The organism is Brevundimonas sp. (assembly GCF_016463295.1).
Taxonomy (GTDB): Bacteria; Pseudomonadota; Alphaproteobacteria; order Caulobacterales; family Caulobacteraceae; genus Brevundimonas.
Genome location: NZ_JAEMRO010000001.1, coordinates 1 through 56280 on the forward strand (window position 1 = coordinate 1; position 56280 = coordinate 56280).

Consider the following 56280-nt stretch of genomic DNA (forward strand, 5'->3'; position numbering starts at 1 on the left):
CGGGGCGGCGGAAGATCTTGTCCGGGCGGCCGTTGTCGTCGCGGTTGGTCCAGAATATCCACTGGCTGTCGGGCGAGAAGGCGAAGTTGCCGCCCGCCGAGCCGATCGGATCGGGCAGGACCTCACCGGTGGCCAGGTCCTTCACATAGATCTGATGCACCTCGGACCCTTGCGCGTCCTCGGCATAGGCGAACAGGCTGTGGTCGGGGCTGTGGTCGGCGGCGGACACCTCCGAATAGGCCTTGCCCTTCGCCAGTTCATTGGCGTCCAGCAGCAGTTGCGGCGTTGGAGCGACGACGAAATTCTTGGTCACCGGCTGGCCATCGACCATGAAGGTGCCCTGGCGCTGGACCCGCATATAGCGGGGATGCTGATCGCCGGTCTTGTACTCGACATAGTATTCCCATGGCCCGTCGGCGGCGGGAACGGAGCTGTCGTCCTGCTTGATCCGGCCCTTCATCTCCTCGAACATCGTGGCCTGCAGGGGCAGGGTGGAGGCCAGCATGGCCTCGCGATAGGCGTTCTCGGCGGTCAGGTGTTCCTTGACGTCGGCCTTGATCAGTGTCGGGTCGCGCAGCACCGTCTGCCAGTTGTCGTCCTTCATCCACTGATAGTCGTCGGTCCGGGTGCGGCCCAGTTGTTCGATGGTGACCGGGATCTTCTTGGCGACAGGCGGGACGGGGCGGGCTTGCGGCATCGGGACTCCAGACGGGCGGGCGAGGGCGTTGGCAGGAAGGGCGGTCGCGGCCAGGGCGGCGGCGGAGGTGGCGAGAAGGTCGCGGCGGTTCATGATCGGCCCCTGTCGGTGAGGGCCGCACCTTGTGCGCGGTGTCGCCGCGCCGTCAAATGAACAAACGCCCATGAGGGGATTGAGCCATGTTCGACCTGCTGCCGCCCCCTCAGGATGTCGCTGCCCCCACGTGGGACCTGACCGTCGGGTTGATCAATGCGACGGTCCAGATCGACCAGCCGAACGATGACGGGACGCGACGGGTGGGTACGGGCTTTCTGATTGACGCGCCGCGTCCGGACGGCCAGCCGCGCACCGTACTGGTCACCGCCGCCCATGTGCTGGACGGGATGGCCAAGCCCGAGGCCCGTATCGGTTGGCGGGTGCAAATGCCTGAGGGGCGCTGGCGGTTTGCGCCCGAGCCGGTGCGTATCCGCACGGAGGAAGGGCAGGCGGTCTGGACGCGGCATCCCGAGCGCGACATCGCCGTGATGGAGGTTTCGGCGCCGCCCGCCTTCGCTCGCGGGGCCATTCCGCTGGACTGGCTGGCTGACCGGGACGCTTTCGAACGCTGGCAGGTCGGGCCGGGGGACGAGATGCTGACCTTGGGCTATCCGCACGGCTATTCGGCGAATACGGCGGGGTTCGCCATTCTGAAAACCGGGCGGATCGCGTCCTGGCCGCTGACGCCGATCGACGCCTTTCCCAGCTTCCTGCTGGACTTCGCGGTCTTTCCCGGCAACTCGGGCGGGCCAGTGTTCTGGGTGCCGTCAGCGCGGCGGACGTCAGCCGCTGCCGTGCCTGATCATCCCTATATCGCGGGCATTCTGGCGCAGGAGATGCGGGTGCGGGGCGAGAGCACCGGCATCGGCTTTGTTCTGCACGCCACCTATATCCGCGAGGCCGTGGCCCTGCTGGATCAGCCCGCCAGCACCTCGGCCGACATCCGCTCCAGCAGCGCGCCGCCCTGACCGATGGTGGCCAGGCGGCTGGAGGCGTGGCCCAGTACGTTGGCGGCATAGACTTCGTACAGAGCGATCTTGCCTTCCAGCCAGGCCGCGTCCCCACCGCCTGCGTCCAGATGCGCCTTGGCAGCGATGGCCCCCTTCGCCAGCATCCAGCCGCCGGTGACGTCGCCCAGCAGCTTCAGATAGCCGTCAGCGGCAGCCAGAACGTCGGGAGCCCCATCCGTGGCCGCCTTGCGGTCCAGAATCCAGAGGGTGGCGTCCTGTACCGCCTCGATAGCATTGGCGAACCGCTCGACGGGCTTGCCGGAATACAGACGGCCGAGGGCGGGCAGGGTGGCCTTGAACTCGGCGATCAGGTCCTTGGCCGCCTGGCCGCCGTCCATCGAGAGTTTGCGGCCCACCAGATCCATGGCCTGGATGCCATTGGTGCCTTCATAAATCGGTGCGATGCGGGCGTCGCGGTAGTATTGGGCCGCGCCGGTCTCCTCGATGAAGCCCATGCCGCCGTGAATCTGTACGCCCTGCGAGGCGACCTCGCAGCCGATGTCGGTTGACCAGGCCTTGGCGATGGGGGTGAACAGGTCCTCGCGGCCCTTCCAGCGACGGCGATCCTCTTCGGTCGCGGCATGTTTCGCCAGATCGGCTGCGACCCCGGTGGCCAGGCAGATGGCGCGGGCGGCGGCGATCCTGGCCTTCATCACCGACAGGGTGCGGCGCACGTCCGGGTGATCGATGATCGGGGCATTGGACTGACCGGTCCAGACGGATCGGCCCTGCTTGCGGTCCAGCGCATAGGCCAAGGCATGCTGATAGGCCATTTCGGCGATGCCGACGCCCTCGACGCCGACGGCCAGGCGCGCGGCGTTCATCATGACGAACATATGCGACAAGCCCTGATTGGGCTCGCCGACCAGGGTCGCGGTCGCGCCCTCATAGCTCATGACGCAGGTGGGCGAGGCGTGGATGCCCAGCTTGTGCTCGACACCGACGGGCCGGAAGGCGTTGCGGGCGCCCAGGGTGCCGTCCTCCTTCACATGGAATTTGGAGGCCAGGAACAGGCTGATCCCCTTGGGACCGGCCGGCGCATCGGGCAGGCGGGCCAGCACCATGTGGACGATGTTGTCGGTGGCGTCGTGGTCGCCCCAGGTGATGAAGATCTTCTGGCCGTTCAGGGCATAGGTGCCGTCGCCGTTCGGCGTCGCCGTGGCCGTCAGCGATCCCAGGTCCGACCCGGCCCCCGGCTCGGTCAGGACCATGGCCCCGGTCCATTCGCCGCTGACCAGCTTGGGCAGATAGACGCGCTTCTGCTCCTCCGTACCGTGGGCCTCCAGCGCCTCGATCGCGGCCAGCGACAGCATGGGGCACAGGCCGAAGGCCATGTTGGCGCTGTGCACGGTCTCGTAGGCCGCCAGTTCCAGCGCCTTGGGGAGGGCCTGTCCGCCCGCTTCGACCGACGCGGTCAGGCCGGTCCAGCCGCCCTCCGCGAACTGGCGATAGGCATCGGCGAAACCGGGCGCGGCCGTCACCGTGCCGTTGGCATAGAGCGAGCCCTTCTGGTCCCCGATCTTGTTCAGGGGGGCAAGCACGCCCTCAGAGAACTGGCCTGCCGCCTCCAGCACAGCGCCCATCAGCTCGGCGTCATAGTCGGGAAACGCCCCGGTGGCGGCGACATCGTCGATGCCGGCGACCTCGGTCAGGGTGAACATCAGGTCGCGGATCGGGGCGCGATAGGTCATGGGCGGGCACTCGGTTGCAGATCGATACCCACTTTTGCCGTGATCGCTCCCTATCTTGCAAGCGGGCGCTTGGCCACAGGCGCGACCTGGGCCAAGGTGGCGGCGCACGATCAGGAGTTCCCGTGGCCGAACCTCGCAACCGCTACTCGACCGTCTCGCTGATCCTGCACTGGCTGATCGCGGCCCTGGTCCTGACCCAGGTCCTGCTGATCACGGCGCATGAGGCGTCGGAGGGTACGCGGACCTTCATAAGCCTGCACAAGTCGGTAGGGCTGGGCATACTGGTGCTGACCCTGGGCCGGATCGCCTGGCGGGTGGCCAATCCCGCCATCGCCCTGCCGTCGCGCCTGCCGGTCTGGCAGAGGCTGGTGGCCCGGGTGACGCATGTTCTGTTCTATGTCGTGCTGATCGTCATCCCGCTGACGGGATGGGCGGCGTCCTCGGCCATGGGGCGCGACATCGCCTGGTTCGGCCTGTTCAACTGGCCCCTGTTGCCTATCGGCGGCGGACGCGAGACGGCGGGCCTGCTGATGGACATCCACGGCCTGGTGGTGAAGGGCCTGTATGTCCTGATCGCCCTGCATGTGCTGGGCGCTCTGAAGCATCACTTCATCGACAGGGACAACGTCCTGCACCGGATGATCCCGCTGATTCCGCGCCGTCCATGATCCGGCGACTGCTCCTCGCACTGGCTCTGCTGGGCCTAACTGCGGGCGCGCAGGAGGGAGGCGACTGGACCGTCGAGCGCGACGCCTCGCGCATCGAGATGTCCGTGCGGGCTTTTGGCGGGACCCATTCGGGCCGGTTCGAGCAATGGTCCGGAAACATCGTCTTCGATCCGGAGAATGCCACGGCCAGTCGTGCCGATGTGACCGTTCAGACCGCGTCCTTGCGCATGCAGCCGTCCGCCGTCACCGCGCGGGCCAAGGGGGCGGGCTTTCTGGATGCGGCGCGCTATCCCACCATCCGGTTCGCCCTGAAGTCGCTGGAGCCGCTGGGCGGGGATCGCTATACGGCGCGGGCCGATGTGACGATCAAGGGCGTGACGCGACCGCTGGCCTTTCCGGTGGACTTGCGTCTGACCGACGGTCGGGCGCATCTGACCGGCGCGTTCGTGGTGGACCGCACGCAGTTCGGCATAGGGACGACGGGGCCGTGGAACAGGCTGGTGGACAGGCGGGTGACCGTGCGGGTGCAGCTTCAGGCGCGTCCCGCCTGACGTCGGCCTCGGACGCGCAAGCGGCTGACGCCTTGCGCGCGGGTCGACTGGTTATCCTGCCGACAGAGACCGTCTATGGCCTCGCTGCCGACGCCTCCAACGCGGCCGCCGTCGCCTCGATCTTCGAGGCCAAGGGCCGCCCGCGCTTCAACCCCCTGATCGCCCATGTCGCTGACGCGGTGCAGGCCGAGAGCCTGGCTGTGTTCGACGACCGCGCCCGTCGCCTGGCCGAGGCCTTTTGGCCCGGACCTCTGACCCTGGTGGCTCCCGTCAGGGACACCCGCGCAGTCTGCGATCTGGCCCGCGCCGGGCTGGACAGCATCGCCGTCCGTGTTCCCGGCCATGCTCGCGCCCGTGCCGTCATCTCGGCCTTCGGAGGGGCGGTCGTCGCGCCCTCGGCCAATCGTTCCGGTCGGCCCAGCCCGACCACCTTTGCCGATGCGGTGGAAGAGACGGGGGCGTCTGCCGCCGCCGCCATCGACGGCGGGCCGTGTGCCGTCGGGGTGGAAAGCACGGTGGTGTCGGTGCTTGACGGCCGCGTCGCCCTACTGCGCCCCGGAGCGGTGACGCGTCAGGAGATCGAGGCCCTGATCGGCCCGCTGGACACGGCAGGGGAGGGGCACAGGTCGCCCGGCCGCCTGACCCTGCACTATGCCCCCGACGCCCCCGTCCGGATCGAGGCGACCGAGCGTCGACACGGCGAAATCCTGCTCGGTTTCGGTCCCGGCGTGGGCGATCCCCGCTGGAGCCTGAGCCCCTCCGGCGACATGCGTGAGGCGGCGGCCAGCCTGTTCCGCCTGCTGCGCGAGGCCGATCGCGATAGGCCTGCGGGGATCGCGGTGTCGCCTATTCCGAACGAGGGACTTGGCGAGGCGATCAACGATCGGCTCAGGCGGGCGGCAGGGTTCGTCGGCTAGAGAAACCGCTCGCGCACATCCACGCTGGAACGCTCGCCCACCGCGTCGAAACACGTATCAAGCCACTGCTCTCCTGCCTCGCGCCCGCGCGCTTTCAGGTCATTGAGAAAGCTCCACTCCGTGTCGAACTTGCTGGACAGGGGCAGGCCACCGAGCCACAGGCCCGGCTCCACCGCGTGCATCAGCAGCCGTCGGTAGCGGTCCTTGCCGACCTGTTTCAGCGTGCCTGCCTCAATCAGCTCCTGGACGAAGGCGACGGCGCGCAGTTCGGCGACCAGCGGGGCGTTGAAGACGATCTCATTCAGGCGGTCGGCGATCTCGTCGGCGGCGCGCGGCACCTGATCTCGAGCGAAGGGGTTGAGCGGCAGCATCAGGATGTCGTCGGGCGTGTCCGCATAGAACAACGGCCATAGCGCCGGATTGGCCAGATAGCCGCCGTCCCAATAGGGCTCTCCCTCGATCTCCACCGCCTGAAACAGATGCGGCAGGCAGCCGGAGGCCAGCAGGACATCCGCCGTCATCTCCGGCGTCTTGAACACCCGGGCCCGTCCCTGACGGACCGCCGTGGTCGAGACGAACAGAGCGATGTCGGAACTACGCACCGCTTCGAAGTCCACGGCGTTTGCGATCACCCGCTTCAGCGGGTTCAGGTTGAACGGATTGAACTGATAGGGACTGAGGGACAGGGCCAGGGTTTCGCCCGCCCGCCAGGCCGCGCTGTCCTTGAGCCACGATGGGGCAGCTCCCGCCGAGGCCCCGAAGACATTGCGGCCGCCCGCTTGGTTCACCTCACGCCACAGCAGATCCAGCTGCGCCCGCGCACCCTCGGCCCCGTCTTTCGCCAGTCCGGTGATCAGGGCGGCCGCATTCATCGCACCGGCCGAAGCGGCGGTGACGGCGCGGATGTCCAGCCGGTCGTCTTCCAGCAGGCGGTCCAGAACGCCCCACTGGAAGGCACCGTGCGAGCCGCCCCCTTGCAGGGCCAGGCTGACGGGACGGCGTTTCGGGGCGGACGTCTTCGGCATCGTCTCGGCCCCTTCCTCTGCGGCTACTGCGCGGTCCAGCCGCCGTCGATGGAGAAGCTGGCTCCGTTGGCCGAGGCCCCCAAGTCGCTGACCAGATACAGGAACATGCCCACCAGTTGATCGGTGGTGACGAACTGCTTGGTCGGCTGGGAGCCCAGGATAACGTTTTTCAGCACGTCCTCCCTGGACATGTTGCGGGTGCGGGCCTGGTCGTCGATCTGCTTGTCCACGATGGGTGTGTGGACGAAGCCAGGGCAGATGGCGTTGCAGGTGATGTTGTCCTGGGCCAGCTCCAGAGCCACGGTCTTGGTGAAGCCGATGACGCCGTGCTTGGCCGCGACATAGGCCGACTTGAACGGGCTGGCGACCAGACCGTGGGCACTGGCGATGTTGACGATCCGGCCGCGCCCTTGAGCCTTCATGATCGGAATGGCGGCGCGTGTCGCATAGAAGGCCGAGGACAGGTTGATGGCGATGATCTGCTCCCACTTGTCGGTGGGAAAGGCCTCGACCGCCTCCACATGCTGGATGCCGGCGTTATTGACCAGGATGTCGACGCGGCCCAACTGGGCCTTGGCGAAGGCGACCATGTCGGCAACCTGATCGCCATGGGTCATGTCGGCAGGGTGGTAGAGGACGCGCGCGCCGGTCTCGGCCTCCAGACCCGCCCGTGTCCGCTCGATCTGATCCGCGTCGCCCAGCCCGTTCAAGACGACATTGCCGCCGCGCTTGGCCACCGCCTTGGCGATGGCCAAGCCGATGCCTGAGGTCGAGCCCGATATGACGGCGACCTGGCCGCTCAGGTCGCCGATGTCACGCAGGCGCTGGTCGGAGGTGGCGTTGTCGTTACGCGCGGGCTGCTGAACCATGGTCATCTCGCAAACTGGAATCCGCAGTCAGCCTAGCCGTTCGCGCTTGCGAAGGCGACACAAGGAATCACGAATTTCCCGATCTGGTGAATATCCAGTCGACCTCGGTCGAAGCCGACTTGTCGAAGCGGTAGCCGTCGCGGTCGAAGGCCTTGAGATCCTCGGCCTTGTCGATACGCTCATCGATGGCGAAGCGGGCCATGGAGCCGCGGGCCTTCTTGGCGAAGAAGGAGATGATGCGGGCCTCGCCATCCTTCTGTTCCTTGAAGTGCGGGGTCACGACCGGCAGTTTCAGCGCCTTGGCGTCGACCGCTCCGAAATATTCCTGGCTGGCCAGATTGATCAGGGTCGGATCGGCCTGACCCTCGGCGTCGGCGTTGAGCTGTTTAGAGATCCGGTCGCCCCAGAAGTCATAGAGGCTGGACCCGCGCCGGGTCTTCAGACGGGTTCCCATCTCGAGCCGGTAGGGCTGGATCCGGTCCAGCGGGCGCAGAAGACCGTAGAAACCTGACAGAATGCGCAGGTGATCCTGGGCCCAGTTCAGAGCCTTCGTGTCCAGGTCGCGCGCGCTGAGTCCCTCATAGACATCACCTGCAAAGGCAAAGGCCGCCTGGACGCCTTCGTCCGATTCGGGATCGAAAGCCTGGAACCGCTCGCGGTTCAGATCGGCCAGCTTGTCGGAGATGGACATAAGCCGCCGCAGGTCCGGCCGGGTCAGCCGCTTGGTCGTGACGGCCAGAGATGCCGTATCTTCCCTGAAGCGCCGCGCCGTGGCGGGCGCATCGGCGACTTCGGTGAAATCCAGCCGCTTGGCCGGGGACAGGACGATCAGCAAGGCGGCACTCCAAAAGCGAAGGCGTGCAGATAGTCGGCTTTGATGACGAATTGAACCGGGCGCGCGGTCACAGGCCTTCGGGACGTTGATCGTACAGCGCCGCCAGCACGGCGGGCAGTCGCTCCGGAAGGTCCTCGGCGATCAGGCCCGGCCCGAACCCGCGCGCCGCCTCGGCATGCATCCAAGCGGCGGCGCGGGCGGCGTCGAAACTGTCCATCCGCTGGGCCATCAGGCCGCCGATGATCCCGGCCAGCACATCGCCCGATCCCGCCGTGGCCAGCCAGGGCGTGCCGTTGTCGTTGACCGCCAGGCGTCCGTCGGGGGCCGCGATCAGCGTCTGTGGCCCCTTCAACAGAACGGTGCAGCCGACCTGTTTCGCCGCCTCTCGCGCCGCCGCCTCACGGCCCTTGTCCAGCAGGCCGGGAAACAGTCGCTTAAACTCGCCCTCATGCGGGGTCAGCACGTCGTCGCGGTCCAGAACGTCGAACAGATCCTGGGGCCAGCCGTCGAAGACGGTCAGGGCGTCCGCATCGACGACCAGGGCCGCACCCGTCGCGGCCAGCGCCCGTACATTGGCCCTTGTCGCATCGGTGATGCCGGCCGCCGGTCCGATTACCACCGCATCCATGCCCTCGGTCGCCTCGATCAAGGCCTCGACCGATCCGAAAGGCGTCAGCATGACGGCCTCGATGGCCGGAGCGATCACGGCGACGGCGTCGGGCGGGCACAGGATACGGACAACGCCGGCGCCGATCCGCAGACCGGCCCGCGACGCCAGTCTGGCGGCCCCGGTCTGATGGGCGCGCCCCGACACGACGCCCAGTCTGCCACGCTGGTGCTTGTGCGTCTCTGGTCCCGGCCAGGGCAGGGTTGCGCGCCAGTCGGGCAGGAGAGGTTGGCCGCTCATGCCTGTTCTCCGTTCACGGATGACGACAGATGCGAAAATACCCTTGCGTAATTGTGCAATGCAATGTCCCTTTAGCTCCCGAGCGGATAGCCATTCCAAGCCCGCGCGGGGTCGCCCATGAAGAAGATCGAAGCCGTCATCAAGCCGTTCAAGCTGGACGAGGTGAAGGAAGCGCTCCAGGACGCTGGCGTGCAGGGCATGACCGTTCTGGAGGCCAAGGGATATGGTCGCCAGAAGGGCCATTCGGAACTGTATCGCGGGGCCGAATACGTCATCGACTTCCTGCCCAAGATCAAGATCGAGGTGGTGGTTCCCGACGATATGGTGTCTTCGGTCGTCGAGGCCATCCAGACGGCGGCCCGCACGGGCAAGATCGGCGACGGCAAGATCTTCGTATCGGACGTGCTGGACGTCATCCGTATCCGCACCGGAGAGACGGGCGCACAGGCCGTCTGACCGTTCTAAATCCACCTGGCCACGCTTTCGGGCGGGGTCGTCTTTCTCCTCTCCGACAAGACCCAAGGACCTTTAAAATGAGCGCCGCAGCCAAGATCCTCAAGGAGATCAAGGAGGGTGACGTCCAATACGTCGACCTCCGTTTCACCGACACCAAGGGGCGCATGCAGCACGTCACCTTCGACATCGACCTGGTCGACGAAGACTTCCTGGAAGAGGGGACCATGTTCGACGGCTCGTCCATCGCGGGCTGGAAGGCGATCAACGAGAGCGACATGTTGCTCAAGCCCGACCTGTCTTCGTCCTGGATCGACCCCTTCTATCAGCAGAAGACCCTATTCCTGTTCTGCGACGTGCTGAACCCCGACACGGGCGAGCCCTATAACCGCGACAGCCGTTCGATGGCCAAGAAGGCCCTGGCCTATGTCCAGTCGGCGGGCGTCGGCGACACCGTCTTCTTCGGACCGGAAGCCGAGTTCTTCATCTTCGACGACGTGCGCTGGAGCACCCAGCCGCACGACACCGGCTACACCTATGACTCCATCGAATTGCCGGCCAATACGGGGGCGGAGTATTCGGAAGGGAACATGGGCCATCGCCCGGGGCCCAAGGGCGGCTACTTCCCGGTCAACCCGACCGACAGCGCCCAGGACCTGCGCGGAGAGATGCTGGGCGTCATGCGCGACCTGGGCATGCAGCCCGAGAAGCATCACCACGAGGTGGCGCCGGCCCAGCACGAGCTGGGTCTGAAGTTCAGCGATCTGCTGACCATGGCCGACCGGCTGCAGCTCTATAAATACGTGATCCACAATGTCGCCGCCGCCTATGGCAAGTCGGCCACCTTCATGGCCAAGCCGACCTTTGGCGACAACGGCAGCGGCATGCATGTGCACCAGTCGATCTGGAAGGACGGCAAGCCGCTGTTCGCGGGCGACAAGTATGCCGGCCTGTCGGACATGTGTCTGTGGTACATCGGCGGCATCATCAAGCACGCCAAGGCCATCAACGCTTTCGCCAACTCGACGACCAACTCCTACAAGCGACTGGTCCCCGGCTATGAAGCCCCGGTGAAGCTGGCCTATTCGGCCCGCAACCGTTCGGCCTCGATCCGTATTCCGTGGGTCAATTCGCCCAAGGCCAAGCGTATCGAAGCCCGCTTTCCCGACCCGATGGGCAACCCCTATCTGACCTTCGTCGCCCTGCTGATGGCGGGCCTGGACGGGATCGAGAACCGCATCGATCCGGGCGCACCAGCCGACAAGAACCTGTACGACCTGCCGCCCGAAGAGCGCGGCAACATCCCCGAGGTTTGCGGCTCGCTGCGTGAAGCCCTCGAAAGCCTCGACAAGGACCGCGCCTTCCTCAAGAAGGGCGGCGTCATGGATGACGACTTCATCGACAGCTATATCGATCTGAAGATGGAAGAGGTGATGCGCCTGCAACTGCATCCGCACCCCGTCGAGTTCGACATGTACTACAGCTGCTGATCTCCCGATCAGCCCGACCAAAGAGCCCCGGACGGTCCGCCGTCCGGGGTTTTTCGCATCCGGACGACCTGTCGCGGGTCATGCCGTCACATTCCTGGGGCATCGGGTTAGCGAAGCGGGGCACCGCGTGATAAGAGCCGCCCCCAATCGTCGGACCCCGGTCCGGCCTACGATCTGTTGAGCCTAAGGAGTGCTTGAATGAGCAAGGTGCTGGTTATCGGTGCGGGCGGCGTCAGTTCCGTCGCGGTCCACAAGATGGCGATGAATACCGACATCTTCTCGCACATCACCCTGGCCAGCCGGACCAAGTCCAAATGCGACGCCATTGCCGAATCCGTGAAGGCGCGCTTTGGCGTCGATATCGATACCGCCGCGCTCGATGCCGATGACGTCGCGGCGACCACGGCCCTGATCAAGCAGGTTGAGCCGGCGCTGGTCGTCAACCTGGCCCTGCCGTACCAAGACCTGGCCATCATGGACGCCTGCCTGGCCGCCGGCGTGCACTACCTCGACACCGCCAACTACGAACCCCGTGACGAGGCCAAGTTCGAATACAAGTGGCAGTGGGCCTATCAGGATCGCTTCAAGGAGGCCGGTCTGATGGCCCTGCTGGGCAGTGGGTTCGATCCCGGCGTGACCTCGGTGTTCGCCACCTATACCAAGAAGCATCTGCTGGACCGGATCGACACGCTCGACATCCTGGACTGCAACGGCGGCGACACCGGCCTGCCGTTCGCGACCAATTTCAATCCCGAGATCAACCTGCGCGAAGTGACCGCCAACTCGCGTCACTGGGAAAACGGCCAGTGGGTCGAGGGCCCGGCCCTCAGCCACAAACAGACCTTCGACTTCGAGGGTGTGGGGCCGAAGAACATGTACCTCATGTATCATGAGGAACTGGAATCGCTGGCGAAATTCTATCCGGAGATCACACGCATCCGCTTCTGGATGACCTTCGGCGACAGCTATCTGAAACACCTCGAGGTGCTGGAAAACATCGGCATGACCTCGATCGAGCCGATGCAGTTCCAGGGCCGCGAGATCATCCCGATCGAATTCTTGAAGGCCCTGCTGCCCGAGCCGTCGTCGCTGGGGCCCATCACCAAGGGCAAGACCAACATCGGCACCATCGCCACGGGCGAAAAGGACGGCGTGCAGAAGACCTTCTATGTGAAGAACATCTGCGATCACCAGGAAGCCTATGCCGAAACCGGCAACCAGGCCGTCAGCTATACGACCGGCGTCCCGGCCATGATCGGCGCGGCCCTGATGCTGACCGGGCAATGGAGGGGCGAAGGCGTGTTCAACATCGAGCAACTGGACCCCGATCCCTTCATGGACATGCTGAACAAGCATGGCCTGCCCTGGACGGTCGAGGAGCTGGACGCTCCTCTGCCGTTCTGATGGCGGCCTGACGCATGGAAACACGAGCCGGTGATCCGGGAGCCTTCGCCCGTTTTGACCTGAACCGCGTCGCCTCACCGGCCTTCGTGGTCGACGAGATGGCGGTGCGGCGCAATCTGGCGGTGCTGAAGGATGTGCGCGACCGGGCCGACGCTCGCGTCCTGCTGGCGCTCAAGGCCTTTTCCATGTGGTCGCTGGCCGATGTCGTGGGCGAGTACCTCGACGGCGTCTGCGCCTCCGGTCTTTGGGAGGCGCGGCTGGCGCGTCAGTTCTACAAGGGTGAACTGACCACCTATTCGCCGGCCTACACGGCGCAGGATCTGCCCGAGATCCTGCGGTTGTCGGACCACGTCATCTTCAACAATCCGCAGCAGATCGCGCGCTTCGCCGGACTGATCGCGGCCGCCCGCGCCGAGGGCGAGGTATTCGAGATCGGCCTGCGCCTGAACCCCGAACATTCGGAAGGGGAGGTGGCCAAGTATGACCCGGCCCAGCCCTGTTCGCGCCTGGGCTTTCCGGTGTCGCAGCTCAAGCCCGAGCATATGCAGGGCGTCGACGGCCTGCATATCCATGCCCTGTGCGAGCAGGATTTCGAGCCCCTGGCCCGCATATGGGCCGCGGTGGAGCCGAAGCTGGCCCCGCTGATGGGTGGGGTGAAGTGGTTGAACCTTGGCGGTGGTCACCACGTCACACGCGCTGATTACCAGACGGACCAGCTGATCGACTTCCTGCGCGACATCGCCCGGCGGCACGGCGTGCAGGTCTATCTGGAGCCCGGCGAGGCCGTGGCCCTGGATGCGGGCATCTTGATCGGAGAGGTGCTGGACACGTTCGACAACGGCATGCCCATCGCCATCACCGACCTGTCGGCGACATGCCATATGCCGGACGTGATCGAGGCTCCGTACCGCCCCGCCATGCTGCATGAACCGGAAACGGGTGTCACCGTCCGCCTGGGCGGGCCATCCTGCCTGGCGGGCGACACCATCGGCGACTACGTCTTCTCCGAACGCCCCGTGCCGGGTACGCGCATCGCCTTCCTGGATCAGGCCCACTATTCGATGGTGAAGACGACGACCTTTAACGGCGTTCCCCTGCCGGCCATCGCCCTGTGGAACAGCGACACCGATGTTTTGCGGATCGTGAAGACCTTCGACTGGACCACGTTCCGCGACCGGCTGTCCTGATCGTCGTCGATTGGGCGAGGCTGAGGCCATGAGCCCTCAGGAACTCGACGTCATCGTGCGTGTCGCAGGCGCGACCCTGCTGCTGACTGCTGTCCCGATCACTGCGCACGGTGATCGTCGGTTGGCGGTGACCTTCCTGCCACTGGCCCTCTGCCTGACCGGCTTTCTGGCAGGCAATACGCCCGATCCTGCGCTGCGACTGTCAGGCGTGGCGGGCCATCTGGGCTATGTGCTGACCGGTTATGCCGCGGTTTTCCTATGGTGGTTTTGTCTGGCAGTGTTCGATCGCAATTTCAGGCCACGGGGTCTGGTGCTCGCTGTCGGTCTGGCCTGGATCGTCATTGCCAGCGCGGATCGCGGCCTGTTCGGACCAGCTCCGCTCGATTGGGGCTTGTCGCGGCTGCTGGTCGGACTGGGCTTCGTCATGATGCTTTATCTGGCGTGGAGGCTTATCCGGGACCGGCGTGGCGACCTGATCGACACACGGCGCAAGGCGCGCATCGCTGTGGTGCTGTTGCTGGGCGGACAGCTCCTGGCCGATCTGATCATCGACACGGTCATGGGATTTGACTGGCAGCCCCAGACGTTCAGCCTTCTGCAGAATGCTGCCTTCCTGCTGTTTACGGGGTGGCTGATTTTCATTGCTCAGACAGGTGCGGTCAGGTCTGACCCGGCTGTCTCATCTTTGCCGCTCTCCATTCCATCGCTGTCGCCGGAAGACGTTCGACTGACCGAACGACTGCGTGTTCTCATCGAGAAGGAACGGGTTCATCTCGACCCCACTCTGACCTTCAATCGTTTCGTCGCCCTGATGGGAGGCTCGGATCGTGCGGTGCGTCGCCTGATCAATCACCGGCTTGGCCACGATCATTTCCGCAGCTTTCTGAACACCCACCGCCTGATCGAGGCACGTCGGCGACTGGCCGATCCGGCCCATAGACAGGACAAGCTGATCGCCATCGCCATGGACAGCGGCTTTGCCTCCCTGGCGTCGTTCAACCGCGTGTTCCAGGACGCCGAAGGCCAGTCGCCCGGGGCCTGGCGAAAGGCCAGCATGTCGACTTCTGAGACACGTTCCGCCGTCTTCTGAGAAGCGCGATACGCCCCGTCCCCGTATCCGGTCTTCGTCACAGCAACGGAGATCATCGCGTGGACGGCATCATCGGTATATCGGGCGTCATTGCCATTCTTCTGGTGATGGGTGGGGGTCTTGCTCTCCTGCGTCCTAGTCAGTTCGACGGGCGCTGGCTGCTGGTCGCGGCGCTGCTGGTTCTCGTCAACGATGCGATGCTGACGAATGTCTACGGCCTGCTACCGAATGTGTTCCGGGGCAGCGACTGGAACTGGCAGGGCAAGATTCTGGCCCTTATTGCCACACTGGCCATTGCCGCCTTGCCGGCGTTCGGTTGGAAGCGTTCGGGACTGACATGGCATCAGGCGGCGGGCAGTCTGAAAGCCAGTCTTCCCGTCATGCTGATCTACATGGGCTTCTTCGTCGGTCTGGCCTGGGCCTTTCCGTCCGCGCCGGCTTCGGCTGAAACCATCGCCTTCCAGCTGACCATGCCGGGCTTCGAGGAAGAGCCCTACTATCGCGGGATCCTGCTGTTCGCGCTGGATCGTGCGTTTCTGGCCCGAAAGTCGTTTCTGGGCGTGGAGTGGGGATGGGGCGCGGTCCTGTCCTGCATCCTGTTCGGCCTGGCCCATGCCTTCGGCTATTCGGACGGGCAGTTCAGCTTCGATCCGCTGACCATGGCCCTGACGGGCGTTCCGTCCCTGATCGGCGTCTGGCTGGTCCTGAAAACCCGCAGCGTGCTTTTGCCAGTCGTGCTGCACAACTTCGGCAACGCCATCACCCTGATCTTTTGAGGATCAGACCGTCAGCCCCTCGGCCTCATCCGCCTTCTTACGCCGCATCTCGATCAGGCGAACGCACCAGATCGAGATTTCGTAGAGCAGCACCAGAGGCGTCGCCAGCATCAGCTGGCTGATGGGGTCGGGCGGGGTGACGACGGCGGCGACCACGACGACGGCGACGATGGCATAGCGGCGGCCCTCGCTCATCATTTTGGAACTGATAATGCCGGCCATGCCCAGCAGGGTCGTCACGACCGGCAACTGGAAGCACAGGCCGAAGGCCAGCATCAGCGAGGTCACCAGGCTGAGGTATTCGGAAATCTTGGTGTTCAGCTCGACCGTGATGCCCTCTGTCACGATCTGCTGGCTCAGCGAGAACCACATGACGAAGGGCAGCATGACGAAATAGACCAGCGCCCCGCCAATCACGAACAGAACCGGCGCGATGAACAGGAAGGGCAGGAAGGCCCCCTTTTCATTGCGGTACAGGCCCGGGGCCACGAATTTGTAGAGCTGCCAGGCGAGGACTGGGAAGGCCAGCACCACGGCTCCGAACCCGGCCACCTTCATCTTGGTGAACAGCTGTTCCAAAGGCCCGGTGGCCTGGAGCACCAGGTCGGTCGGTGCTCCGGCGGGCAGGGGGTGCAGACCCAGGGTGACGGCGATCAGCTCGAACGGATTGGACCCGTGACCGCCCTCGGCCTGGGCTGTGGCGTGCAGGGCATAGGCCGCCTGAAACGGCTTGATCAGCCAGATCTGGATGTCGGCCGCAAAGAAGAAGCAGACGAAGAAGGCCAGGATGAAGGCCACCACGCAGACGATCAGTCGCCCGCGCAACTCGATCAGATGCTGCATCAGGGGCGCGCGCGACGCCTCGATCTCGGCCTCGTCGGCCTCGGCCCGGCTCACAGGTCTACCTTGCTGGCGCGGGGCGTGCGGGGTTTGGCTTGAGTAGTCTTGCCGACAGGCCTTTTCGCCTTCGGCTTGGCCACTGCCTTGGGCTTGACCGGTGTCTTGCGAGCGCGCGGCTTGGCGGAGACGGGCTGTGGCGACGCTTCAAGCGCTGGTGTCGTCAGGGGCGCCATAACCGGCGGACTATCCGGCCACTCACCCGGCGCCGCCAGCATCGCGGCGGGTTCGGGCGCGGGTTCCAGCGGCTTGTTCAAATCGGCGCGAATATCCTTGAAGGCCGCGTCGGCGTCAGCCCCGAGGGCGTGCATGGTGCCGCCGGTGCGCAGGGCCTCGACCTCCTTGCGCAGCTCGTCCAGCTCGGACTGACGGGCCATGTCCTCAAAGCTGTTGCGGAATTCATTGGCCATGCCGCGCGCCTTGGCGACCAGCTTGCCCAGCTTGCGCAGAAGCAGCGGCAAACGCTCGGGCCCCACAACCAGCAGGGCCACGACCGCGATCACAAGATATTCGGCACCCCCGATACCGGGGCCCAGACCACCCATCCGTCAGTTCCTCAGCCGGATGCGGCTATTGCTTCAGGTCTTCTTTTTCGGCGTCGGTGCGGGGCAGGGCACCCGCGCGTTGCTGGTCCGACGACTTGGTCTCATCGGTGTCTTTCAGACCATCGCGGAAGGCCTTCACACCCTTGGCGGCATCGCCCATCATGGCGGACAGCTTGCCACGTCCGCCGAACAGCAGAAGGACCACGATGGCGACGATGGCCCAGTGCCAGATGCTGAATGAACCCACGGAACTCTCTCCTCGGTCGGGCGACGATGCGCCCCTTCTTAATCTTACGCCGCATATAGGCGCTTCAGTGGCGCGACGCCAAGCGAACCTGTTAGGACGCGCGAATGAGTCACGTGATCATCCATACCGACGGTGCCTGCAAGGGCAATCCTGGGCCCGGCGGCTGGGGCGCGATCCTTCAGACCGGCGGGGGGCACGAAAAGGAGTTGTGGGGCGGCGAGGCTCTGACCACCAATAACCGCATGGAGCTGATGGGGGCCATCAGTGCCCTGGAGGCCCTGACCCGGCCTTGCCGCGTCGATCTGCATACCGACAGCCGCTATGTGATGGACGGCATCACCAAATGGATCGGCCCGTGGAAGGCCCGGGGCTGGAAAACCGCCGAGAAGAAGCCGGTCAAGAACGACGATCTGTGGAAACGCCTTGATGCGGCGCGCGCCCGGCACGAGGTCAAATGGCACTGGGTCAAAGGGCACGCCGGGCACGAACTCAACGAACGGGCCGACCAGCTGGCCAATCGCGGCATCGAGGATATGCGCGGCTGACGGTACCCGGAAAAGTCAGAAGCCGCCGGCGGATTGCTCCACCGGCGGCTCCCGTCACGTCGTCGATCGACAGGGGGGCTGAAAATTAATCGACGACGCGATAGCGGCCGGACTGGTCGGGGCAGGTCCGCACATAGCGGGTTTCCGAGCGACCGTCGGGAAGGCGGATGCGACTCTCGGCCAAGCGGCAATTGTCGCGGTCGGTATTGCCGTAGCCGTAGCTGGAGGAATAGCGGCTGGAGTAGTCGTCGCCGTAGTCGTAGTTCTGGGACGGATAGACCTGAACGTAGCGGCTGTCCGAATAGCGATCGTCGTACCGGTCGTCGGCATAGCGATCGTCATACACCGGGGCCGAATAGGCGCGATCGTCGTAGTAGGTCGACGGGTAGGTTTCACAGTTGGCGGCCGAGTTGCGACCGACGGCATTGCCGATCACGGCACCAACGACGCCGCCGAGGATGCTGCCTTCCGTCCGGCGCCCCCGCGCGGCCAGTTGCGAACCGGCGATAGCCCCGGCGGCACCACCGATGAAGGTGCCCGCACCCTGGCGCTGGCCGCGATCGTTGCGGCAATAGTCGGAACTGTAGCGGTCGTCGCCATAGTAGCGGCTGTTGTAGTCATAGGGCTGGCTGTAGGCCCCGGTACCGTAGTTCTGCGAATAATAGCTCTGGGCCGAGGCGGGCAGGGCGCTGAGCCCCACGGTAGCCAGGGCGGCGGCTGCGGCGACGGCGGATCTGGCGGACAGAACGGACATGGCGTGTTCCTGAAATCGTTAACGGATAACGGGCCCAACGGCTGGACCGGCTGTCTGTTGCATCGCTGTCTAGGCCTGCGAAGCTGAACGGCGATTGAGCGTCGCGTTCATCTTCGTTCATGTTTCGCGCCGGCCCGATATGCCGCTAGAAGCGCGCCATGACGCAGACGCTGACCATCGCCCGCGTGGGGCACCAGGGTGACGGGATCGCCGAGACGACCGAGGGCCCCGTCTTCGTGCCTGGAGCCTTGCCGGGTGAAGTGGTCGAGGGGGCTGTGCACGCCGGGCGGATGGAGCGGTTCGAACTGATACAGCCGAGCGCGGACCGCCGGCCGATCCATTCGCAGACCTATGCCGAATGCGGCGTCGCGCCCATGCAGCACTGGGCCGATGCGCCTTATCTGGCGTGGAAGCGGGAGCTGGTGGTCGCGACCCTGGCGCGCGAAGGGATCGAAACGGAGGTCGGGGCGACGGTGGCGGTGCCGCCCGCCAGCCGCCGGCGACTGGCGCTGCATGCGCGACGTGCCGAGGACGGTCGTATCGTTCTGGGCTTCAAGGCGAGGCGGTCGTGGCGGCTGGTCGAACTGACCGACTGTCCGGTGTCGGACCCGCGTCTGACGGCAGCCTTGCCGGCGTTGCGAGACGTGGCCGCGCCGTTTCTGGGCCATCCGAAGTCGGCCCCGACGCTGCATGTGACGCTGACCGATACAGGTCTGGACGTCGACGTGACGGGCGTCGAGAAGAAGTCCGGCGGTCTGACAGGTGATGTCAGGGCTTTGGCCATCGCAGCGGCGGCAAGGGCCGGGCTGGCGCGGCTCAGCTTGGACGGCGAGGTGTTGATGATGGAACGTCAGCCGCGGGTGGCGTTCGGTCGGGCCAGCGTACCCCTGCCGCCGGGCAGCTTTCTGCAGGCCGCGCCGTCAGCCGAGGCGGAGATGGTCCAGCGGGCGGTGGATGCTGTGAAGGGGGCGAAGACGGTCGCGGACCTGTTTTGCGGTGCAGGCACCTTCACCTTTCCTCTGGCCGAGGTCGCCAGCGTCATGGCCGCCGATTCTTCCGCCGCCTCCATCGCGGCGCTGAAGGCCGGGATCGGCACGGCTCAAGGTTTGAAGACTATCCGGGCCGAGGCGCGTGACCTGTTCCGCCGCCCGCTGTCGCCGTTCGATCTGAAGGGCATCGAGGCCATCGTCATCGACCCGCCGCGCGCAGGGGCGCTGGAACAGACGGGTCAGATCGCGCGGACGAAGGCCGGCGTCGTGGTCGGGGTGTCATGCAATCCGGCCACCTTTGCGCGCGATGCCCGCGTGCTGATCGACGCGGGATTTCGGCTGGAGATCGTCACGCCCATCGACCAGTTCCTGTGGTCGACGCATGTAGAGCTGGTCGGCATATTCCGGCGCTGACGTTTAGCGGGGCGTAAGCGCTGCGGCCACCCGGGCCTCGAAGTCCGGCTGTTGGCCAACGTCGTTGTGACCGGCTTGGGGAAAGACCAGGGTCTGAACGTCATGGCCTTTGGCACGCAGTTCACGCGCGAGGCGCCGACTGAGGGCAGGGGGCAGGGTGTCGTCCTTGCCGGCCTCCAGCACAACGATGCGGCCCCGATAGCCCGCCAGCGATCCGGGCACATCCACGGCCGCCAGGGCCGGTGCCATATTCACGCGGACCAGCGGGCGGGCGAGGCCGACCATCTCGTCGATGGCGGCGCGGGCGCTGGGGGTCGTGGTCTCGAGAACCAGGGCGTCGGCATCGACCTCATTGGCGATGGCGGAACAGACGATGCCGCCCAGCGAATGACCCCAGGCGATCAGGGGACGACCCTCGGCATCGGCCTGGGCGCGCGCCTCTCGAGCGATGACACGACCGACAGCCTCGAAGCCGGCGAAATTGGCCGTACCGTCCGTTTCGCCGTAGCCCGGATAGTCGAACATGAGCACGTCCCCGAAAGGACTGAGTTCTTCGGCCACGGCACCGCCGCCACTCGATCGCCGAAACAGATTGCCGCCGCAGAAAAGGATCAGGGGCCGAGGCACAGCCGTGGCGCGGACGCGTGTCGTGCCGATTCTGCCACCGTCATAGCTCAGGCTAAGGGTCTGCGATCCCGCAGGTGGCGGGGCGCTGGGCAGATCGATCTTCTCGGCCCTGACGCGGCTGTCGGGATAGAAGAAATTGCCTTCCGGTACCTCCACCGTGAAACAGCCGCCCAGGCCGATCACCAAGACGGCGGCAATGGCTTTTAGGTAGACCTTCGACATCGATATCCCCGTGATTTCGCCGATAGCGCCACACGGCGCAGCCGCTGTCCAGCCACCGAAGCTGACGCGACCTAGATCGCATGGGGCAGGTCGAACAGGTCCATCTGGGGCCGGGCTTCGGCGGGCACGCGAAACTGGCTTTCGTCCAGCAGGTGACGTGGCGCGTCCAGGCCATAGCGTTTGACAGCGGCACGGAACCGGGTCGCGATCAGCTCGGCGACGGGGCCCGTGCCCTTCATCCGGGTGTTCCAGTCGGGATCGTAATCGCGGCCACCGCGCGTCTGGCGGATCAGCGACATGACGCGGGCGGCGCGGTCGGGGCGGGCGTCGGCCAGCCATTCGCGGAACAGGTCCTTGATCTCCAGCGGCAGCCGCAGGGTGACATACATGGCGGTCGTGGCCCCGGCCTTTGCGGCGGCCTCTAGCACAGCTTCCAGCTCGTGGTCGTTCAGGCCGGGGATGACGGGGGCGAAGCCGACGCCGACTGGCACCCCGGCTTCGGCCAGCCGCGAGATGGCTTCGAGGCGCTTTGCGGGCGTGGAGGCGCGAGGCTCCATGGCGCGGGCCAAACCCCTGTCCAGGGTGGTGATGGAGACGAAGGCCGAGGCCAGGCCATCCCGTCCCATGGGGCCCAGGATGTCAGCGTCACGCGAGATCAGCACCGACTTGGTGATGATGCTGAACGGATGGCGGAAACGCTGCAACACTTCCAGCACGGCGCGCGTGGACTTCAGCTCGCGCTCGACCGGCTGATAGGGGTCGGTGTTGCCGCCTATGTGGATGCGTTTGCAGACATAGCGGGGCCGGGTGAGTTCCTGCTCCAGCAGACGCGCCGCTTCGGGTTTCCAGAACAGTCGGCTCTCGAAATCCAGGCCCGGGGATAGGCCCATGAAGGCATGGGACGGACGGGCGTAGCAGTAGATGCAGCCATGTTCGCAGCCCTTGTAGGGGTTGATGGACCGGTCGAAACCGATGTCCGGACTTGTATTTCTGGCGATGATGGTCCGGGCGTGCTCGGGCGTCAGGGTGGTGCGCAGGGGCGCTGCCTCGGCATCCTGATCGGTCCAGCCGTCATCGAAGGCCTGAACGGTTTCCGGCTCGAACCGCCCGGTCGCATTTGACCGCGCCCCTCGTCCCTTTGCCGCTTCAGCCATGACAGGAAAATAGCAGAAGGACAGAACAAAGCAAGAACATTTCGGGGTTGGATTGCTACCCACGCCCGGAAGGTGCACCTTGAGTCGAGGGGTACGCATGAAAAACATACTCATCGTCAGCACGATAGCGGGACTGATTGCGCAGCCAATCGGGTCGCCCCGTGCGCAGGAAGTGGCACCGAGCGCCATAGTCGGTCTGGCCAATGGATGCAGGCCTGAAGCGGCGTTCGGGTTTAGTATGACCGATCCCTACAATGGAGGTCGTAATTTGCGGCTGCGCGACACAGTTGCTCCCTTTCGAACCATGGAAGTCATCGCGACTCCCCGGTCCAAAAAGCTCGTTTCCGTAGACGTTTGGGCCTACGCCCCTGACGACGCTGGCACGGTCGAGCAGAGGCGTGAGGGCGCGACACAGCTGCTTGATGAACTCGACACGCTGGTTGAGGCCTCAGGTCGTTTCGAGAACCGGCGTTTCGACGACGAAACGGAAACCATAATCTATTCGGTCCCAGCCGAGGCACCTGAATCCCGGCTTCAGATGGGGCTGTCACAACTGGGCGTGTCTGTGATCGTCTCATGTGCGGATGAGGGGCGACGGCAACTGGCCATGGACGAATTGTTAGGGCGCACTCGTGTCGAGCGACCCGTGAAGCCGATTTTGCCGACGCCTGTTCGTTCCAACATACAGGATTGCGCTGATCCTGTTCGAGCCGAGGAAATCTACGACAACTTCGAGCTTGGCGGCAGCTTTGACGTCATGAATGTGGCGCGGAGCTTTCAGGATTATTCAGAACACCTGGCGCAATGGCATGGCCAGATTCTGATGGACAAAGGCGTCTGGACCCAAGCGGATCGTGATGCATTCCAGATGTCGATGCTCAACGATCAAGCTATTCTGAAAGGGCTGGAACGGCAGCTTTCCAGAGTTCAGTCCATGCTCGAGCTAACACTGGAGATCCCCGGAAAGCGCGAGGCGGGCGATGCTGTTGGGTCCTGCCGTGCTGTCGTGGGGCTGGTCGACCTGCTTGCGGATATGGACCGTGAGAACGAAGCGCAATGGGCGCTGTCCACCGCTCGTTATCAGGCTGAAGCCTCAAGATTGGGCGTTACGTTGGACGAGTAGCCAAAGGCCGTTGGTGCGGATGAGAGGACTCGAACCTCCACGCCTCGCGGCGCTGGAACCTAAATCCAGTGCGTCTACCAGTTCCGCCACATCCGCATAGGTCTTGAGGAAAGGCTCTAGGCGATGCCGCGCAAAAGCGAAAGGCCCGGGATCGCTCCCGGGCCTTTGCCATTAAGTCGAGACTGAGAACATCAGTCCTTCTGGTTGTCGACACCCTCGCCGAAGGCGGCGGCCGGGGAGGTGATGGTGGTCTCCTCGGTGATGTCGATGCCCTTGGCCAGCTTGGAGTTCCAGTAGCCGTAGGCGATGTAGACCACGGCCCCGACGACGGCATAGATGCCCAGGATGGTCAGGGGCAGCGGGTTGTCGTTCAGGGCGTGCTGAACCATCGGGATGAAGTTCAGACCGGCCAGGGCCGCACAGGCCAGGATGCCCAGCACGGCCGTGAAGATGCCGCCCGGAACCTTGAACGGACGCTCCATGTCCGGATAGCGGATGCGCAGCATGATCACCGACAGACAGACGATGGCGAACGCGCTGGCCGTACCCAGCGACACGAGGTCGCCCAGGATGGAGATCGGCAGGAAGGATGCCGCCACAGCGATGACGACGCCCAGCAGGATGGTGCCGATCCAGGGCGTGCGGAACTTCGGATGGATGATGGCGAACGCCTTGGGCAGCAGGCCGTCACGCGCCATGGTGTAGAAGACGCGCGTCTGGCCGTAGCACAGCACCAGCATGACCGAGGACAGGCCGGTGATGGCGCCGATCTTGATCAGGAAGCTGATCAGGTTCAGCTGACCGCCCGGTGCGACGGCCAGCGGGATGTTCGCCCAGGTCAGGGCCATGCGGTCGATGGCGACGGCGATGGGGGCAGGCGAGGCCAGCTCCAGATAGGGCACGACGCCGGTCATGACGGCCGCGACGGCCATGTAGATCAGCGTACAGACCACCAGGGCGCCCAGGATGCCGACGGGAACATCCTTGGACGGGTTCTTGGCCTCGGCCGCAGCGGTCGAAACCGCCTCGAAGCCGACATAGGCGAAGAAGATGATCGAGGCCCCGCGGAAGATGCCGCCGACGCCGAACTGGTCCCAGGTACCGCCTTCGGGCGTGGCCGGGATGAAGGGCTGCCAGTTGGCGGGGTTGATGTACTGCACCCCCACTAGGATGAAGGTCAGCAGGACGATGATCTTGATGACCACGATGGCGTTGTTGATGTTGGCCGATTCCGACACGCCCAGCACCAGCAGGCTGCAGACCGCGGCGATGCCGATGGCGGCGACCAGGTTGAAGGTGCCGGTCATGGGGAAGCTGGAGCCGCCTTCACCCGTCACATACTGGACCAGCGGCGTGGCCCACTGAGGCCCTTCGCCACCGGCGTACTGTATCGTCGGGAACAGCGTCTCGCTGATGCCGAAATCCGTCAGGATGGACACGACATAGCCGGACCAGCCGACCGCCACGGTCGAGGCCGCGACGCCGTATTCGAGCACCAGCAGCCAGCCCATGATCCAGGCGAATATCTCGCCCATGGTGCCGTAGGCATAGGTATAGGCCGAGCCGGAGACCGGCATGGTCGAGGCCAGCTCGGCGTAGCACAGGCCCGCGAGGGCGCAGGCGATGCCGGCCAGAACGAACGAGAACATGATCGCCGGACCGGCGTGGGCCGAGGCCACCTGTCCGGTCAGAACGAAGATGCCGGCACCAATGATGGCACCGATGCCCAGGCTCATGAGGTTGATCGGGCCCAGGGTCCGTTTCAGCTCGCTCTTGGCGGCTTCCTTCTGGATCTGAGCGATGGATTTTCTGAGGAACAGGCGGTTCCCCTTGGGCCTAAGGCCGTCTGCGGACATAGAGTCTCGCCCCCTGATACTACGGCGAACCCTCCCCGGGCCACCTTCAATGGCGCGGACGCTAGCGGTGCAAGACCGCGCTGGCAACGCGGTTTAGGAATGGTGAAGGCCAGACGACGCTTTCGTGAAGCCGGTAGAGGCGTCTAAAGCACATCGAAGATGCGCGTGGCGCACCTCGAATCCGTCGAGCCGCATGACTTCTTTGCCTATTCACGCCGTTCTGGAGCCGCTGAAGGCCGCGCTGGTGGCCCACAATGCCGTGGTCCTGGCCGCGCCGCCCGGAGCGGGCAAGACGACCGTGGTGCCGCTGGCCCTGCTGGATGAGCCGTGGTTGGAGGGGCGTCGGATACTGGTGCTGGAGCCGCGGCGGCTGGCGGCGCGGGCGGCGGCGGAGCGGATGGCGGCGACGCTGGGACAGCCGGCGGGCGAGACCATCGGCTATCGCACCCGACTGCAAAGCCGGATCGGGCCAAGGACGCGGATCGAGGTGATCACCGAGGGCGTCTTCACGCGCATGATTCTGGACGACCCCGGCCTGGAAGGATTCGGAGCCGTTCTGTTCGACGAGTTTCACGAACGCAGCCTGGATGCTGATCTGGGACTGGCCCTGGCGCGGGAGAGCCAGACCATCCTGCGTGACGACCTGAGGCTGCTGGTCATGTCGGCGACGCTGGATATCGCGGGCGTGTCGCGCCTGCTGGCGGGGGCGGACGGCAAGGCTGCGCCCGTCATCGAGGCAGAGGGACGGATGTATCCCGTCCAGACGCGCTATCTCGGTCGTAACCCGGTCGAGCGACTGGAAGATGCGGTCGCCCGGGCGGTTGTCCAGGCGCTGGGCGAGGAGACGGGGTCGATCCTGGTCTTCCTGCCGGGGCAGGGCGAGATTCATCGCACCGCGCAACGACTGTCCGAGCGACTGCGCGATCCGGCCGTCGATGTAGTGCCGCTGTACGGCGGGCTGGAGCGGACGGCGCAGGATAGGGCCATCGAACCGGTGGCACCGGGACGGCGCAAGGTCGTGCTGGCGACATCGGTCGCCGAGACCAGCCTGACCATCGAGGGGGTTCGGGTCGTGATCGATTCGGGCCTGTCTCGTGTTCCCCGCTTCGAGGCAGCGAGCGGCCTGACGCGACTGGCGACGGTCAAGGTCAGCAAGTCCTCGGCCGAGCAGCGGCGCGGGCGGGCGGGCCGAACAGAGCCGGGGGTCTGCCTGCGTCTGTGGGATGAAGAGCAGACGCGGGGCCTGGTGCCGCATCAGAGGCCGGAAATCCTGGAGGCGGACCTGTCCGGGTTCGCGCTTGATCTGGCGCGATGGGGGCGGGCCGATGTTCAGGGCCTGGCGCTGTTGGACATGCCGCCGGCGGGCGCATTCGCCGAGGCACGATCCGTGCTGGGGCGGCTGGGCGCGCTGGATGAGGCGGGAGCGCTGACGCCGCACGGACAGAGGCTGACGCGCATGCCACTGACGCCGCGACTGGCGCACATGGTTTGCGTCGCCGCCGATGCCGGGAACGCCCGGCTGGGGGCGAGGATCGCGGCGGTGCTGAGCGAGCCGGGGCTGGGCGGGAAGGCCGTCGATCTGGGCGAACGGCTGCAAGGGTTGGAGCGCGATCAATCCCAGCGAGCCCGGGACGCCATGAAACTGATCGAGCGCTGGGGCCGGGCGGCAGAGCTCGGGGCTGGCAGGGATGGCGCGGCTGGAAGCGGAATCGACGCGGGTACTCTGCTCGCCGAAGCCTTTCCGGAGCGCGTCGCCAGGGCGCGGGGCAAGCCGGGAGAGGTGCTGATGGCCTCCGGGCGCGGCGCGTTTATGGACCCGACCGAGACGCTGGCGCGGGAGTCGTGGCTGGCGGTGGCCGAACTGGGGGGAGGGGACGCCCGCGATCGCATCCGATTGGCAGCACCGGTCGATCCCGTCGATCTGGAGGCGCGGATCAATGTCGACGACAGGTTGGTGCAGGAACCGTCGGGACGGATGGTGATGCGCCGCATCCGACGGATCGGGGCCATCGTCGTCGATGAGCGGATCATGGGCCCGGCGGACCGCGCCGCGATCACCGCTGCCTTGCGTGAGCAGGTCGAGCGTGAGGGTTTGGCGAACTTGAAATGGGGCGAGCGATCTGCGGGTCTGCGGGCCAGACTTTCGTTTCTGCATGGCCTGGATGCGAGCTGGCCGGATGTGTCGGATTCTGCCCTGCTAGCCTCGCGTGAAGACTGGATTTGGCCGCTGCTGGATGGCGTCCAGGCGCTGTCCGCGATTCCTGACGTGGCCCTGGAGCAGGGGCTGAAAACCCTCATCCCCTGGGATCGTCATCGGGCGCTGGATGAGTTGGCCCCGGCGCGCCTGGAGACTCCGCTGGGATCCACCGCCATCGACTATGCCGCCGAGGGCGGGCCGCGGGTGGACATTCGAGTGCAGGAACTGTTCGGGGTGACCGCACACCCGACCGTAGGCGGCGGAGCGGTGCCCCTGACCCTGGCCCTGCTGTCGCCGGCGCGACGGCCGGTTCAAGTTACCAAGGATCTGCCGGGCTTCTGGGCCGGGAGCTGGGCGGCCGTGCGGGCCGAAATGCGGGGGCGCTATCCGCGTCATCCTTGGCCGGAAGACCCGGCGGCCGCGCAAGCGACATCACGAGCCAAGCCGCGCGGGACGTGACGCTTGCCTTTTATCCCCAGCGCGCCTAGAGAGCGCGCGCACTTCACACGCAGGCGTGGCGCAGGTCGGGGAGACATCCCGGTTTGCACCGTTCCGAGGGCCATCCGGCCTTTCAGCGCCTGCGGCGGATCAATCGGATAAAGGACACTACACTCATGGCTCTGCCAGAATTCTCCATGCGTTCGCTGCTCGAAGCCGGCGCGCACTTCGGTCACCAGACGCATCGCTGGAACCCGAAGATGGACCGCTACATCTTCGGCTCGCGCTCGAACATCCACATCATCGACCTGTCGCAGTCGATCCCGCTGCTGCATCAGGCCCTGGTCGCCGTGCGCGACGTGGCCGCCAAGGGGGGCCGCGTGCTGTTCGTCGGCACCAAGCGTCAGGCCGCCGATCCGGTCGCCGAGGCCGCCAAGCGCTGCGCCCAATACTATATGAACAACCGCTGGCTGGGCGGCACGCTGACCAACTGGAAGACGGTCTCGGGTTCGATCGCCCGCCTGCGCGAGCTGGACGCCCTGCTGGAATCCGGCGGCGAAGGCCGGGTCAAGAAGGAACTGCTGAACCTGACCCGCGAACGCGACAAGCTGGAGCTGTCGCTGGGCGGCATCAAGGACATGGGTTCGGTGCCGGACATCATGTTCGTGATCGACACCAACAAGGAAGCGATCGCGATCCAGGAAGCCCGCAAGCTGAACATCCCGATCATCGCCATCCTGGACACCAACTCGGACCCCGACGGCATCACCTATCCGGTGCCCGGCAACGATGACGCCGCCCGCGCCATCCAGACCTACTGCGACCTGATCGCCGACGCCGTCCTGGACGGTCTGGCCGCCGGTGCCTCGCAGTCGGGCGTGGACCTGGGCGCCGCCGTCAACCCGGACGAGCCGATGCTGCGCGAAGCCAAGGCCCCCAAGGCTGAAGCCGAAGCCGCCCCGGCCGGTACGGAGGCTGTCGCCGCCGAGATGGAAGCGGCCGCTGAGCCGGCCGTCGCCGACGAAGCCGCCCAGGCCGCCACTTCGGAAGCCAACGACGCCGTCGAAACCGAGAAGGCTGCGGTCTGAGCCGACCCGCCTTCATCTGACGGCGAAAACTGACATACGGCCGGGCTAAACCAGCCCGGCCGTTCCCGCATTCGAATACCCAAGGAGCTATACAATGGCCGAGATCACAGCCGCCCTCGTCATGGAACTGCGCGCCAAGTCGGGCGTCGGCATGATGGACTGCAAGAAGGCGCTTCAGGAAACCGACGGCGACATCAACGCCGCGATCGACTGGCTGCGCGCCAAGGGCCTGTCCAAGGCCGCCAAGAAGGCCGACCGCGTCGCCGCCGAGGGCCTGGTCGCCGTCGCGTCCAAGGAAGTCGGAGCCGGTGAAGTCGGCGCCGCCATCGAGTTCAACGCCGAGACGGACTTCGTGGCCCGCAACGAACTGTTCCAGAACGCCGCCAAATCGTTCGCCCAGCTGGGTCTGGAGCACGCCACCGTCGAAGGCCTACACGGTGCGGAACTGGAAGCCGGCAAGACGGTCCAGGACGAGGTCACCAACCTGATCGCCACGGTCGGCGAGAACATGCAGCTGCGTCGCGCCGCCCGCCTGTCGGTCGCTGAAGGCGTGGTCGCCTCCTACGTCCACAATGCCGTCTCGCCCGGCGTCGGCCGCATCGGCGTGCTGGTCGCCCTGCACGGCGGTGGCGACAAGGCCGCCCTGCGCGAACTGGGCCGCAAGATCGCCATGCACGTGGCCGCGACGGCTCCGCTGTCGCTGAACACGGACGATCTGGACCCGGCCGCCATCGAGAAGGAACGTCAGGTCCTGACCGAGAAGGCCAAGGAAGAAGGCAAGCCGGAAAACATGATCGCCAAGATCGTGGAAGGCCAGATCAACAAGTTCCAGAAGGACGTGGTGCTGATCAAACAGCCCTTCGTCATGAACCCCGACGTGACCATCGAGCAGCTGGTCGCCGACACGGGCAAGGAACTGGGCGCACCCGACCTGCACCTTGCCGGCTTCGTCCGCCTGGCGCTGGGCGAAGGCGTCGAGAAGGTCGAAGGACCGGACTTCGCTTCGGAAGTCGCCTCCATGATGGGCGGCAACTGATCGTTTCAGCCCAAGGCTGAATGACTGAAATGAAGGGTCGGTGGCGAGGCGTCACCGACCCTTTTTCTTTGGGGCTTGGCGAGGCGATGTCCGATGCGCCAAATGACGGCCTGCTGATTCAAGGGGTCCGTTTTCATGAAGCGCCTGTTCGCCGCCGTATCCGCCATCGCCATCCTGACCGCTGTGCCCGTCCAGGCCCAGGATGTTGATCGTGTCGCCGTCAATCGCATCATCGATCAGGGACTGAACCATTCCGAAATCATGCAGACGGCGGCCTATCTGACCGACCGGATCGGCGGGCGGATGACCAACTCCCCCCAGATGCGTCAGGCCGAACAGTGGACCCAGCAGCGGTTCCGCGATTGGGGCCTGTCGAATGTGCGAACCGAGGGGTTCGAGTTCGGGCGCGGCTGGTCGATCGTCCGGTCCAGCGCCCGGATGACCGAGCCGCGCGTACTCGATCTGCGGGTGATCCCTATCGCCTGGACGCCCGGCACCAACGGCGTGATCTCGGGCGACATCGTCGTGGCACCGATCACCAGTCCCGGCCAGTTCGAGCAGTGGCGCGGCAAGCTGCGGGGCAAGATCGTTCTTCTGACCCGGCCTGACAACGGCTCGGAGCCGACCGAGCCCGCCTTCCGCCGCTGGACCGATGAGGAACTGGCCGGCCGCAACACCTATGTCCTGCCTCGCAACGACCCGGAGGCCGCCGAACGTGCCGCGCGGTCAGGACGGGCCGATTTCGCCATGCGGCTGGATGCCTTCCTGGTGGAGGAGGGGGCGATCGCCATGGTTCGCATGTCCCAGCGGGACGGCGGTCTGCTCCACGGAACCGGCTATACTTATCAGGCGGGCGCGACACCCCGGACGCCAGGCCTGGAACTGGCCGCCGAGGACTATCGTCGCCTGGCGCGACTGGCCCTGACCGACACCCCGCCGAAGCTGGAGCTGATGAGCGAGGTCCAGTTCCACGACGAGGACGTCAATGCCTACAATGTCTTCGCCGACATTCCGGGCTCGGACCGGTCTGGCGAATATGTGATGGCCGGGGCCCATCTGGACAGCTGGGTCGCCTCCGACGGGGCAGTGGACAATGCCGCCGGTAGTGCCGTGGTCATGGAGGCGGCACGCATCCTGAGAACCATGGGTGTGCGGCCCAAGCGCACCATCCGGTTCGCCCTTTGGAACGGTGAGGAACAGGGCCTGCTGGGATCGCTGGCCTATGTCGACCGGCATCTGGCGACGCGCGCGCCCATGAGCGATGCGGCGGCCGCCGCCCTGCCCAACAGCCAGACCTGGCGCGCCCGCTGGCCGATCCAGCCGCGCGAGGGCCACGACGATTTGGTGGCCTATTTCAATCTGGACAATGGCTCGGGCAAGATCAGGGGCATCAATGCTGAGGGCAATGTCGCCGCCGCGCCGATCCTGCAGAAGTGGATCGAACCCTTTGCCAGCATGGGGGCCACGACCGTGTCGTTGCGACCCTCGGGCGGGACGGACCACGTCTATTTCCAGACGGTCGGTGTGCCGGGCTTCCAATTCATTCAGGATCCGCTGGACTACGGCAGCCGACTTCACCACACCTCGATCGACAGCTACGACCATCTGCGGGCCGACGACCTGCGTCAGGCGGCGGTCATTCTGGCCAGTGTTCTGCTGAGTGCCGCCAACTCTGACGAGCCCCTGCCGCGCATGCCTCTGCCGACACGCCCGACCGCCAGTGATCCGTTCGCCTATCCCGGTGGGGAGTAACGAGGCGCTGCGGCGACACGGACACGTCGTCCGACTTCTGCCGCGCTTCGTGACCAGCTAAGGGTGCAGGATGATCGGAAGACTGAACCACGTCGGTATCGCCACGCCCTCCATCGAGACCAGTGTCGCGATGTATCGCGACCTGCTGGGGGCGACGAAGGCCCATGCGCCGTTCGACCTGCCTGCGCAGGGGGTGCGGGTCTGTTTCATCGACCTGCCAAACAGCCAGATCGAACTGATCGAGCCGCTGGGCGAGGATTCGCCGATCCACGGGTTTCTTGCCAAGAACCCGAAGGGCGGGCAGCATCACGTCTGTTTCGAGGTAGACGATATCCTGGCGGCGCGGGATGATCTGCGGGCCAGGGGGGCGACCATCCTGGGTACGGGGGAGCCGAGGATAGGAGCCCACGGCACACCGATCCTGTTCCTGCATCCCAAGGATATGGGCGGGGTTCTGGTCGAGCTGATGGAAACACCCAAGAACGGAGCGCACTGATGCCCATCGGTCCTGTCACCATGTTCGCCATCTATGTGGTCTGCTGGTGGGTCGTGCTATTCACCGTGCTGCCGCTGGGGACCTCGCAGGAGGTGCACGAGCCGCCGACCGACGGCACCCAGTGGGGGGCACCCAAGACGCCGAACCTGAAGCGCAAATTCATCACCACGACCTGGATTTCAGCCCTGGTCTGGCTGCTGGTGATGGTCCTGGTCTTCATCGGCTGGATGCCCCTGCCGGATCTGGCTCCGCCTGTTTGATCGCCTGGCCTAGCTTTCGCCCCGGTCGCCCGGCTAAAGCAGGTCTTTCCTGACTTATTGCCGGATTCTGCCCATGCGCCTGTCGCGCTACTTCCTGCCCACGCTCAAAGAGGCGCCCTCGGACGCCACCATCGTCTCGCACCAACTGATGCTGCGGGCGGGCATGATCAAGCAGGAGGCCGCCGGCATCTATGCCTGGCTGCCGCTGGGGCTGCGGGTGCTGCGCAAGATCGAGCAGATCGTGCGCGAAGAGCAGGAGCGAGCAGGGGCGGTCGAGCTGCTGATGCCGACACTGCAGTTGGCCGATTTGTGGCGCGAGAGCGGCCGCTATGATGCCTATGGCCCCGAAATGCTGCGCATCACCGACCGGCACGAGCGCGAACTGCTGTACGGGCCGACCAATGAGGAGATGATCACCGACATCTTCCGCGGCTTCGTGAAGAGCTACAAATCCCTGCCGCTGAACCTGTTTCATATCCAGTGGAAGTTCCGCGACGAGCGTCGGCCGCGCTTCGGCGTCATGCGGGGGCGCGAGTTCCTGATGAAGGATGCCTACAGCTTCGACATCGACGAGGCGTCGGCGCGCAAGGCCTACAACCGCATGTTCGTGGCCTATCTGAATACCTTCGCCCGTATGGGTCTGAAGGCCGTGCCGATGCGGGCCGACACCGGGCCGATCGGCGGAGACCTGAGCCACGAGTTCATCGTTCTGGCCGATACGGGCGAGAGCCAGGTGTTCTGTGACCGCAAGCTGGTCGAAATGCCGGCGCCGGGCGGCGATGTGGATTGGAACGATCTGCAGGACATCGTCGACGAGCGGATCGGCCTGTATGCGGCGACCGAGGAAATGCACGACGCCGCCCAGTTCGAAACCCAGACGCCCGAGGCGGATCGTCTGACCGCGCGCGGCATCGAGGTCGGCCATATCTTCTACTTCGGAACCAAATACTCCGCCCCGATGAAGGCCAGGGTCGCCGGGCCGGACGGGCAGGACACCGAGGTCCATATGGGCAGTTATGGCGTCGGCGTCTCGCGCCTGCTGGGGGCCATCATCGAGGCCAGCCACGACGAAGGTGGGATCATCTGGCCCGACGCCGTGGCACCGTTCGATGTGGCGGTGATCAATCTGCGCAACAGCGACGAGGCCGTGAACGCCGCCTGCGAAGAGGCCGTGCATCGTCTGGAAGCTGCCGGCCGCGATGTCCTGTATGATGACACCGACGAGCGTCCGGGTGGCAAGTTCGCGCGGGCCGACCTGATCGGCGTGCCGTGGCAGCTGACCATCGGGCCCAAGGGCCTGGCCGAGGGTACGGTCGAACTGAAGCGCCGCGCGACGGGTGAGAAAACGTCCGTGCCGCTGGATGAAGCGATCTCGAGGCTGCTGGCATGACCGACGCGACGGTGGGCAAGCCCACGAAGCCGGCCGGGCCGTTTTCGGCCTGGGAGGTCGGGCTGGCGCTTCGCTATCTGCGGGCCAAGCGCAAGGAAGGTGGGATCGCGATGATCGCCGTCATCTCCTATGTCGCCATCGCCCTGGCCGTTATGGCCCTGATTGTGGTGATGAGCATCATGGCCGGGTTCCGCTCGACCCTGCTGGACCGGATGCTGTCCTTCAACAGCCATATGTACGTTCAGGGCCAGATCCTGAACTCGCCAGATCGCGAGGCGGCGCTGGACCGGATCAGAACCGTGCCCGGCGTCATCAGCGCCGCCCCCATGATCGAGGCGCAGAGCCTGGTGCGGGCGGGCGGCATGACCACAGGAGCCATCGTCAAGGGCATCCGCCCGGACGACCTGCGTTCGCTCAACTACGTCTATGACAGCCTGGATTCCGAGGCCCACCGCACATTCGGTCAGGGGGCCTACGGCGGTGACAATATCATCATTGGCCGGGCCCTGGCCGAGGGCATGGGCCTGCGCGTCGGCGACGCCATCACCCTGTATTCCCCGACCGGGGCCGACAGCGCCTTCGGCAATCTGGGTGGGCTGGAAAAGAGCTATCGGATCGGCGGGCTGTTCACGTCGGGCACGGCGGACTTCGATCGGGCCTTCATCTTCATGCCGCAGGAACAGGCACAGCTGTTCTTCGGCAAGGAGGGCGTCTGGGACGTCATCGACGTCAAGGTCGCCAAGCCGGACGAGGTCGGCACCATGATCGCGCCCGTGCGCGATGCGGCGGGGGCAGGGGCCTTCGTCACCGATTGGCGCGATCGCCTGGCCGCCTTCTGGGGCGCGCTGAAGGTCGAGCGGGTGGCGATGTCGATCATCCTCGGTCTCGTGGTCGCCATCGCGGCGCTGAACATCATCTCCGGCATCGTCATGCTGGTGAAGAACAAGACGCGCGACATCGCCATCCTGCGGACCATCGGGGCCAGCCAGTCGTCCATGCTGAGGGTCTTCTTCATGGCCGGGGCGACCATAGGCGTGGCGGGCACGATCACGGGCCTGACGCTGGGGCTGCTGTTCTGCCTGAACATTGGCTCAATCCAGCATTTCCTGGAGATGGTGTTCCAGACCAAGCTGTTCGATGCGGACGTCTATATGCTGGACGCCGTGCCGGCGCTGGTCGATCCGCTCGACGTATTCTGGGTCACCCTGTGGTCCACCTTCATGTCCTGCATCGCGGGTCTGATCCCGTCCTGGCAGGCGGCCAAGCTCGATCCGGTGGAGGCCCTGCGCTATGAGTGAGACCTTGACGCAGGACGCTACCATACAGAGCCGTCCACAGGCTTATCCCTCGGGTGCCGTCTTTTCCGCACGAAATGTGACCCGGACCTATCCGACGGCTTCGGGCGGGCTGACCGTGCTGAAAGGCGTCGATCTGGACATCATGCCGGGCGAGATCGTCGGCCTGATCGGCCCATCGGGGTCGGGGAAATCGTCGCTGCTGCATGCTGCGGGCCTGCTGGAGCGGCCGACGTCTGGCGAAATCCGTTTCGAGGGCGAGGATGTCGGCAACCTGAGTGAGCGCGAGCGGACGCATATCCGCCTGGCCAGTATCGGCTTCGTCTACCAGTTCCACCATTTGCTGCCGGAGTTCGACGCGCGAGACAACGTCGCCCTGCCGCTGCGCATCGCCGGTGTGAGCCTGCCGCAGGCCCGCAAGCGGGCAGACGAGGTTCTGACCAGCCTGGGCCTGGGTGAGCGGTTGACGCATCAGCCGTCGGAGTTGTCGGGCGGAGAGCGTCAGCGCGTTGCCGTCGCCCGTGCCCTGGCCAATCGGCCTCGACTGCTGCTGGCCGACGAGCCGACAGGCAATCTGGACCCGGCCACCAGCCAGACCGTGTTCGAGGCGCTGCACGATCTGGTCAAACAGACCGGCGTCGGTGCTCTCATCGCGACCCACAACATGGAACTGGCCGGACATATGGACCGCGTCTTCGCCCTGAAGGACGGCCATCTGGAAGAGCGTCCGGCACAGAGCCAGACGTACTGAACACTTGGACCGAGCCTATTTCTTGCCCGGCGGTGTGGTGAAGGGCGAACTGCCCACGCTGACGGGCGGCTTGGCCTTTTCGGCCTTCGGTTTGCGGGCTTCCTTGTTGCTGCGGACCTGACCCTTGGCCATGCGCTTGTCTTTCGGGACGCCTGCCGCCGAAGGGCGAGCTGGGCGGCGTCTGCAGCACCCTACGCCCACATCTCGATCTTCACCATGAGGCTTGACGAGAACAAAGCCGCAACATAGAACATACAGGCAACATTCAATCTGGGGACAAGATTATGGCACGTTGGACGAGGGATATGCTGTCGCTTGCGTCGTGCGGCGGCTTCGTCTGGATGACTTGGCAGGCCGCGTATCTGATTCAGTGAGTCGGTGAGATGGGCCTGTTCAAGGAGAGCCAGGCCATCGCTACGACCTCTGCCCAGTTCATCCATCTGAGGGTCCGTTCGGCCTATTCGCTGCTGGAAGGCGCGATCAAGGCGGGGAAGGTCTCGACCCTGGCGGCGGACGCGGGCATGCCGGCCGTCGGCGTCGCGGACAGAGCCAATCTGTTTGGAGCGCTGGAGTTCAGCGAGGGGGCCAAGGCCGCAGGCGTCCAGCCGATCCTGGGATGCGCCCTGCCGGTGACCGGGATCGGCGGACAGATCAACCAGCGCTGGGCCAAGGTGCCGACCATCGTGCTGTTGGTCCAGAACAATGCCGGGTGGCTGAACCTGTCGGCCCTGTCGTCTTCGGCGTTTCTGGATGCGGGGGCTACCGATGAGCCCAGCGTACCCTGGGACAAGGTTGTCGCGCATTCCGAGGGTCTGTTGCTGCTGTCGGGCGGGCCGGACGGGCCGGTTGATCCTCTGTTCGTCCAGGGCAAGGTCGCTGAAGGCCAGGCGGCCCTGTCGGCCATGCAGGCGGCGTTCGGCGACCGTTTCTATGTCGAGCTTCAACGCCACGGCCTGGCCAGCGAGCAGCAGGCCGAACGCGGGCTGGTCGACTGGGCCTATGCGCACGACGTGCCGCTGGTGGCCACCAATGACGTCCACTATGGTAAGGCGGCGCAGGCCAAGTCGCATGACGCCCTGCTGTGTATCGCCGACGGGGCCTTCATCGGCCAGGACGACCGGCGAAAGATCACGGGCGAGCACTGGTTCAAGCCGGCGGCGGCGATGCGCGAACTGTTCGCCGACCTGCCCGAGGCCTGTGACACCACCATCGACATCGCCCGGCGCTGTGCCTTCCTGGCTCCCACACGCGCGCCTATCCTGCCGCGGTTCGACACCGGTGCGGGGCGGTCGGAACCCGACGAACTGATGCATCAGGCCCGCGAGGGGTTGAAGGAGCGGCTGAAACAGGTCGTGCCTGCTGCGCCCGAGGTCGATTACTGGACTCGTCTCGAATGGGAGGTCGGGATCATCCAGCAGATGGGCTTCCCTGGCTATTTCCTGATCGTGTCGGACTTCATCAAATGGGCCAAGACGCATGGGATACCGGTCGGGCCGGGGCGGGGGTCGGGAGCCGGGTCGCTGGTCGCCTGGGCCCTGACGATCACCGATCTGGACCCCTTGCGGTTTGGCCTGCTGTTCGAGCGGTTCCTGAACCCCGAGCGGGTCTCCATGCCCGACTTCGACATCGACTTCTGTCAGGAGCGGCGCGAGGAGGTCATCGACTACGTTCAGGACCGCTATGGCTCCGACCGGGTCGCCCAGATCATCACATTCGGTACGCTTCAGGCGCGGGCCGTGCTGCGCGACGTCGGGCGGGTGTTGCAGATGCCGCTGGGCCAGGTGGATCGCCTGGCCAAGATGGTGCCGGCCAACCCGGCCAATCCCGTGACCTTGGCCCAGGCCATCGAGATCGAGCCGCGCCTGCGTGAGGCGCGTGACAATGAGGCCTCGGTGGCGACCCTGCTGTCGACCGCGCTGGAGCTGGAAGGGCTGTACCGCAACGCCTCGACCCATGCCGCCGGTATCGTGATCGGCGACCGGCCGCTGGTCGAACTGGCCCCCCTGTATCAGGACCCGCGCTCGACCATCCCGGCCAGCCAGTTCAACATGAAATGGGTCGAGGCGGCCGGTCTGGTCAAGTTCGACTTCCTGGGCCTGAAGACGCTGACCGTCCTGGATCGCGCGCGTCAGTATCTGGAGCGTCGCGGGGCCGCGCCTGACTGGAACGCCCTGCCACTGGACGATCCCGCCACCTATGAACTGATGGCGTCAGGGCAGACCGTGGGCGTGTTCCAGCTGGAATCCCAGGGCATGCGCGACACCCTGCGTAAGATGCGCTGTGGCTCCATCGAGGAGGTCACGGCGCTGATCTCGCTGTATCGCCCCGGCCCGATGGAGATGATCGACACCTATATCGATCGGAAATTCGGTCGGCAGGAGGTTGACTATCTGCATCCGACCCTGACCGAGGTTCTGACCGAGACCTATGGCGTCATCATCTATCAGGAACAGGTGATGAAGATCGCCCAGATCCTGGCGGGCTATTCGCTGGGCGAGGCCGACCTGCTGCGTCGCGCCATGGGCAAGAAGAAGAAGGAGGAGATGGACTTCCAGCGGGCCCGCTTCGTCAAGGGCGCGTCCGAAAAGGGGGTGCCCGAGGCACAGTCCGGCTCCATCTTCGATCTGGTGGCCAAGTTCGCGGGCTACGGTTTCAACAAGTCGCACGCCGCCGCCTATGCCCTGATCAGCTTCCAGACCGGCTGGCTGAAGGCGACCCATCCGGTCGAGTTCATGGCGGCATCCATGTCGCTCGATCTCAGCAATACCGACAAACTGGCTGTTTTCTATCAGGATTGCCGACGCTTCGATGTGCCGGTGAAGTCGCCGGACGTGAACCGGTCCTCCGCCGATTTCGATGTGGCCTGGGACGAACAGGCGGACGGCACCAAGGTCGGGTCGGTCCTGTATGCCCTGGGGGCCATCCGCAACGTCGGGCTGGAGGCCATGAAACACCTGGTGCAGGTGCGCGAGACCGGCGGGCGGTTCACCGACATCTTCGACTTCCTGGAACGGGTCGATCCGAAGTTTGTGAATAAACGGGCGCTGGAGAATCTGGCGCGTGCCGGGGCTTTCGACAGCTTCCACACCAATCGCCGCCAGCTGGTCGAACAGGCCGACACCCTGATGGCCTATTGCCAGAGCGTGGCGGCGGAGCGGGCGTCGTCGCAGGTGTCGTTGTTCGGCGGCGATCAGGCAGGCGCGGCGCGGCCTCGGCTCAAACCCGTCGAACCCTGGATGGGGCCGGAGCGGCTGGATCAGGAACTGTCCGCCGTCGGCTTCTACCTGTCCGGCCACCCGCTGGAGGACATGGCGGCGGCCCTCAAGCGCAAGCGTGTGACCTTTGTGGCCGAGGCCACGGCCCTGGCCGAGAGCGGCCACGAGGCCTTCATGATGGCGGGCGTTGTGCGCCGCCGTCAGGAGCGGGCCAGCGCGAAGTCGGGCGAAAAGTTCGCCTTCGTCACCTTCTCCGATCCGACTGGGGAGTTCGAATGTCTGTTCCCGCCCGAACAACTGCGCAAATGCCGCGAGGTACTGGAGGTCGGGGCCTCCATCATGGTGCGGGTGCGGGCCAAGAGCGCGGACGGCGAGGTGCGCTTCTTCGGCGATGACGCCAGCCGTCTGGACACCCTGATCGATGACGGGGCCATGGGTCTGAGAGTGCATGTTTCGGCGCAGTCCTTAGACGTGGTCGACGCGCTGAAAAGCCGGCTGGAACGGGCCAGGGCGAATGGCAAGGGCGGTGAAGTCGCCCTGATCGCCGCGATCGACACGCCGTCGGCCGGGCGGCGCGAGATCGAGATGAAATTGCCTGGACGCTATCGCCTGGACGGAGCCCTGCGTGGGGCCTTGAAATCCGCACCCGGCGTGGTGCTGCTCGAGGATGCCTGAACGGCCCAGACCGCGTCGGTCACCGCATAGACCATGATGCCGGTGGCGACGGCCAGGTTCAGGCTGTCGGCCCGACCCCGCATCGGGATCTTGACGTTGACGTCGCAGGCGGCCGCGAGCGCATCGGTCAGCCCGGCCTGCTCATTGCCCATGAGGATCAGGGCTGGATGCTGGAGAAAGGCCTCGCGGTAGCCGTGGGTCGCATCCAGCCGGGTACCGATCACACTGCCGGGCCAAGTTTCCCGCCAGGCCAGAAACTCCGCCGGGGTGGCGCGCGCGATGGCGACGGCGAAGACCGAGCCCATGGTCGCGCGCACTGCCTCCACCGAAAACGGATCGACGCAGTCGCCGATCAGGATGACCCCACCGCATCCTGCGGAATCTGCCGTACGGATGATGGTCCCCAGATTGCCGGGATCGCGCACCTGTTCCAAGGCGACCCAGGCCGGGGCTGAAGCGGGGTCGATGGCCGAAAGGGGCGTGTAAATCTGGTCAAAGACCCCAAGCACGGTCTGAGGATTGTCCCGCCGGCTGATCTTTTCAAGGATGGGGTGGGTGACGACGACGACTTCGCCGCCGACCCTGCGCGTCTCGGTCTTCGCGCGGTCGACGATCGGGTGCTCGCGCGCCTCCATGCCGACCAGAAGCAGGCGAGGGATGCGGCCCTGGTCCAGCGCCTCACCGATGAACTTCAGCCCTTCGGCCAGAAAGCGGCCGGTGGCCTCGCGCTCCTTGCGCATGTGCAGGGCGCGGACCGCCTTGACGGTGTCATTGGTCAGGGAGGTGATCAGCCGGTCGTCGCTCATGCCGACCAACGCGCGAAAAAGCTGAGACCGATCGCGCGGCCATCAGGACCATCCTCGGCCAATGCCAGTTCGCCCCAGTCGATGGTGCCGCCACGATCCGCCATAGCCTCGGCCATCATATGCGCCAGCGACAGGCCGGAAATCCGCGCGGCATAGGCGTTGAGCAGGAGGAAGGAGGCATCGTCCGACAAAAGGGCGGCGCAATCCCCTAGCAGTCCCGGCAGGTCCTCGAACAGCCGCCAGACCTCGCCAGTAGGCCCACGTCCGTATTTTGGGGGGTCCAGAATGATGCCGTCGTATTTGACGCCACGCCGGACTTCGCGCGCGGCATATTTGCGCGCATCCTCCACGATCCAGCGGATCGGGCGATCCGCCAGGCCGGACAGCTCGGCATTCTCGCGGGCCCAGGCGACCGACTTCTTGGAGGCATCTACATGGGTGACCTCGGCGCCCGCGGCCGCACAGGCCAGGGAGGCAACACCGGTGTAGCCGAACAGGTTCAGGATGCGCGGCTTGTGAAGGCTGCCGATCCTGGCATCCAGCCATTCCCAATTCGCCGCCTGCTCGGGAAAGAAGGCGAGGTGTCTGAAAGGGGTGAACCGGCTTGTGAAGCGAACGTCGCGCCAGGCCAGCGGGAAGCTGTCGATGGGCTTGCCGGCAAAACGCCAGCGCCCGCTTTCATCCTCGTCAGTCGGATCGAAGACGGCGGTGGCCTGATCGAAAGCCAGGGGATCGCGCGGCGACCAGAAGCACTGCGGCTCTGGTCGGACGACCGTGTGCGGGCCGTACCGTTCCAGCTTTTGCCCGCCGCCGCTGTCCAGCAGGGCATAGTCCGCCCAGGCGCGGGTGATGAGGGTCTCAGGTAACGGGTTCAGGCGCGGCGACATGGGACGCTGATAGGCGGACAGGCAAGGCCTCGTCCAGCCTTGCGCTGTCGATCGCGTGGTCCGTGCCGTCGACGGCAGGCACATCCGGACGGTGAGCGGTCTTGTCCCAGGCGAAGGGTTCGCGGATCAACCTCCAGACCGCGTGGGCAAGGGCGAGGCTGAGGAGCGACCAGTAGAGGGGTGCCGCCAGCATGTCGAAGACAGTGTACGGTACCCCCGCCCGCCGCGTGCCGATCAGGCAGCTGAGCCAGGCCGAGGCGGTGCCGATGCCAAGGACGCTCAAGGCCAGGGCCGGGGTCAGAGGGGGGAGGCCCGCCATGGCGGACACGGCGAAGGTAACGGCGAACCACGCCAGCGCCGGTCCCTGCAGAATCGCCGAGGCCAGGCCGGCCCCCAGGGTGGCGACCAAGGCGAACACACCGCGCGGGCCAAGTTCCCAGGCGCATCGGGTGTGGGTGCCCCAGGTCTGCATATACCCCTTCAACCAGCGTGTGCGCTGGGGCAGCCAGCTGCGAATATTGCCCGGCGGCGTTTCCCAGGTCGGTCGAGAGATGACGCCCAACCGCCAGCCCTTGCGCCACAATCTGAAGCCCAGATCGGCGTCTTCGGTGACATTGAATGCGTCCCAGCCGCCGACAGCGCGCAGTACGTCGACCCGGAAATGATTGCTTGTTCCGCCGAGAGGGAACGGTAGTCCCAGTCGCGCCATGCCCGGCAGAACCGTCTCGAACAAGGCGGCGTATTCGGCGGCAAACTGGCGATTCAGAAACGGCGCATCGCCTGACCCCTTGTGCTTGCGACGAATACGCAGAGGGGCCTGCAGACAGGCCAGTTTTCCCGTGTCGTCGGTCGCGAACCGCGACGCCGCCTCCTTGAGTTGCAGAGGGTCCGGATCGTCCTCGGCGTCATAGACGGTGAGCAGGTCGCCGGTCACATAGGGTAGGGCGCAATTCAAGGCGCGAGGCTTGGTGTGCGGCTCGCCGGGGGGCGCGATAAAGATGTCGAGCCAGTCCGGGCGTGGCATGTCCAGGGCCGCCTGGATGGTGTCGTGATCGTGGGCTTCGAGCACCAACAGGCCCTGAAGTCGATCGGCGGGATAATCGATCTGGGCAAGCCGCTCGACCAACTGCTCCAGAACCTCTGTCTCGTCGTACAGGGCGGCAAGGATCGTATAGCGCGGCCAGACCTGCAGCTCGGCCACGACGGCGTCGCTACGGTCACTGGCAACGATCAAGGCGAGCCGCCAGACCGCAAGACCGAGAAACGCAACGGCGGCCCCGACGATGAGCGCTGTGCCCACGGCATCGGGAGCTACATACAGGCCGACAACAAGCGCAGTGGTGGAGGCGACGAGCAAAAGCCACTGATCAATAGTGAGCGCACGCAGGGCCGCGCTCTCCCGCACAGGGCGTTCGATGGTCGCGCCGGTGCCGTCTGCCGTCTTCAGGTTGCTGACCCCCGCCCGCTCCATCCTGAACGGGTAGCGCGGTGACCCGGGCGGGGCAAGCGGGTGACCAACCAGGCGATTGGCGGAATGGTGCGATTGCCGCTATTCAGCAGGCTCGCTCCGGAGTGTCCGTTTGACCTTGTCCGCTTCCAATGCCCGCTCGCAACGCAAGCCGAAGGGCGAGGGGCATGCCCGTCGCGCGGAAATCCTGGCGGCGGCCGAGCGTATATTCGTGGATCACGGCTATGAAGGCGCGACGATCCGCAAGATCGCCGACGAAGTCGGACTGTCCTCGACGGCCCTTTACATGCACTTCTCGGACAAGAGCGAGATCCTGCACGAAATCTGCGAGCGCGCCTTCGAGCAACTGCTGGTCATGAACCGGGCGGTGCTGGAAGAGCCTGGCACGCCGGAGCAACGGATGCGGCGGTTGATGCAGTCCTATGTACGGTTCGGCTTTGAAAACCCCAATGCCTATCGCCTCGTCTATATGACGCGCCCCCTTGAAGCGCAGCAGGCGCAGAGTGTGGCCCAAAGCCTGGGCCATGAGCTGTTCGGTGCCTTCGTGCGGGTGGTGGAAGAGGCGGCGGCGGAGGGTCGGCTGCGCGGCGACCCGCGTCCGACAGCCCAGGCCCTGTGGGCCGGGGCGCATGGGGTCGTGTCGCTGATGATCACCAAGCCCTATTTCGATTGGGTCGATCGGGAGCATCTGATCGATACTCTGCTGGACGCCCTGTTCATTGGGTTGCTGAAACCGTGAGGCTATTCGGAGCCGTAGTCGTCGCGGCAGGCGTGCTGATCGCGGGATCTGCCGAGGCGCGACCGCTGCGGGTCATGTCGCTTGACCAGTGTGGGGACCAGTATGCAATGGCGCTGGCACCGGATGCCACACTGGCCTTGTCGCCGCGGGCCGACGATCCCGACTCTTGGATGCGTGCAGAAGCCTCGCCACATCGTCAGGTCCGGCCGACGCTGGAGGCCGCGATCGCGTTTAAGCCGGACGTGGTGGTGCGTTACTGGGGCGGGGAGCCGCGGCTGCTGGCCGCCCTGGAGCGTCGTGGCGTGAGGGTGCTGACCATCGACGATGCGACGACCCTGGAGGGTGTGCGGGCGAACGTCATCAAGGTGGCCGAGGGCCTGGGTGAGCGCCGCAGGGGAGATGCGCTTGTCGTTTCGATGGATGAGCGGCTGGACGAGGCCCGGCCCGCGTCTGGGCAGGCGAGGTCATCGGCTTTCTATCTGACACCTGGGGGGTTCACGGCCGGCAAGGGGACGCTGGTGGATGCGATCCTGACGGCCGCCGGATTTGCCAATCTGGCGACATCCCCCGGCTATGCGCCCGTGAGCCTGGAGCGGATGGCCCTCTCGCCGCCGAAGCGATTCATTCTGGGCTTCTTCGACCTGTTTCGCTCCGACTGGCGTGGGCCGGGAAGGCATCCGGTCGTTCAGAGGGCCGCGAAGGGTAGGGTCGCGGCACGGCTGCCGGCGTCGGCCCTCACATGTCCGGCCTGGTTTGCCGCCGATGCCGCCGTGATGGCCAGTGAGGGGCGATGAGCCGTCTGCTGTGGGGCCTGGGTCTGTTGATTGCCGCGGCGGCGGCCTTGGGTATCTGTCTGGGTGAAAGCCTGTTCGATGCCGAGCAGTGGCATTTGGCCCTCACCGACCCGACATCGGGGCCCGCCGAGGTTCTGTGGCAGGTTCGCGCGCCGCGCGTGGCTACGGCCTTGATGGTCGGGGCGGCGCTGGGGCTGGCCGGTGCGGTCATGCAGGGGTTGCTGCGCAATCCGCTGGCAGACCCCGGGGTGCTGGGTGTGTCGGCCGTAGCAGCCCTGGGCGCGGCCCTGGCGATTGTCGCCGGCGCAGAGGCGGTGCCGGGTGCTGTCGAGATATCGGCCCTGACCGGGGCGGGCCTAGCGGGAGGGCTGCTGATCTTGTTTTCGGCGAGGGTCAGGTCGCCAGAGGCCCTGATTTTGTTCGGGGTTGCTCTGTCCAGTTTTGCGGGTGCCGGGACGGCGCTGATCTTCAACCTGTCGCCGTCTCCAATCGCGACGGCCGAGGTCATGAGCTGGCTGCTGGGTTCGGTGCAGAACCGCAGCTGGATCGACGTCGCCTGGGTAACGCCGGCGGTGTTCCTGTCGGGCGTACTGGCGAAGATGGCGGCACCGGGCCTGCGGATGCTGAGCCTGGGTGAGGAGACGGCGCGGACGTCAGGCCTGCCAATGGCGCGATTGAGGTTGCTGGCCCTGCTGGCGGCGGCTCTGGCGACGGGCGCGGCCGTGGCGGTGGCGGGGGTCATCGGCTTCGTCGGCTTGGCAGCACCACATCTGGTGCGGACACTGGTCAGGGGCGATCCGGGGCGGGTTTTGCTGCCCTCGTCCCTGACAGGCGGACTGATGCTGGTGGTCGCGGACCTGCTGGCCCGGATGACACCCACGGATCAGGAGTTGAAGCTGGGCGTCTTCACGGCCCTGGTGGGTGCGCCGTTGTTCGCCCTGATCGCCTGGCGGGCCGCGCGGGAGTGGCGGCTGTGACGGCTCTGGTTCTGGAGCAGGCGACGGTCCGGCTGGGAAACCGGGCGGTACTGGAGGCGGTATCGCTGACAGTGCGGAAGGGTGAACTGGTCGCTCTCGTCGGCCCCAACGGCGCGGGCAAGTCGAGCGCCATTCGCGCACTTGCGGGTCTGCTGCCGCTGTCCGCTGGTCGGGCGCTTCTCGGCGACAAGACAATCGAGAGCCTCAGCCCTCGGGCCCGCGCGGCGGCGGCGGCTTACCTTCCCCAAGAGCGACGCATTGCCTGGAACATGCCGGCGGTAGAGGTCGCGGCACTGGGAGTACCGTTCCTGCCGCCCCCCGAGGCTCTGTCGAACGCCCACGCAGCGCTGAAAGCGGTGGAGGCCGATCATCTGGCAGATCGCGGCGTGGCCGAGATGTCGGGTGGCGAGCGGGCGCGCGTTTTGCTGGCACGTGCTCTGGCGACGCAAAGCCAGGCTCTGCTGGTCGACGAGCCGATAGCGGGGCTGGATCCGGACGCTCAGTTGATGGTGCTGGACCTGCTGCGGACACGCGCCAGGGTGGGGCAGGCGGTGCTGGTCAGCCTGCATGATCTGGGGCTCGCTGCGCGGTATGCCGACCGCGTCATCGTCATGCATCAGGGCCGGGCCGTGGCTGATGCAGCACCGACCCAGTCCCTTACACCGGACATCATGGCCGAGGTTTTCGGCCTGTCTGCTCGCTGGATCGACGGGCCGGACGGGCCGCTACTGATCCAGAGCCGCTACTCGGATGGTTCCTCGGTAGGTGTGAACTCGCCCGCACCGACATAGGTATAGGGCTGGGCCGAGCCGCGCGGTGTGCCGCGACGCAGGTCCTGCGATAGGGTCAGGGGCGCAGAGCCGCCGTTCAGTCGGGCCTTGTAGACCGACATGTTTTCCATCACCCGCATCATGTAGTTGCGCGTTTCGGTGAAGGGGGCGCACTCAATGAAATCGACCGGATCGACCTGACCGGCACGCGGATCGCCACAGCGCGCGACCCACTGGGGCGGGCGGGCCGGACCGGCGTTGTAGCCAACGGTCGTCAGCAACCACGAGCCGTTGAAGTTGTTGGTCAGGTCGCCGAGGTGGAAGCTGCCCAGAGTCATGTTGAAGTCCGGGTCGTACAGCCGCTCGTCGCTGTAGGGCAGGCCCAGCTGGCGGGCGACGGCGCGGCCGGTGCCGGGAACGAACTGCATCATGCCGCGGGCATTCGCGCCCGAGCGCGCCATCGGGTCGAAGCTGGATTCCTGGCGGGTGATCGCCAGGGTGAACTCCAGCGGTGCGGCACCGGCGACGGGCGGCGGCAGGCGGACGGGATACTGGCGCTCGGGCATCAGGAAGCCGCGCTGGCTGGCGGCGCGGCCGACCATCATGGCGGTGAAACCCTCACCATAGTTGCGCGACAGGTCCATCAGCAGGGCCAGGTCGCCCGCCGTGGGTAGAGTATCGTCCAGCTGATAGGCAAAGACGCGGAACAGGCTGGTCTCGCCCGTCTCGCCCAGGATGCGCATGGCGCGGACCATGTCATTGGCTTCGAAGGCCGCGATCTCGGCCTGGGTCGGGTCCGGGTCGCCGGGCAGGGTCAGGGTCGTCTGACCGGCCTTCTCGGCGGCCAGCTGGCCATAGAAGGTCTGGATGTGGCGGGAGCCTGCTTGATAGTATTCGATGGCCATGGGCGTGTTGCCGTTGGCCTCGGCGGCGCGACCCAGCCAGTAGAGGGCGCGCCCTTGCGTGATCGGGGTGGCCGATGACTGGCGCAGGACCTCGAAATGACGTGCGGCCCGCGCTGGGTCATTCAGCTTGGTCAGGGCGACCCAGCCGGCGAAGAACTCCGCATCGACCTTGCGCTCTCCGGAGGGGAAGGCGTGGCCGTTCATGGCGTCATAGGCCGCCTGCCAGTTGCGGACCTGAAGGGCATCCAGGAAATAGTTGCGCCGTTCGCTCCACAGCGTGTTCTGGCCCTCGGTATGCGAGGGAGCCGGGGGCAGGGCGGACAGCAGGGCAAAACCCTCGGACTGACGATTCTGCGAGCGCAGAATGCGGACCCGCTCCAGCACGATGTTCGGATCGCGTGCCTGCGAGGGGCTTAGCGAGGCCACCAGGGCGTCGGGGCTGTAAGCCGTGCGCAGGGCCAGGACGGCGTTGGCGACCGACTGGCGCTCGGGCGAAGCCAGAGCGATCATCGCCCGCGTTGCCGGGCCGTGCGGACCGGACAGCAGCATGGTCAGGCGGGCATCGTGGTCGCCCTGGTTCAGCCATCCACTCCAGCGGCCCAGGATGCGGCTCTGGCTGGCGTCGTCGAACGAGCGGGTGCGCCACCAGTCGCGGATCAACGCCTGTGCCTCGTCACGGCGACCGGTCTGCTCATAGGCTCCGGCGAGGGCGATGGCCCCTTGTACCGTGGACGGCGGAGTCTGGGCGAACAGACGCAGGGTCGCCTCGGCGCTGGCATAGCCACCGTCCAGGGCCCGCTCGGTCGCGGCGCGGCGGCTGTCGCTGCGGGGCCAGCCGGCGAAGGTCGAATCGGCGACGGCCAGATCGCTGAACCCCATCTGTGAGGCCGAGGTATCGAGCAGGGCCCATTCGATCAGCTTGCGCCCCGCCGAATCGCGAATACCGGCGGCGGCACTGCGGGCGCCGACGACATCACGGGCGCGGGCGGCGGCCAGGCCTTGGCGGAAAAGTGCTGTGTCCTGATCGTCCAGCACGCGCGGCTGATTGCTGACGTTCGGGGCCACCGACGTGTAGGGAACCGCCTGTGGCAGCAAGGCTTCGGGAGCGGGGCCGAGAAGGGCCAGCGCAGCTGCCAGGGAGGTCATCATCATGCCGTGTCTTATCCTCATGCGTCGTGGTTGCGATCAGGCGACCGGCAACCTACCCTTTGCGCCCGCTGTCGGCGTGTGCCGTCACTTCCTCGCAGGACCATCGTTTCAATGACCGCCCCTTTGTTCAAGGGCGTGATCACCGCCCTGATCACACCTCTTCGTGACGGAAACGTGGACGAAGCCGCCTTCGCCACCCTGATCGAGCGCCAGATCGCCGCCGGCGTCGATGGCGTCGTGCCCATGGGCACGACCGGCGAGGGGGCCAGCATGGACCTGGACGAGCACAAGCATGTGATCGATCTATGCGTGCGACTGGTCGCCGGACGGGTGCGGGTGATCGCGGGCACGGGCTCGCCCTACACCAAGGAAGCCATCGACCTGGCTCGCCATGCCAAGACGGTCGGGGCAGACGGCGCGCTTGTCGTGACACCCTACTACATTCGCCCGTCGCAGGCCGGATTGGCGGCGCATTTCGAGGCGATCGCGGATGCGGTCCAGTTGCCGATCCTGCTGTACAATGTGCCGGGCCGGACCGGCATCGATCTGGCCAATGAGACGGTGGCGCGGCTGGCGAAGCATCCGAACATTGTCGGCATCAAGGACGCCACCGGCGACATGAGCCGGGTCAGCTGGATGCATGCCAACATCGACGGGCAGTTCGACCTGATCTCGGGCGATGACCCCAGCTATCTGGGCTATCTGGCCTATGGCGGGGTCGGGTTGATTTCGGTCGCCTCCAACGTCGCGCCCGAGGCCATGGTGGCGCTGCACAAGGCAGCGATGTCGGGTGATGCGGCCAAGGCGCGGGACTGGCAGGATCGTCTGATCGGCCTGCACAAGGCCCTTTTCCTCGACAACTCGCCGTCACCGACGAAATACGCCTTGGCGAAGCTGGGCCTGTGCACCGAGGAGGTGCGCCTGCCCCTCTCCCTGACCGCAGACGCGGTCAAGCCCGCCATCGACCGCGCCATGGCGGATGCGGGCGTCGGCTGATGGCGGCCGAGAAACCCAAGACCAAGCTGCTGGCCGAGAACCGGCGGGCCAAGTTCGATTATTTCCTGGAGGATTTCGTCGAGGCCGGGATCCAGCTGCTGGGCACCGAGATCAAGGCCCTGCGCGACGGGCGGGCCAATATCGCCGAAAGCTATGTCTCGCCCGAGGGCCGGGATCTGGTGCTGATCAACGCCGACATCCCGCCGTACAAACAGGCCAATCGCTTCAACCACGAACCGCGGCGCCCGCGCCGCCTGCTGCTGCACCGCAAACAGATCGACCGCATGATCGGTGCCGTCCAGCGTGACGGCCAGACCATCATCCCGGTGCGGCTGTATCTGAACGAGGCCGGCAAGGCCAAGATCGAGATCGCCATGGCCAAGGGCAAGAAGCTGCACGACAAACGTCAGGCGACAGCAGATCGTGACTGGGCACGGGACAAGGCGCGTCTGATGAAGGAGCGGGGCTAAGCGTCGATCGCCGCCTTCGCCCGCTCGAAAATTTCCTCGAACATCGCCGCTGTAAGCCGTCCCGTGTTCGTGTTCAGGCGCGAGCAGTGGTAGCTGTTGATCAGGGTGTAGCCCGCGACCTGACCCTCGACACCGTGGCCCGGCGGGATGGCGGTGCCGGGCAGGCCCAGGGTCTTCAGGATGCTGCGACGCGAGACGTCGCCCAGGGTGACGATAACCTTCAGCCGGGGCAGTTGGGCCAGGCGGGCCTTCAAAAAGGGGCGGCAGGTCGCCTCTTCGACCGGCAAAGGCTTGTTCAGCGGCGGGGCGCAACGGACGGCATTGGTGATCATGCAATCGACCAGTTCCAGATCGTCATTCCCGTCCGGATCGTAATGGCCGCGCGCGAAGCCGGTCTTCTTCAGCGTCTCGTACAGGATGATCCCCGCCCCATCGCCGGTGAAAGGCCGACCCGTACGGTTGGCTCCGGTCCGGCCGGGGGCCAGTCCCGCGATCAGCAACCTCGCCTTCGGATCGCCGAACGACGGCGCCGGGCCGTTCCACCAGTCGGGATGCGCGGCCTGATTCTCAGCCCTGTAGGCGACCAGGCGGGGGCATAGCGGGCAGTCGCGGGGCGGTTCGGGCGGGAAGGGGCTCATCGGTCGCTGAATACACTGAGCCTGCACGGCGTCACACTCCCGCAATGTCTGCGATTGGAGTAGGGTGTGTGGATGGAACGCTATGACGGCCCTCTGGATGAAGCGGTGATCGTGGCGCTTGGCTGCAACGACTGCGGCGTCTGGCGCGACTGCCGCGAGGCGCTGGAGGCGGCGCTGGCGCGGTTCCGGGCCGAGGGCATCGATGTGCTGGCCCGATCGTCCTGGTGGTCGTCGCTGGCCTGGCCAGACCCCACCGATCCACCATTCCTGAACGGCGTCGTCATCGTGCGCAGCGACCACGACCCGCACGGCCTGATGCAGGCGCTTGGGCGGATAGAGGAAGCCTTTGGCCGCCAGCGCCACCAGCAGAATGCACCACGAACCCTCGATCTGGATCTGATCGCCTACGGCCGGCTGAGTGGAGACCTGAACGGCCTGATCCTGCCTCATCCGCGGGCGGCGGAAAGGCGCTTCGTCATGGGGCCGCTGGCCGAGATCGCCCCGGACTGGGAGCATCCGCACGGGGGCAGGGCGGTCGATCTGGTGGACGCCACGACCGTCGGTCGGGACGCGCGAGCCGTCTGACGCCGTATTGCTGCCCATGTGGCGTTGCACAATCAGGCTCAACACTCTATTTTGTGCGGTTCTGATTGCCGCCCGAGGATTTTGAATGGCCCGCGTAACCGTCGAAGACTGCATCGAAAAGGTGCCGAACCGTTTCGGTCTGGTCCTGCTGGCCGGTCACCGTGCCCGCAACATCGCCAATGGCGCGCCTCTGATGATCGACCGCGACAACGACAAGAACCCCGTCGTCGCCCTGCGTGAAATCGCCGAGGACAAGGTCGTTCCGGACGACATGACCGAGACCATCATCGTCACCCTGCAACGTGTCGATGAGCGCACCGAAGCCGAAGACGAGGCCGAGATTGTCGGTCTGCTGGCCGAGCCGCAGCACATGAACATGGCCGAAGCTGAACTGATCCGTGCGCTGCAAAGCGATCGCGACGGTGGCCAGGAGGAGCGGTACTGACGGCCGAACCCGCCAACGGTATCACCATCCTGCCGGCGCGGCAGTCCGCCCCGCCGCTGCAAGCTGCCAATCTGAACGACCCGGACGGAGCCCGTCCGGTGAAGGAAGCATCCGAGCCCAAGGCCCGGGTGCTTCGTCAATTCGAGCTGGTGGAGGCGGTCCGCGCCTATGACCCCACTGCCGACGAGCAGCTGCTGAACCGCGCCTATGTCTATGCGATGAAGATGCATGGCTCCCAGCTGCGGGCCAGCGGCGATCCCTATTTCGCCCATCCGATCCAGGTCGCAGGCATACTGACCGACTACAGGCTCGACACCGCCACCATCGTGACGGCCCTGCTACACGATGTGGTCGAGGACACCTCGGCCACGCGCGACGACATCGCGGCCATGTTCGGCGAGGAGATCGCAGTCCTGGTCGAGGGCGTGACCAAGCTGAGCCGGCTGGAGCTTCAAGCCGAGCACACGCGCCAGGCGGAGAACCTGCGCAAATTCATCCTGGCCATTTCCAAGGACGTGCGCGTCCTGCTGGTCAAGCTGGCCGACCGTCTGCACAACATGCGGACGCTGAAATACGTCAAGCCGGAGAAGCGCGAGCGGATCAGCCGCGAGACGCTCGAAGTCTATGCGCCGCTGGGCCGGTCGATCGGCATTCATTCGATCGCGTCCGAGCTGGAAGAGCTGGCGTTCGAGCATCTGAACCCGACCGCCCGAACGGCCATCGAGCGGCGCCTTGAAGCGTTGAAGCTGGAGCATGGTCGCGCCATCGAGGGCGTATCGCGCGAGGTGGAGCGGGTTCTTCAGGAGGGTGGGGTCAAGGCCAAGGTCTATGGCCGCCAGAAGACGCCCTATTCGATCTGGCGCAAGCTGCAGCGCAAGTCGGTGGGCTTTTCCTCACTGTCCGACATCTATGGCTTCCGGGTGATCGTGGAAGCCGAAGACGACTGCTACCGCGCTCTGGGGATCATCCACCGGGCCTGGCCGATGGTGCCCGAGCGGTTCAAGGATTTCATCTCCACACCCAAGTCTAACAACTATCGCAGCCTGCACACGACGGTCGTGGGACCGTCCGGCCTGCGGATCGAGATGCAGCTGCGGACCGAGGCCATGGACCGCGTAGCCGAGGACGGGGTGGCCGCGCACTGGGCCTACAAGAACAAGTCTTATGGCTTCGACAAGGAAGCCATGGAGGCGGACGGCGGGCGCGACCCCCTGCAGAATCTGCGTCACCTCGTGCAGGTCATCGAGCATGGCGAGGGCGGCGAGGACTGGGTCGAACACGCCAAGCTGGAGATGTATCTGGAGCAGGTCTTCGTCTTCACGCCCAAAGGGTCGCTGATCACCCTGCCACGCGGCGGTATGGCGCTGGATTTCGCCTATGCCGTACACACCGAGGTCGGCGACACGGCGGTGGGCGTCAAGATCAACGGCGAGCTGAAGCCGATGCGGACGCAGCTTCAGAACGGCGACGTCGTCGAGATCGTGCGGGGAGCCAAGCGGGAAATCCCGGTCGACTGGCGCTCCCTGACGGTGACCGGGCGCGCGCGATCGGCCATTCGCCGGCATATCCGCACCTCCGAGCGCGGTGAATTCCAGAAGCTGGGCCGGACGACCTTCGAACAGACCCTGTCGCGCGCAGGCAAGACGGCGGCGGAGGTGTCCCTGGCCCCGGTGCGGGAGACGCTGGGGTTTATGTCCGATGACGACCTGTTCGAGGCGATCGGTCGTGGACGGCTGTCGGCGGCCAAGGTTGGCGAGACCCTGTTCCCCGCACTGAAGGGGCGTCTCAAGGCCGGGCCGGACCGCAAGCGGATCGCCGACGATCAGGCGCGGTTGTTCGTGCGCGGCGGCGGACTGACGCCGGGTGTCAGCATCCACTTCGGCCACTGCTGTTCGCCGGTGCCGGGCGACCGCATCGTCGGGATCCTGGAGCCGGAGGCCGGGCTGACGGTCCACACCATCGATTGCCAGAAGCTGGCGGACTTTGCCGACGACGATTCGGTCTGGCAGGACCTTCAATGGACCCCTCAGGCCGAGCAGGGGGCTGTGGCATCGGCGCGCATCCGCGCCACCATCCAAAACGCACCCGGCGTCCTGGGCCAGGTCGCCACCCTGATCGGCGAGGCGGGCGGAAACATCCTGAATCTGGTCATGAGCCACCGCCAGCAGGACTTCTTCGACGTCGACATCGACGTGGAGGTCGAGGACGCCAAACACGCCACCCTGCTGATGGCCGCGCTGCGCGCCAATCCGGCGGTCGATACGGTCGAGCGGGCGCGGGGATAGGCTTGGACGGCGCGGCAACGCTCGCTATGACGATGCCATGAACACCGAAGATGTCCTGAACGAATTCCGCGATGCCGGGGCCCTGCGCGAGGGGCATTTCGTGCTGTCATCCGGCCTGCACAGCCCGGTCTTTCTGCAGAAGAATCTGGTCTTCATGGATACGGCTCGCTGCGAGCGGCTGTGCAAGGCGCTGGCGGAGAAGATCGTAGCCACTGTCGGCGCGGTCGATGTCGCCATCTCCCCGGCCGTCGGGGGCATCATCCCGGGCTACGAGACGGCGCGGCACCTGAAGGTGCGCTCGCTCTACGTCGAACGTGAGGGCGGACAGTTCAAGCTGCGTCGCGGCTTTAAGGTCGAACCGGGCGAGAAGGTCGTGATGGTCGAGGATATCGTCACTACGGGGCTGTCCTCGCGCGAATGTATCGCTGCCATCCAGGCGGCGGGCGGTGAGGTGGTCGCGGCGGCCTGTATCGTCGATCGCTCCGGCGGTCGTGCCGACGTCGGGGTGCCGCTGGTCGCGCTGGCGACGCTGGATGTGCCGGCCTATGCGGCGGATGCCCTGCCGCCAGAACTGGCGGCCCTGCCCATTGAGGATCCGGGTAGCCGGCGGTTGAGCCGATGACCCATCCTCTGCGTCTGGGCGTCAATATCGACCATGTGGCCACGGTGCGGAATGCGCGTGGCGGTCTGAATCCCGATCCGGTCCGGGCGGCGCGTGAGGCCTTGGAAGCCGGTGCAGACGGCATTACGGCGCACCTTCGTGAGGATCGTCGGCATATTTCGGATGCCGACATCGATGGCCTGTCGGCACTGCTGCGAGAACAGGCGCGGCCCCTGAACCTGGAAATGGCCGTCACCCAGGAGATGCTGGCCATCGCCCTGCATCATCGCCCCCACGCCGTCTGCCTGGTGCCGGAAAAGCGCGAGGAGCGCACGACCGAGGGCGGGCTGGACGTCGTCGGTGGCCACAACTGGATCACGCCCTTCGTCGGTCAGCTGAATGAAGCGGGGTGCAGGGTGTCGCTGTTCATCGGGGCCGACCCCGAACAGATCCACGCGGCCCAGCGAACGGGGGCCGCCGTCGTCGAGCTGCATACCGGGGCCTTCTGCGACGCCGTGCGCGAGGGTCGGGTCGAGGATGCGCAGGCGGAGCTGTTCGCACTTCGGGACGGGGCCACACTGGCCGCTCGGCTGGGACTGGAAGTCCATGCCGGACACGGCATCGACTATGAAACGGTCACAGCGGTCGCGGCCATCCCCGAGATCGCCGAGCTGAACATCGGCCACTTCCTGATCGGAGAGGCGATTTTCGTCGGCTTGGGCCCGGCTATCGACAGGATGCGAGCCCTGATGGACGCGGCGCGCGAGCCTGCCGCATGATCATCGGTGTCGGGGCTGACCTGTCGGACATCCGACGTATCCAGGCCTCGCTGGACCGGTTCGGCGACCGGTTCAAGCAGCGCTGCTTTACCGAACACGAACGCGCCCGTTCCGACCGCAAGCCGGACCCGGCCTGGAGCTATGCCAAGCGGTTCGCGGCCAAGGAGGCCTGCGCCAAGGCACTGGGCACGGGCATGCGGGCCGATGTCTACTGGCGGGACATGGGGGTGGTGAACCTGCGCACGGGCCAGCCGACCTTGGCCCTGACCGGTCATGCCGCCGAGCATCTGCATCGCCTGATGCCGCCGGGCCATGAGCCGCGTATTCATCTGACACTGAGCGACGAACACCCCTATGCACTCGCCTTCGTGGTGATCGAAGCCTTGCCCGTGGCGTAATCAGCCTATACCGACCGTTCGACTTTGATCCGCGTTCACGCGGCTGGGAATGACTTTCTGATGAGCGACGACACCACGTCCAATGCGCCGGTTACGGACATCAAGCGCACCCCCATCTTCGGTGGCGGCAAGACCGAGAAGAAGAAGCCACAGAACGAGGGTCTGGAGATCTTCAAGACCATCTTCTACGCCCTGTTGATCGCCCTCGTCCTGCGGGTCCTGCTGTTTCAGCCGTTCACCATCCCGTCGGCCTCGATGGAGCCCAACCTGTACGAGGGCGATTATATCGTCGTGTCGAAATGGTCCTATGGCTATTCACGCCATTCGATGCCGTTCAGCCCCGAGATTTTCGAAGGTCGTATCTTCGGTTCGGCTCCGAAGCGGGGCGACATCGCTGTCTTCAAACTGCCGCGTGACAACCGCACCGACTATATCAAGCGCGTGATCGGTTTGCCCGGCGACCGGGTGCAGATGATCGACAACGTGCTGCACATCAACAACGTCGCGGTTCGTGACGTGGTGGTCTCCGGCAACGAACTGTCCGGCATGTTTGGCCAGCAGGTGATCCAGGCGCGCGAAACCCTGCCGGGTGGCAAGACCTTCACCATTCAGGATTTCGGTCCCGGAAACGATCTGGACAACACACCTGCGTTCGAAGTGCCCGCCGGTCATTACTTCATGATGGGCGACAACCGCGACAACTCGATCGACAGTCGGGTCGAGCAGACCCAGGGCGTGGGCATGGTCCCGGAAGAGAACCTGGTCGGCAAGGCCGAGATCATCCTGCTGTCGTGGGAGCCGGGTGCTTCGCTGTGGAACCCGGTCAGCTGGTTCTCCAACATCCGCCCAAGCCGGTTCTTCCGCGTCCTCGACTGATGGCCGATCGTCGCGCAGAGGCGGTGCGCGCGCTGTCGACGGCCCTGGGCTACCGCTTTGCCGATCCGCGCCTGCTCGACCTTGCCCTGACCCATGCCAGCGTGGGGGAGGGGGCGGAGCGCGATGCGCGTGGCCGCCCG

Annotated in this window: 55 protein-coding genes, 1 tRNA gene and 1 pseudogene (1 of these 57 only partly in view); 37 read left to right on the plus strand and 20 right to left on the minus strand. The window is 65.7% G+C overall.

The window, feature by feature from the left end; genetic code table 11:
- Window positions 1-790 (minus strand): annotated as a pseudogene (locus tag JHC81_RS00005) (S9 family peptidase); the annotation flags it as partial.
- A gap of 86 nt (window positions 791-876) precedes the next feature.
- On the opposite strand from JHC81_RS00005, the gene JHC81_RS00010 reads away from it, so the two are divergent.
- On the plus strand, window positions 877-1701 hold the full coding sequence (locus JHC81_RS00010) for a serine protease (protein ID WP_292169232.1): 825 nt from the start codon (window positions 877-879) through the stop codon (window positions 1699-1701).
- Here JHC81_RS00010 and JHC81_RS00015 read toward each other — a convergent pair.
- Complete coding sequence (locus JHC81_RS00015; RefSeq protein ID WP_292169233.1) at window positions 1650-3434, minus strand: acyl-CoA dehydrogenase; 1785 nt, start codon at window positions 3432-3434, stop codon at window positions 1650-1652. The genes JHC81_RS00010 and JHC81_RS00015 overlap by 52 nt on opposite strands.
- A gap of 122 nt (window positions 3435-3556) precedes the next feature.
- On the opposite strand from JHC81_RS00015, the gene JHC81_RS00020 reads away from it, so the two are divergent.
- From JHC81_RS00020 to JHC81_RS00030, 3 genes are read left to right on the plus strand one after another with little or no spacing between them, the layout of a single operon-like run.
- Window positions 3557-4102, plus strand: a complete 546-nt coding sequence (locus JHC81_RS00020; RefSeq protein WP_292169235.1) for a cytochrome b — start codon at window positions 3557-3559, stop codon at window positions 4100-4102.
- Window positions 4099-4653 (plus strand): YceI family protein, encoded by a 555-nt coding sequence (locus JHC81_RS00025; RefSeq protein WP_292169237.1) that lies wholly within the window; start codon window positions 4099-4101, stop codon window positions 4651-4653. Before JHC81_RS00020 ends, JHC81_RS00025 begins: the two co-directional genes overlap by 4 nt.
- Complete coding sequence (locus JHC81_RS00030; protein WP_292169595.1) at window positions 4650-5570, plus strand: L-threonylcarbamoyladenylate synthase; 921 nt, start codon at window positions 4650-4652, stop codon at window positions 5568-5570. The genes JHC81_RS00025 and JHC81_RS00030 overlap by 4 nt, the downstream gene beginning before the upstream one ends.
- On the opposite strand, the gene JHC81_RS00035 is transcribed toward JHC81_RS00030, so the two are convergent.
- From JHC81_RS00035 to JHC81_RS00050, 4 genes are all read right to left on the minus strand, one after another.
- Entirely contained in the window at window positions 5567-6595 is a 1029-nt protein-coding gene (locus JHC81_RS00035; RefSeq protein WP_292169238.1) for a patatin-like phospholipase family protein, read from the minus strand. The genes JHC81_RS00030 and JHC81_RS00035 overlap by 4 nt on opposite strands.
- 23 nt (window positions 6596-6618) lie before the next feature.
- The gene (locus JHC81_RS00040; RefSeq protein WP_292169239.1) at window positions 6619-7464 is read right to left on the minus strand and encodes a 3-hydroxybutyrate dehydrogenase; all 846 of its coding nucleotides are present in this window, start codon (window positions 7462-7464) and stop codon (window positions 6619-6621) included.
- A gap of 67 nt (window positions 7465-7531) precedes the next feature.
- The gene (gene yaaA / locus JHC81_RS00045) at window positions 7532-8299 is read right to left on the minus strand and encodes a peroxide stress protein YaaA (RefSeq protein WP_292169241.1); all 768 of its coding nucleotides are present in this window, start codon (window positions 8297-8299) and stop codon (window positions 7532-7534) included.
- 67 nt (window positions 8300-8366) lie between these two features.
- Window positions 8367-9206, minus strand: coding sequence for an NAD(P)H-hydrate dehydratase (locus tag JHC81_RS00050; RefSeq protein WP_292169242.1), 840 nt, complete (start codon window positions 9204-9206; stop codon window positions 8367-8369).
- A 117-nt stretch (window positions 9207-9323) separates the two neighbouring features.
- On the opposite strand from JHC81_RS00050, the gene JHC81_RS00055 reads away from it, so the two are divergent.
- The 6 genes from JHC81_RS00055 (at window position 9324) to JHC81_RS00080 (ending at window position 15606) form a co-directional block, all read left to right on the plus strand.
- Window positions 9324-9662 (plus strand): P-II family nitrogen regulator, encoded by a 339-nt coding sequence (locus tag JHC81_RS00055; RefSeq protein ID WP_292169244.1) that lies wholly within the window; start codon window positions 9324-9326, stop codon window positions 9660-9662.
- A 77-nt stretch (window positions 9663-9739) separates the two neighbouring features.
- On the plus strand, window positions 9740-11149 hold the full coding sequence (gene glnA / locus JHC81_RS00060; RefSeq protein WP_292169245.1) for a type I glutamate--ammonia ligase: 1410 nt from the start codon (window positions 9740-9742) through the stop codon (window positions 11147-11149).
- A gap of 198 nt (window positions 11150-11347) precedes the next feature.
- On the plus strand, window positions 11348-12553 hold the full coding sequence (locus tag JHC81_RS00065; protein WP_292169247.1) for a saccharopine dehydrogenase family protein: 1206 nt from the start codon (window positions 11348-11350) through the stop codon (window positions 12551-12553).
- A 14-nt stretch (window positions 12554-12567) separates the two neighbouring features.
- Window positions 12568-13740 carry a carboxynorspermidine decarboxylase gene (locus tag JHC81_RS00070; protein WP_292169249.1) on the plus strand — a complete coding sequence of 391 codons (1173 nt, stop codon included), beginning with the start codon at window positions 12568-12570 and terminating at the stop codon, window positions 13738-13740.
- A gap of 28 nt (window positions 13741-13768) precedes the next feature.
- Entirely contained in the window at window positions 13769-14830 is a 1062-nt protein-coding gene (locus JHC81_RS00075; protein ID WP_292169250.1) for a helix-turn-helix domain-containing protein, read from the plus strand.
- A 59-nt stretch (window positions 14831-14889) separates the two neighbouring features.
- Entirely contained in the window at window positions 14890-15606 is a 717-nt protein-coding gene (locus JHC81_RS00080) for a CPBP family intramembrane glutamic endopeptidase (protein WP_292169252.1), read from the plus strand.
- 3 nt (window positions 15607-15609) lie between these two features.
- Here JHC81_RS00080 and tatC read toward each other — a convergent pair whose 3' ends face one another.
- Genes tatC through JHC81_RS00095 form a run of 3 tightly spaced genes read right to left on the minus strand, consistent with a single transcriptional unit; the run spans window position 15610 to window position 17295 of the window.
- Entirely contained in the window at window positions 15610-16503 is an 894-nt protein-coding gene (tatC, locus tag JHC81_RS00085) for a twin-arginine translocase subunit TatC (RefSeq protein ID WP_292169254.1), read from the minus strand.
- The gene (tatB, locus tag JHC81_RS00090) at window positions 16500-17048 is read right to left on the minus strand and encodes a Sec-independent protein translocase protein TatB (protein ID WP_292169256.1); all 549 of its coding nucleotides are present in this window, start codon (window positions 17046-17048) and stop codon (window positions 16500-16502) included. Before tatB ends, tatC begins: the two co-directional genes overlap by 4 nt.
- Window positions 17049-17073: 25 nt before the next feature.
- The gene (locus JHC81_RS00095; RefSeq protein WP_292169257.1) at window positions 17074-17295 is read right to left on the minus strand and encodes a twin-arginine translocase TatA/TatE family subunit; all 222 of its coding nucleotides are present in this window, start codon (window positions 17293-17295) and stop codon (window positions 17074-17076) included.
- A 104-nt stretch (window positions 17296-17399) separates the two neighbouring features.
- Between JHC81_RS00095 and rnhA the strand changes: the two genes are divergently transcribed.
- Window positions 17400-17840, plus strand: a complete 441-nt coding sequence (gene rnhA / locus JHC81_RS00100; protein ID WP_292169259.1) for a ribonuclease HI — start codon at window positions 17400-17402, stop codon at window positions 17838-17840.
- Window positions 17841-17925: 85 nt separating this feature from the next.
- Here rnhA and JHC81_RS00105 read toward each other — a convergent pair whose 3' ends face one another.
- Entirely contained in the window at window positions 17926-18594 is a 669-nt protein-coding gene (locus JHC81_RS00105; RefSeq protein WP_292169261.1) for a glycine zipper 2TM domain-containing protein, read from the minus strand.
- A 158-nt stretch (window positions 18595-18752) separates the two neighbouring features.
- On the opposite strand from JHC81_RS00105, the gene JHC81_RS00110 reads away from it, so the two are divergent.
- Entirely contained in the window at window positions 18753-19997 is a 1245-nt protein-coding gene (locus JHC81_RS00110; RefSeq protein ID WP_292169264.1) for a TRAM domain-containing protein, read from the plus strand.
- Window positions 19998-20000: 3 nt separating this feature from the next.
- Here JHC81_RS00110 and JHC81_RS00115 read toward each other — a convergent pair whose 3' ends face one another.
- Together JHC81_RS00115 and JHC81_RS00120 are read right to left on the minus strand one after the other, a co-directional pair.
- Complete coding sequence (locus JHC81_RS00115) at window positions 20001-20846, minus strand: alpha/beta fold hydrolase (protein WP_292169266.1); 846 nt, start codon at window positions 20844-20846, stop codon at window positions 20001-20003.
- Window positions 20847-20917: 71 nt separating this feature from the next.
- Window positions 20918-22000 (minus strand): PA0069 family radical SAM protein, encoded by a 1083-nt coding sequence (locus JHC81_RS00120; RefSeq protein ID WP_292169268.1) that lies wholly within the window; start codon window positions 21998-22000, stop codon window positions 20918-20920.
- A 97-nt stretch (window positions 22001-22097) separates the two neighbouring features.
- Between JHC81_RS00120 and JHC81_RS00125 the strand changes: the two genes are divergently transcribed.
- Window positions 22098-23123, plus strand: coding sequence for a hypothetical protein (locus JHC81_RS00125; RefSeq protein WP_292169270.1), 1026 nt, complete (start codon window positions 22098-22100; stop codon window positions 23121-23123).
- 11 nt (window positions 23124-23134) lie between these two features.
- On the opposite strand, the gene JHC81_RS00130 is transcribed toward JHC81_RS00125, so the two are convergent.
- Both JHC81_RS00130 and JHC81_RS00135 read right to left on the minus strand, forming a co-directional pair.
- Window positions 23135-23219 (minus strand) — tRNA-Leu (locus tag JHC81_RS00130).
- Window positions 23220-23314: 95 nt separating this feature from the next.
- Complete coding sequence (locus JHC81_RS00135) at window positions 23315-24979, minus strand: amino acid permease (protein ID WP_292169272.1); 1665 nt, start codon at window positions 24977-24979, stop codon at window positions 23315-23317.
- A gap of 193 nt (window positions 24980-25172) precedes the next feature.
- Here JHC81_RS00135 and hrpB point away from each other — a divergent pair, with 193 nt between their 5' ends.
- The 9 genes from hrpB (at window position 25173) to JHC81_RS00180 (ending at window position 35682) form a co-directional block, all read left to right on the plus strand.
- Window positions 25173-27635, plus strand: a complete 2463-nt coding sequence (hrpB, locus tag JHC81_RS00140; protein ID WP_292169274.1) for an ATP-dependent helicase HrpB — start codon at window positions 25173-25175, stop codon at window positions 27633-27635.
- 155 nt (window positions 27636-27790) lie between these two features.
- Window positions 27791-28702, plus strand: a complete 912-nt coding sequence (gene rpsB, locus JHC81_RS00145) for a 30S ribosomal protein S2 (RefSeq protein ID WP_292169275.1) — start codon at window positions 27791-27793, stop codon at window positions 28700-28702.
- A gap of 94 nt (window positions 28703-28796) precedes the next feature.
- Window positions 28797-29738 (plus strand): translation elongation factor Ts, encoded by a 942-nt coding sequence (gene tsf / locus JHC81_RS00150; RefSeq protein WP_292169277.1) that lies wholly within the window; start codon window positions 28797-28799, stop codon window positions 29736-29738.
- A gap of 135 nt (window positions 29739-29873) precedes the next feature.
- Window positions 29874-31490, plus strand: coding sequence for a M20/M25/M40 family metallo-hydrolase (locus JHC81_RS00155; protein ID WP_292169279.1), 1617 nt, complete (start codon window positions 29874-29876; stop codon window positions 31488-31490).
- A gap of 70 nt (window positions 31491-31560) precedes the next feature.
- Complete coding sequence (gene mce / locus JHC81_RS00160) at window positions 31561-31986, plus strand: methylmalonyl-CoA epimerase (RefSeq protein ID WP_292169281.1); 426 nt, start codon at window positions 31561-31563, stop codon at window positions 31984-31986.
- Entirely contained in the window at window positions 31986-32246 is a 261-nt protein-coding gene (locus tag JHC81_RS00165) for a DUF1467 family protein (RefSeq protein ID WP_292169283.1), read from the plus strand. Before mce ends, JHC81_RS00165 begins: the two co-directional genes overlap by 1 nt.
- A gap of 73 nt (window positions 32247-32319) precedes the next feature.
- Window positions 32320-33636 carry a proline--tRNA ligase gene (gene proS / locus JHC81_RS00170; RefSeq protein ID WP_292169285.1) on the plus strand — a complete coding sequence of 439 codons (1317 nt, stop codon included), beginning with the start codon at window positions 32320-32322 and terminating at the stop codon, window positions 33634-33636.
- Window positions 33633-34934 (plus strand): lipoprotein-releasing ABC transporter permease subunit, encoded by a 1302-nt coding sequence (locus JHC81_RS00175; RefSeq protein ID WP_292169287.1) that lies wholly within the window; start codon window positions 33633-33635, stop codon window positions 34932-34934. Before proS ends, JHC81_RS00175 begins: the two co-directional genes overlap by 4 nt.
- A 22-nt stretch (window positions 34935-34956) precedes the next feature.
- Entirely contained in the window at window positions 34957-35682 is a 726-nt protein-coding gene (locus JHC81_RS00180) for an ABC transporter ATP-binding protein (protein WP_292169596.1), read from the plus strand.
- 15 nt (window positions 35683-35697) lie between these two features.
- Here JHC81_RS00180 and JHC81_RS00185 read toward each other — a convergent pair whose 3' ends face one another.
- On the minus strand, window positions 35698-35814 hold the full coding sequence (locus JHC81_RS00185; RefSeq protein ID WP_292169289.1) for a hypothetical protein: 117 nt from the start codon (window positions 35812-35814) through the stop codon (window positions 35698-35700).
- 251 nt (window positions 35815-36065) lie between these two features.
- Here JHC81_RS00185 and dnaE point away from each other — a divergent pair, with 251 nt between their 5' ends.
- The gene (gene dnaE / locus JHC81_RS00190; RefSeq protein WP_292169294.1) at window positions 36066-39572 is read left to right on the plus strand and encodes a DNA polymerase III subunit alpha; all 3507 of its coding nucleotides are present in this window, start codon (window positions 36066-36068) and stop codon (window positions 39570-39572) included.
- Here dnaE and JHC81_RS00195 read toward each other — a convergent pair.
- Genes JHC81_RS00195 through JHC81_RS00205 form a run of 3 tightly spaced genes read right to left on the minus strand, consistent with a single transcriptional unit; the run spans window position 39500 to window position 42736 of the window.
- A complete protein-coding gene (locus JHC81_RS00195; RefSeq protein WP_292169296.1) occupies window positions 39500-40378 on the minus strand; it encodes an RNA methyltransferase in 879 nt (292 codons plus the stop codon). The two genes, dnaE and JHC81_RS00195, sit on opposite strands and share 73 nt — an antisense overlap.
- Window positions 40375-41265 (minus strand): class I SAM-dependent methyltransferase, encoded by an 891-nt coding sequence (locus JHC81_RS00200; protein ID WP_292169300.1) that lies wholly within the window; start codon window positions 41263-41265, stop codon window positions 40375-40377. Before JHC81_RS00200 ends, JHC81_RS00195 begins: the two co-directional genes overlap by 4 nt.
- Window positions 41237-42736: a glycosyltransferase family 2 protein gene (locus JHC81_RS00205; protein WP_292169303.1), complete on the minus strand. Its 1500-nt coding sequence runs from the start codon at window positions 42734-42736 to the stop codon at window positions 41237-41239. Before JHC81_RS00205 ends, JHC81_RS00200 begins: the two co-directional genes overlap by 29 nt.
- 109 nt (window positions 42737-42845) lie before the next feature.
- On the opposite strand from JHC81_RS00205, the gene JHC81_RS00210 reads away from it, so the two are divergent.
- From JHC81_RS00210 to JHC81_RS00225, 4 genes are read left to right on the plus strand one after another with little or no spacing between them, the layout of a single operon-like run.
- Window positions 42846-43472, plus strand: coding sequence for a TetR/AcrR family transcriptional regulator (locus tag JHC81_RS00210; RefSeq protein ID WP_292169304.1), 627 nt, complete (start codon window positions 42846-42848; stop codon window positions 43470-43472).
- The gene (locus tag JHC81_RS00215; RefSeq protein WP_292169305.1) at window positions 43469-44266 is read left to right on the plus strand and encodes an ABC transporter substrate-binding protein; all 798 of its coding nucleotides are present in this window, start codon (window positions 43469-43471) and stop codon (window positions 44264-44266) included. Before JHC81_RS00210 ends, JHC81_RS00215 begins: the two co-directional genes overlap by 4 nt.
- Window positions 44263-45243, plus strand: coding sequence for an iron ABC transporter permease (locus tag JHC81_RS00220; RefSeq protein WP_292169306.1), 981 nt, complete (start codon window positions 44263-44265; stop codon window positions 45241-45243). The genes JHC81_RS00215 and JHC81_RS00220 overlap by 4 nt, the downstream gene beginning before the upstream one ends.
- On the plus strand, window positions 45240-46034 hold the full coding sequence (locus JHC81_RS00225; protein WP_292169308.1) for an ABC transporter ATP-binding protein: 795 nt from the start codon (window positions 45240-45242) through the stop codon (window positions 46032-46034). The genes JHC81_RS00220 and JHC81_RS00225 overlap by 4 nt, the downstream gene beginning before the upstream one ends.
- Here the strand turns inward: JHC81_RS00225 and JHC81_RS00230 are convergent.
- A complete protein-coding gene (locus JHC81_RS00230) occupies window positions 45986-48070 on the minus strand; it encodes a lytic transglycosylase domain-containing protein (RefSeq protein ID WP_292169310.1) in 2085 nt (694 codons plus the stop codon). The two genes, JHC81_RS00225 and JHC81_RS00230, sit on opposite strands and share 49 nt — an antisense overlap.
- A gap of 108 nt (window positions 48071-48178) precedes the next feature.
- Here JHC81_RS00230 and dapA point away from each other — a divergent pair, with 108 nt between their 5' ends.
- Together dapA and smpB are read left to right on the plus strand one after the other, a co-directional pair.
- A complete protein-coding gene (gene dapA, locus JHC81_RS00235) occupies window positions 48179-49063 on the plus strand; it encodes a 4-hydroxy-tetrahydrodipicolinate synthase (protein WP_292169312.1) in 885 nt (294 codons plus the stop codon).
- The gene (gene smpB, locus JHC81_RS00240) at window positions 49063-49533 is read left to right on the plus strand and encodes an SsrA-binding protein SmpB (RefSeq protein ID WP_292169314.1); all 471 of its coding nucleotides are present in this window, start codon (window positions 49063-49065) and stop codon (window positions 49531-49533) included. Before dapA ends, smpB begins: the two co-directional genes overlap by 1 nt.
- On the opposite strand, the gene JHC81_RS00245 is transcribed toward smpB, so the two are convergent.
- Complete coding sequence (locus JHC81_RS00245; protein ID WP_292169315.1) at window positions 49530-50171, minus strand: uracil-DNA glycosylase; 642 nt, start codon at window positions 50169-50171, stop codon at window positions 49530-49532. The genes smpB and JHC81_RS00245 overlap by 4 nt on opposite strands.
- A 72-nt stretch (window positions 50172-50243) precedes the next feature.
- Here JHC81_RS00245 and folK point away from each other — a divergent pair, with 72 nt between their 5' ends.
- The 8 genes from folK to rnc all read left to right on the plus strand — a co-directional run.
- Window positions 50244-50756, plus strand: a complete 513-nt coding sequence (gene folK / locus JHC81_RS00250; RefSeq protein ID WP_292169317.1) for a 2-amino-4-hydroxy-6-hydroxymethyldihydropteridine diphosphokinase — start codon at window positions 50244-50246, stop codon at window positions 50754-50756.
- Window positions 50757-50841: 85 nt separating this feature from the next.
- Entirely contained in the window at window positions 50842-51201 is a 360-nt protein-coding gene (gene rpoZ / locus JHC81_RS00255) for a DNA-directed RNA polymerase subunit omega (RefSeq protein WP_292169318.1), read from the plus strand.
- Between the two features lie 98 nt (window positions 51202-51299).
- Window positions 51300-53486 carry a bifunctional (p)ppGpp synthetase/guanosine-3',5'-bis(diphosphate) 3'-pyrophosphohydrolase gene (locus tag JHC81_RS00260; protein WP_292169319.1) on the plus strand — a complete coding sequence of 729 codons (2187 nt, stop codon included), beginning with the start codon at window positions 51300-51302 and terminating at the stop codon, window positions 53484-53486.
- Between the two features lie 37 nt (window positions 53487-53523).
- On the plus strand, window positions 53524-54108 hold the full coding sequence (pyrE, locus tag JHC81_RS00265; protein ID WP_292169321.1) for an orotate phosphoribosyltransferase: 585 nt from the start codon (window positions 53524-53526) through the stop codon (window positions 54106-54108).
- Window positions 54105-54866, plus strand: a complete 762-nt coding sequence (locus JHC81_RS00270) for a pyridoxine 5'-phosphate synthase (protein ID WP_292169322.1) — start codon at window positions 54105-54107, stop codon at window positions 54864-54866. The genes pyrE and JHC81_RS00270 overlap by 4 nt, the downstream gene beginning before the upstream one ends.
- Window positions 54863-55264, plus strand: a complete 402-nt coding sequence (gene acpS / locus JHC81_RS00275; RefSeq protein WP_292169324.1) for a holo-ACP synthase — start codon at window positions 54863-54865, stop codon at window positions 55262-55264. Before JHC81_RS00270 ends, acpS begins: the two co-directional genes overlap by 4 nt.
- Window positions 55265-55324: 60 nt before the next feature.
- Window positions 55325-56140 (plus strand): signal peptidase I, encoded by an 816-nt coding sequence (gene lepB, locus JHC81_RS00280; protein WP_292169326.1) that lies wholly within the window; start codon window positions 55325-55327, stop codon window positions 56138-56140.
- Window positions 56140-56280 carry the beginning of a ribonuclease III gene (gene rnc / locus JHC81_RS00285; protein WP_292169328.1) on the plus strand. 576 nt of this gene lie beyond the right edge of the window, so only the first 141 of its 717 coding nucleotides appear in the window; its start codon is at window positions 56140-56142; its stop codon lies off the right edge, out of view. The genes lepB and rnc overlap by 1 nt, the downstream gene beginning before the upstream one ends.

Coding starts and splice junctions, on each gene's coding strand:
- hrpB (WP_292169274.1), top strand. CDS start 25,173: ATGACTTCTTTGCCTATTCACGCCGTTCTGGAGCCGCTGAAGGCCGCG.
- JHC81_RS00200 (WP_292169300.1), bottom strand. CDS start 41,265: ATGTCGCCGCGCCTGAACCCGTTACCTGAGACCCTCATCACCCGCGCC.
- JHC81_RS00050 (WP_292169242.1), bottom strand. CDS start 9,206: ATGAGCGGCCAACCTCTCCTGCCCGACTGGCGCGCAACCCTGCCCTGG.
- dapA (WP_292169312.1), top strand. CDS start 48,179: ATGACCGCCCCTTTGTTCAAGGGCGTGATCACCGCCCTGATCACACCT.
- JHC81_RS00070 (WP_292169249.1), top strand. CDS start 12,568: ATGGAAACACGAGCCGGTGATCCGGGAGCCTTCGCCCGTTTTGACCTG.
- dnaE (WP_292169294.1), top strand. CDS start 36,066: ATGGGCCTGTTCAAGGAGAGCCAGGCCATCGCTACGACCTCTGCCCAG.
- JHC81_RS00125 (WP_292169270.1), top strand. CDS start 22,098: ATGAAAAACATACTCATCGTCAGCACGATAGCGGGACTGATTGCGCAG.
- JHC81_RS00015 (WP_292169233.1), bottom strand. CDS start 3,434: ATGACCTATCGCGCCCCGATCCGCGACCTGATGTTCACCCTGACCGAG.
- tsf (WP_292169277.1), top strand. CDS start 28,797: ATGGCCGAGATCACAGCCGCCCTCGTCATGGAACTGCGCGCCAAGTCG.
- JHC81_RS00075 (WP_292169250.1), top strand. CDS start 13,769: ATGAGCCCTCAGGAACTCGACGTCATCGTGCGTGTCGCAGGCGCGACC.
- smpB (WP_292169314.1), top strand. CDS start 49,063: ATGGCGGCCGAGAAACCCAAGACCAAGCTGCTGGCCGAGAACCGGCGG.
- glnA (WP_292169245.1), top strand. CDS start 9,740: ATGAGCGCCGCAGCCAAGATCCTCAAGGAGATCAAGGAGGGTGACGTC.
- JHC81_RS00175 (WP_292169287.1), top strand. CDS start 33,633: ATGACCGACGCGACGGTGGGCAAGCCCACGAAGCCGGCCGGGCCGTTT.
- JHC81_RS00195 (WP_292169296.1), bottom strand. CDS start 40,378: ATGAGCGACGACCGGCTGATCACCTCCCTGACCAATGACACCGTCAAG.
- folK (WP_292169317.1), top strand. CDS start 50,244: ATGGAACGCTATGACGGCCCTCTGGATGAAGCGGTGATCGTGGCGCTT.
- JHC81_RS00035 (WP_292169238.1), bottom strand. CDS start 6,595: ATGCCGAAGACGTCCGCCCCGAAACGCCGTCCCGTCAGCCTGGCCCTG.
- JHC81_RS00220 (WP_292169306.1), top strand. CDS start 44,263: ATGAGCCGTCTGCTGTGGGGCCTGGGTCTGTTGATTGCCGCGGCGGCG.
- lepB (WP_292169326.1), top strand. CDS start 55,325: ATGAGCGACGACACCACGTCCAATGCGCCGGTTACGGACATCAAGCGC.
- JHC81_RS00245 (WP_292169315.1), bottom strand. CDS start 50,171: ATGAGCCCCTTCCCGCCCGAACCGCCCCGCGACTGCCCGCTATGCCCC.
- JHC81_RS00205 (WP_292169303.1), bottom strand. CDS start 42,736: ATGGAGCGGGCGGGGGTCAGCAACCTGAAGACGGCAGACGGCACCGGC.
- JHC81_RS00105 (WP_292169261.1), bottom strand. CDS start 18,594: ATGTCCGTTCTGTCCGCCAGATCCGCCGTCGCCGCAGCCGCCGCCCTG.
- JHC81_RS00055 (WP_292169244.1), top strand. CDS start 9,324: ATGAAGAAGATCGAAGCCGTCATCAAGCCGTTCAAGCTGGACGAGGTG.
- JHC81_RS00110 (WP_292169264.1), top strand. CDS start 18,753: ATGACGCAGACGCTGACCATCGCCCGCGTGGGGCACCAGGGTGACGGG.
- JHC81_RS00270 (WP_292169322.1), top strand. CDS start 54,105: ATGACCCATCCTCTGCGTCTGGGCGTCAATATCGACCATGTGGCCACG.
- JHC81_RS00065 (WP_292169247.1), top strand. CDS start 11,348: ATGAGCAAGGTGCTGGTTATCGGTGCGGGCGGCGTCAGTTCCGTCGCG.
- JHC81_RS00025 (WP_292169237.1), top strand. CDS start 4,099: ATGATCCGGCGACTGCTCCTCGCACTGGCTCTGCTGGGCCTAACTGCG.
- rpsB (WP_292169275.1), top strand. CDS start 27,791: ATGGCTCTGCCAGAATTCTCCATGCGTTCGCTGCTCGAAGCCGGCGCG.
- JHC81_RS00135 (WP_292169272.1), bottom strand. CDS start 24,979: ATGTCCGCAGACGGCCTTAGGCCCAAGGGGAACCGCCTGTTCCTCAGA.
- tatB (WP_292169256.1), bottom strand. CDS start 17,048: ATGGGTGGTCTGGGCCCCGGTATCGGGGGTGCCGAATATCTTGTGATC.
- JHC81_RS00120 (WP_292169268.1), bottom strand. CDS start 22,000: ATGGCTGAAGCGGCAAAGGGACGAGGGGCGCGGTCAAATGCGACCGGG.
- acpS (WP_292169324.1), top strand. CDS start 54,863: ATGATCATCGGTGTCGGGGCTGACCTGTCGGACATCCGACGTATCCAG.
- JHC81_RS00115 (WP_292169266.1), bottom strand. CDS start 20,846: ATGTCGAAGGTCTACCTAAAAGCCATTGCCGCCGTCTTGGTGATCGGC.
- JHC81_RS00185 (WP_292169289.1), bottom strand. CDS start 35,814: ATGGCCAAGGGTCAGGTCCGCAGCAACAAGGAAGCCCGCAAACCGAAG.
- JHC81_RS00165 (WP_292169283.1), top strand. CDS start 31,986: ATGCCCATCGGTCCTGTCACCATGTTCGCCATCTATGTGGTCTGCTGG.
- JHC81_RS00230 (WP_292169310.1), bottom strand. CDS start 48,070: ATGATGATGACCTCCCTGGCAGCTGCGCTGGCCCTTCTCGGCCCCGCT.
- pyrE (WP_292169321.1), top strand. CDS start 53,524: ATGAACACCGAAGATGTCCTGAACGAATTCCGCGATGCCGGGGCCCTG.
- mce (WP_292169281.1), top strand. CDS start 31,561: ATGATCGGAAGACTGAACCACGTCGGTATCGCCACGCCCTCCATCGAG.
- JHC81_RS00040 (WP_292169239.1), bottom strand. CDS start 7,464: ATGGTTCAGCAGCCCGCGCGTAACGACAACGCCACCTCCGACCAGCGC.
- JHC81_RS00010 (WP_292169232.1), top strand. CDS start 877: ATGTTCGACCTGCTGCCGCCCCCTCAGGATGTCGCTGCCCCCACGTGG.
- JHC81_RS00155 (WP_292169279.1), top strand. CDS start 29,874: ATGAAGCGCCTGTTCGCCGCCGTATCCGCCATCGCCATCCTGACCGCT.
- proS (WP_292169285.1), top strand. CDS start 32,320: ATGCGCCTGTCGCGCTACTTCCTGCCCACGCTCAAAGAGGCGCCCTCG.
- rpoZ (WP_292169318.1), top strand. CDS start 50,842: ATGGCCCGCGTAACCGTCGAAGACTGCATCGAAAAGGTGCCGAACCGT.
- rnhA (WP_292169259.1), top strand. CDS start 17,400: ATGAGTCACGTGATCATCCATACCGACGGTGCCTGCAAGGGCAATCCT.